Source organism: Rubripirellula tenax (genome assembly GCF_007860125.1).
GTDB lineage: Bacteria > Planctomycetota > Planctomycetia > Pirellulales > Pirellulaceae > Rubripirellula > Rubripirellula tenax.
Genome location: NZ_SJPW01000002.1, coordinates 1 through 57,671, shown reverse-complemented (window position 1 = coordinate 57,671; position 57,671 = coordinate 1). Strand labels below are relative to the sequence as shown.

General features: G+C 57.6%; 53 protein-coding genes, 1 tRNA gene and 2 pseudogenes (1 of these 56 running past the window's edge). 32 read left to right on the top strand and 24 right to left on the bottom strand.

Annotated elements, in window-relative coordinates:
- The 4 genes in view from Poly51_RS05930 to Poly51_RS05915 are tightly spaced (at most 18 nt apart) and all read right to left on the bottom strand, a layout consistent with a single transcriptional unit that may run on beyond the window.
- Positions 1 to 1,102, bottom strand: partial view of an Mrp/NBP35 family ATP-binding protein gene (locus Poly51_RS05930; RefSeq protein ID WP_390621771.1) — the 5' portion only. It extends 11 nt beyond the left edge of the window; 1,102 of the gene's 1,113 nt are visible here — the first part of the coding sequence; it begins with the start codon at positions 1,100 to 1,102; the stop codon falls past the left edge of the window.
- 18 nt (positions 1,103 to 1,120) lie between these two features.
- Positions 1,121 to 1,600, bottom strand: coding sequence for a hypothetical protein (locus Poly51_RS05925; protein ID WP_146455382.1), 480 nt, complete (start codon positions 1,598 to 1,600; stop codon positions 1,121 to 1,123).
- Positions 1,597 to 3,012: a helix-turn-helix domain-containing protein gene (locus Poly51_RS05920; RefSeq protein WP_146455380.1), complete on the bottom strand. Its 1,416-nt coding sequence runs from the start codon at positions 3,010 to 3,012 to the stop codon at positions 1,597 to 1,599. Before Poly51_RS05920 ends, Poly51_RS05925 begins: the two co-directional genes overlap by 4 nt.
- 9 nt (positions 3,013 to 3,021) lie before the next feature.
- Positions 3,022 to 3,345, bottom strand: a complete 324-nt coding sequence (locus Poly51_RS05915; protein WP_146455378.1) for a calmodulin-binding protein — start codon at positions 3,343 to 3,345, stop codon at positions 3,022 to 3,024.
- Between the two features lie 367 nt (positions 3,346 to 3,712).
- Between Poly51_RS05915 and Poly51_RS05910 the strand changes: the two genes are divergently transcribed.
- Both Poly51_RS05910 and Poly51_RS05905 read left to right on the top strand, forming a co-directional pair.
- A complete protein-coding gene (locus tag Poly51_RS05910) occupies positions 3,713 to 5,200 on the top strand; it encodes a hypothetical protein (RefSeq protein ID WP_186775367.1) in 1,488 nt (495 codons plus the stop codon).
- Positions 5,201 to 5,230: 30 nt separating this feature from the next.
- Entirely contained in the window at positions 5,231 to 5,911 is a 681-nt protein-coding gene (locus Poly51_RS05905) for a DUF3299 domain-containing protein (protein ID WP_146455376.1), read from the top strand.
- Between the two features lie 100 nt (positions 5,912 to 6,011).
- On the opposite strand, the gene Poly51_RS05900 is transcribed toward Poly51_RS05905, so the two are convergent.
- Positions 6,012 to 6,275, bottom strand: a complete 264-nt coding sequence (locus tag Poly51_RS05900) for a FliM/FliN family flagellar motor switch protein (RefSeq protein ID WP_146455374.1) — start codon at positions 6,273 to 6,275, stop codon at positions 6,012 to 6,014.
- A 347-nt stretch (positions 6,276 to 6,622) separates the two neighbouring features.
- Here Poly51_RS05900 and Poly51_RS05895 point away from each other — a divergent pair, with 347 nt between their 5' ends.
- On the top strand, positions 6,623 to 7,402 hold the full coding sequence (locus Poly51_RS05895) for an NRDE family protein (RefSeq protein WP_146455372.1): 780 nt from the start codon (positions 6,623 to 6,625) through the stop codon (positions 7,400 to 7,402).
- Positions 7,403 to 7,525: 123 nt separating this feature from the next.
- Positions 7,526 to 8,500 (top strand): NAD-dependent epimerase/dehydratase family protein, encoded by a 975-nt coding sequence (locus tag Poly51_RS05890; RefSeq protein WP_146455370.1) that lies wholly within the window; start codon positions 7,526 to 7,528, stop codon positions 8,498 to 8,500.
- 5 nt (positions 8,501 to 8,505) lie between these two features.
- Here Poly51_RS05890 and Poly51_RS05885 read toward each other — a convergent pair whose 3' ends face one another.
- Positions 8,506 to 9,093, bottom strand: coding sequence for a hypothetical protein (locus Poly51_RS05885; protein WP_146455368.1), 588 nt, complete (start codon positions 9,091 to 9,093; stop codon positions 8,506 to 8,508).
- Positions 9,094 to 9,441: 348 nt separating this feature from the next.
- Here Poly51_RS05885 and Poly51_RS05880 point away from each other — a divergent pair, with 348 nt between their 5' ends.
- The 5 genes from Poly51_RS05880 (at position 9,442) to Poly51_RS05860 (ending at position 13,744) form a co-directional block, all read left to right on the top strand.
- A complete protein-coding gene (locus Poly51_RS05880) occupies positions 9,442 to 10,656 on the top strand; it encodes a glycosyltransferase family 4 protein (RefSeq protein WP_146455366.1) in 1,215 nt (404 codons plus the stop codon).
- Between the two features lie 57 nt (positions 10,657 to 10,713).
- Positions 10,714 to 11,157 (top strand): HugZ family pyridoxamine 5'-phosphate oxidase, encoded by a 444-nt coding sequence (locus Poly51_RS05875; protein WP_146455364.1) that lies wholly within the window; start codon positions 10,714 to 10,716, stop codon positions 11,155 to 11,157.
- Positions 11,158 to 11,185: 28 nt separating this feature from the next.
- Positions 11,186 to 11,551: a hypothetical protein gene (locus Poly51_RS05870; RefSeq protein ID WP_146455362.1), complete on the top strand. Its 366-nt coding sequence runs from the start codon at positions 11,186 to 11,188 to the stop codon at positions 11,549 to 11,551.
- 142 nt (positions 11,552 to 11,693) lie between these two features.
- Positions 11,694 to 12,836: an alpha-L-fucosidase gene (locus tag Poly51_RS05865; RefSeq protein ID WP_146455360.1), complete on the top strand. Its 1,143-nt coding sequence runs from the start codon at positions 11,694 to 11,696 to the stop codon at positions 12,834 to 12,836.
- 44 nt (positions 12,837 to 12,880) lie between these two features.
- Positions 12,881 to 13,744: an alpha/beta hydrolase gene (locus tag Poly51_RS05860; protein ID WP_146455358.1), complete on the top strand. Its 864-nt coding sequence runs from the start codon at positions 12,881 to 12,883 to the stop codon at positions 13,742 to 13,744.
- An 84-nt stretch (positions 13,745 to 13,828) separates the two neighbouring features.
- Here the strand turns inward: Poly51_RS05860 and Poly51_RS05855 are convergent, their stop codons facing one another.
- The 7 genes from Poly51_RS05855 to Poly51_RS05825 all read right to left on the bottom strand — a co-directional run bounded on the left by Poly51_RS05855 (position 13,829) and on the right by Poly51_RS05825 (position 21,650).
- Positions 13,829 to 14,488 carry a metal-dependent transcriptional regulator gene (locus tag Poly51_RS05855; protein ID WP_146455355.1) on the bottom strand — a complete coding sequence of 220 codons (660 nt, stop codon included), beginning with the start codon at positions 14,486 to 14,488 and terminating at the stop codon, positions 13,829 to 13,831.
- Positions 14,489 to 14,501: 13 nt separating this feature from the next.
- The gene (locus Poly51_RS05850) at positions 14,502 to 15,746 is read right to left on the bottom strand and encodes a Glu/Leu/Phe/Val family dehydrogenase (RefSeq protein WP_146455353.1); all 1,245 of its coding nucleotides are present in this window, start codon (positions 15,744 to 15,746) and stop codon (positions 14,502 to 14,504) included.
- Positions 15,747 to 15,867: 121 nt separating this feature from the next.
- Positions 15,868 to 17,442 (bottom strand): DUF4332 domain-containing protein, encoded by a 1,575-nt coding sequence (locus tag Poly51_RS05845; protein ID WP_146455351.1) that lies wholly within the window; start codon positions 17,440 to 17,442, stop codon positions 15,868 to 15,870.
- Between the two features lie 43 nt (positions 17,443 to 17,485).
- Complete coding sequence (locus tag Poly51_RS05840; RefSeq protein ID WP_146455349.1) at positions 17,486 to 17,788, bottom strand: hypothetical protein; 303 nt, start codon at positions 17,786 to 17,788, stop codon at positions 17,486 to 17,488.
- 116 nt (positions 17,789 to 17,904) lie between these two features.
- The gene (locus Poly51_RS05835; protein ID WP_146455347.1) at positions 17,905 to 18,570 is read right to left on the bottom strand and encodes a hypothetical protein; all 666 of its coding nucleotides are present in this window, start codon (positions 18,568 to 18,570) and stop codon (positions 17,905 to 17,907) included.
- Positions 18,571 to 18,740: 170 nt separating this feature from the next.
- The gene (locus Poly51_RS05830; protein ID WP_146457150.1) at positions 18,741 to 19,721 is read right to left on the bottom strand and encodes a mechanosensitive ion channel family protein; all 981 of its coding nucleotides are present in this window, start codon (positions 19,719 to 19,721) and stop codon (positions 18,741 to 18,743) included.
- Between the two features lie 267 nt (positions 19,722 to 19,988).
- On the bottom strand, positions 19,989 to 21,650 hold the full coding sequence (locus Poly51_RS05825) for a carboxypeptidase regulatory-like domain-containing protein (RefSeq protein ID WP_146455345.1): 1,662 nt from the start codon (positions 21,648 to 21,650) through the stop codon (positions 19,989 to 19,991).
- Between Poly51_RS05825 and Poly51_RS05815 the strand changes: the two are divergent.
- Positions 21,607 to 22,632: pseudogene (locus Poly51_RS05815) on the top strand (Rpn family recombination-promoting nuclease/putative transposase). The gene Poly51_RS05825 and the pseudogene Poly51_RS05815 sit on opposite strands and share 44 nt — an antisense overlap.
- 166 nt (positions 22,633 to 22,798) lie before the next feature.
- Here the strand turns inward: Poly51_RS05815 and Poly51_RS05810 are convergent.
- Positions 22,799 to 24,103: a radical SAM protein gene (locus Poly51_RS05810; protein WP_146455339.1), complete on the bottom strand. Its 1,305-nt coding sequence runs from the start codon at positions 24,101 to 24,103 to the stop codon at positions 22,799 to 22,801.
- A gap of 168 nt (positions 24,104 to 24,271) precedes the next feature.
- On the opposite strand from Poly51_RS05810, the gene Poly51_RS05805 reads away from it, so the two are divergent.
- The 13 genes from Poly51_RS05805 to Poly51_RS05745 all read left to right on the top strand — a co-directional run bounded on the left by Poly51_RS05805 (position 24,272) and on the right by Poly51_RS05745 (position 38,850).
- Positions 24,272 to 26,968 (top strand): hypothetical protein, encoded by a 2,697-nt coding sequence (locus Poly51_RS05805; protein ID WP_146455337.1) that lies wholly within the window; start codon positions 24,272 to 24,274, stop codon positions 26,966 to 26,968.
- 232 nt (positions 26,969 to 27,200) lie between these two features.
- Positions 27,201 to 29,744, top strand: coding sequence for a secretin N-terminal domain-containing protein (locus tag Poly51_RS05800; protein ID WP_146455335.1), 2,544 nt, complete (start codon positions 27,201 to 27,203; stop codon positions 29,742 to 29,744).
- The gene (locus Poly51_RS05795) at positions 29,666 to 31,363 is read left to right on the top strand and encodes a GspE/PulE family protein (RefSeq protein WP_146455333.1); all 1,698 of its coding nucleotides are present in this window, start codon (positions 29,666 to 29,668) and stop codon (positions 31,361 to 31,363) included. The genes Poly51_RS05800 and Poly51_RS05795 overlap by 79 nt, the downstream gene beginning before the upstream one ends.
- On the top strand, positions 31,360 to 32,568 hold the full coding sequence (locus tag Poly51_RS05790; protein ID WP_146455331.1) for a type II secretion system F family protein: 1,209 nt from the start codon (positions 31,360 to 31,362) through the stop codon (positions 32,566 to 32,568). Before Poly51_RS05795 ends, Poly51_RS05790 begins: the two co-directional genes overlap by 4 nt.
- Positions 32,558 to 33,055: a type II secretion system major pseudopilin GspG gene (gene gspG / locus Poly51_RS05785; protein ID WP_146455329.1), complete on the top strand. Its 498-nt coding sequence runs from the start codon at positions 32,558 to 32,560 to the stop codon at positions 33,053 to 33,055. Before Poly51_RS05790 ends, gspG begins: the two co-directional genes overlap by 11 nt.
- The gene (locus tag Poly51_RS05780; RefSeq protein ID WP_146455326.1) at positions 33,030 to 33,527 is read left to right on the top strand and encodes a pilus assembly FimT family protein; all 498 of its coding nucleotides are present in this window, start codon (positions 33,030 to 33,032) and stop codon (positions 33,525 to 33,527) included. Before gspG ends, Poly51_RS05780 begins: the two co-directional genes overlap by 26 nt.
- Entirely contained in the window at positions 33,508 to 33,903 is a 396-nt protein-coding gene (locus Poly51_RS05775; RefSeq protein WP_146455324.1) for a type II secretion system protein, read from the top strand. The genes Poly51_RS05780 and Poly51_RS05775 overlap by 20 nt, the downstream gene beginning before the upstream one ends.
- A complete protein-coding gene (locus tag Poly51_RS05770; protein WP_146455322.1) occupies positions 33,900 to 34,433 on the top strand; it encodes a type II secretion system protein in 534 nt (177 codons plus the stop codon). The genes Poly51_RS05775 and Poly51_RS05770 overlap by 4 nt, the downstream gene beginning before the upstream one ends.
- Entirely contained in the window at positions 34,423 to 35,388 is a 966-nt protein-coding gene (locus Poly51_RS05765) for a hypothetical protein (RefSeq protein WP_146455320.1), read from the top strand. The genes Poly51_RS05770 and Poly51_RS05765 overlap by 11 nt, the downstream gene beginning before the upstream one ends.
- A 14-nt stretch (positions 35,389 to 35,402) precedes the next feature.
- A complete protein-coding gene (locus Poly51_RS05760) occupies positions 35,403 to 35,978 on the top strand; it encodes a hypothetical protein (protein WP_146455318.1) in 576 nt (191 codons plus the stop codon).
- Positions 35,975 to 37,321, top strand: coding sequence for a hypothetical protein (locus tag Poly51_RS05755; RefSeq protein ID WP_146455316.1), 1,347 nt, complete (start codon positions 35,975 to 35,977; stop codon positions 37,319 to 37,321). Before Poly51_RS05760 ends, Poly51_RS05755 begins: the two co-directional genes overlap by 4 nt.
- Complete coding sequence (locus tag Poly51_RS05750; protein WP_146455314.1) at positions 37,318 to 37,863, top strand: hypothetical protein; 546 nt, start codon at positions 37,318 to 37,320, stop codon at positions 37,861 to 37,863. The genes Poly51_RS05755 and Poly51_RS05750 overlap by 4 nt, the downstream gene beginning before the upstream one ends.
- A gap of 51 nt (positions 37,864 to 37,914) precedes the next feature.
- Entirely contained in the window at positions 37,915 to 38,850 is a 936-nt protein-coding gene (locus Poly51_RS05745; protein WP_146455312.1) for a tetratricopeptide repeat protein, read from the top strand.
- Between the two features lie 34 nt (positions 38,851 to 38,884).
- Here Poly51_RS05745 and Poly51_RS05740 read toward each other — a convergent pair whose 3' ends face one another.
- From Poly51_RS05740 to arfB, 10 genes and pseudogenes are all read right to left on the bottom strand, one after another.
- On the bottom strand, positions 38,885 to 40,258 hold the full coding sequence (locus Poly51_RS05740) for a cellulase family glycosylhydrolase (RefSeq protein WP_186775366.1): 1,374 nt from the start codon (positions 40,256 to 40,258) through the stop codon (positions 38,885 to 38,887).
- Positions 40,259 to 40,402: 144 nt separating this feature from the next.
- Positions 40,403 to 40,729, bottom strand: coding sequence for a hypothetical protein (locus Poly51_RS05735; RefSeq protein WP_146455308.1), 327 nt, complete (start codon positions 40,727 to 40,729; stop codon positions 40,403 to 40,405).
- A gap of 189 nt (positions 40,730 to 40,918) precedes the next feature.
- Entirely contained in the window at positions 40,919 to 42,154 is a 1,236-nt protein-coding gene (locus Poly51_RS05730) for a M16 family metallopeptidase (protein WP_146455306.1), read from the bottom strand.
- 122 nt (positions 42,155 to 42,276) lie between these two features.
- Positions 42,277 to 43,503: a M16 family metallopeptidase gene (locus Poly51_RS05725; RefSeq protein ID WP_146455304.1), complete on the bottom strand. Its 1,227-nt coding sequence runs from the start codon at positions 43,501 to 43,503 to the stop codon at positions 42,277 to 42,279.
- A 150-nt stretch (positions 43,504 to 43,653) separates the two neighbouring features.
- Positions 43,654 to 45,072: a tRNA (N6-isopentenyl adenosine(37)-C2)-methylthiotransferase MiaB gene (gene miaB / locus Poly51_RS05720; RefSeq protein WP_146455302.1), complete on the bottom strand. Its 1,419-nt coding sequence runs from the start codon at positions 45,070 to 45,072 to the stop codon at positions 43,654 to 43,656.
- Between the two features lie 41 nt (positions 45,073 to 45,113).
- Complete coding sequence (locus Poly51_RS05715) at positions 45,114 to 45,317, bottom strand: hypothetical protein (protein WP_146455300.1); 204 nt, start codon at positions 45,315 to 45,317, stop codon at positions 45,114 to 45,116.
- Between the two features lie 71 nt (positions 45,318 to 45,388).
- Positions 45,389 to 46,012 carry a response regulator transcription factor gene (locus Poly51_RS05710; protein WP_146455298.1) on the bottom strand — a complete coding sequence of 208 codons (624 nt, stop codon included), beginning with the start codon at positions 46,010 to 46,012 and terminating at the stop codon, positions 45,389 to 45,391.
- 91 nt (positions 46,013 to 46,103) lie between these two features.
- A complete protein-coding gene (locus Poly51_RS05705; protein WP_146457148.1) occupies positions 46,104 to 47,498 on the bottom strand; it encodes a sensor histidine kinase in 1,395 nt (464 codons plus the stop codon).
- 58 nt (positions 47,499 to 47,556) lie between these two features.
- Positions 47,557 to 48,291, bottom strand: a complete 735-nt coding sequence (locus tag Poly51_RS05700; protein ID WP_146455296.1) for a UvrB/UvrC motif-containing protein — start codon at positions 48,289 to 48,291, stop codon at positions 47,557 to 47,559.
- A gap of 119 nt (positions 48,292 to 48,410) precedes the next feature.
- Positions 48,411 to 48,794, bottom strand: a pseudogene (gene arfB / locus Poly51_RS05695) (alternative ribosome rescue aminoacyl-tRNA hydrolase ArfB); the annotation flags it as partial.
- A 141-nt stretch (positions 48,795 to 48,935) separates the two neighbouring features.
- Here arfB and Poly51_RS05690 point away from each other — a divergent pair.
- The 9 genes from Poly51_RS05690 to Poly51_RS05650 all read left to right on the top strand — a co-directional run bounded on the left by Poly51_RS05690 (position 48,936) and on the right by Poly51_RS05650 (position 57,484).
- A complete protein-coding gene (locus Poly51_RS05690) occupies positions 48,936 to 50,303 on the top strand; it encodes a PQQ-binding-like beta-propeller repeat protein (protein ID WP_146455291.1) in 1,368 nt (455 codons plus the stop codon).
- Positions 50,304 to 50,453: 150 nt separating this feature from the next.
- Complete coding sequence (gene folE, locus Poly51_RS05685; RefSeq protein WP_146455289.1) at positions 50,454 to 51,101, top strand: GTP cyclohydrolase I FolE; 648 nt, start codon at positions 50,454 to 50,456, stop codon at positions 51,099 to 51,101.
- 128 nt (positions 51,102 to 51,229) lie between these two features.
- Positions 51,230 to 54,205, top strand: a complete 2,976-nt coding sequence (locus Poly51_RS05680; protein WP_146455287.1) for an FAD-binding oxidoreductase — start codon at positions 51,230 to 51,232, stop codon at positions 54,203 to 54,205.
- A complete protein-coding gene (locus Poly51_RS05675; RefSeq protein ID WP_146455285.1) occupies positions 54,202 to 54,450 on the top strand; it encodes a MoaD/ThiS family protein in 249 nt (82 codons plus the stop codon). The genes Poly51_RS05680 and Poly51_RS05675 overlap by 4 nt, the downstream gene beginning before the upstream one ends.
- An 8-nt stretch (positions 54,451 to 54,458) precedes the next feature.
- Positions 54,459 to 54,911 carry a molybdenum cofactor biosynthesis protein MoaE gene (locus Poly51_RS05670; RefSeq protein WP_146455283.1) on the top strand — a complete coding sequence of 151 codons (453 nt, stop codon included), beginning with the start codon at positions 54,459 to 54,461 and terminating at the stop codon, positions 54,909 to 54,911.
- Positions 54,904 to 56,061, top strand: a complete 1,158-nt coding sequence (locus tag Poly51_RS05665) for an aminotransferase class V-fold PLP-dependent enzyme (RefSeq protein ID WP_146455281.1) — start codon at positions 54,904 to 54,906, stop codon at positions 56,059 to 56,061. The genes Poly51_RS05670 and Poly51_RS05665 overlap by 8 nt, the downstream gene beginning before the upstream one ends.
- An 8-nt stretch (positions 56,062 to 56,069) precedes the next feature.
- Positions 56,070 to 56,522, top strand: a complete 453-nt coding sequence (locus Poly51_RS05660; protein ID WP_146455279.1) for a YkgJ family cysteine cluster protein — start codon at positions 56,070 to 56,072, stop codon at positions 56,520 to 56,522.
- A gap of 153 nt (positions 56,523 to 56,675) precedes the next feature.
- Complete coding sequence (locus tag Poly51_RS05655; protein ID WP_246114291.1) at positions 56,676 to 57,344, top strand: hypothetical protein; 669 nt, start codon at positions 56,676 to 56,678, stop codon at positions 57,342 to 57,344.
- 67 nt (positions 57,345 to 57,411) lie between these two features.
- Positions 57,412 to 57,484: transfer RNA gene (locus Poly51_RS05650), tRNA-Asn, on the top strand.
- Positions 57,485 to 57,671 lie beyond the last annotated feature (187 nt).

Here is a 57,671-nt window from a genome sequence, read left to right as displayed (position 1 = left end):
GCAGGCTGGCCTTTGGTGGCGCCGCGGCTGCTTTTGCCGCCAAATTTCGCACCACTGCTTTGGCGACTGCGTCGAATGGCGCACGTGCGCGTTCATCGGTATCGATCACTTCGGCCAACCGGCCTTCATCACCCGCTTTACGCAACTCGATATCGATTGGCAAACCGCCCAAGTAAGCGACGCCCAACTCTTCGGCTTTGTCGCGTGCGCCGCCACGCCCAAAGATGTCGTACGTCTTGCCACAATCGGGACAAAGAAATCCGCTCATGTTTTCAACCATCCCCAAGATCGGAATGTTGACCTTGCGGAACATGCTGATCGCTTTGACGGCGTCCAACAACGCGACTTCCTGCGGAGTACAAACGACAACGGATCCGGCCAGCGGCAACGCTTGCGAGAGTGTCAGCGCGATGTCGCCGGTTCCGGGCGGCATATCGATGATCAAGTAGTCGAGGTCACCCCAATCGGTCTCGCCGAGGAATTGATTGATCGAACCGTGCAACATCGGTCCTCGCCAAATCACCGCTTGGTCCGGTTCGATCAAGAAACCCATCGACATGACGGGCATGTCACCACATCGAATCGGTTCGATGCGTTTCGCTTCGGTGATGGCCGGACGACCGGACAATCCGAGCAAGTGCGGAATGCTGGGCCCGTAGACGTCGGCATCCATCAAGCCGACTTTCGATCCCATCCGGCGCAGCGTCAGGGCAAGCGATGCGGCAACGGTGCTTTTGCCGACGCCGCCTTTGCCGCTGCCGACTGCGATGACACTCTTGCAACGCAATCCGATCTGACCCAACCGAGCCGGCGCGCGATCGTGATGCACGGTTTGAACATCGACATCGGTACCCGGGATCGCGGCGACGATCCGCGATCGAAGTGCGTCGGCGACTTCGTCGGCGATCGGCATCGAATGCGACGTCAATCCGATCGTGATGGTGGTTGATGACGCACCCGAAACAACCACATCGCGAATTTGGTCCATGGATCCGATCGGTCGACCTGATTCTGGATCGGGATACGCTTCAATGGCCGTGCGAACGGCTTCGACGGAAAGACTGCTCATGGTGGAACGGTAGGGGGCTAGGGGGAATGTCAGTTGCGTTGACTTTCCAGTCTAGGTGCTTGGCCGGTCCTGGTAATGGGTGGCTCGTGCGAAGTAACGTCGCACCATCGGCGTGATGCCGGGCAAATCTTCGACGTTTCGCAGAATCGCCGCCACACCGAACTCCCAAAGAGCCCACTTGCCGGCCGTTGGGATCTCCCGACCCACGGCGACCTGCAGCACGGTGGGGGAAGCGATGGAAAGCTGAGCGATTCGATCGCAGGCCACCACCAAATGGTCACGCTGAACTTCCCAGATCACAACTGCGGCGGTGTGCCCGACCAGCTTAACGCGAACCCGATCGGGTTGGCCAATTGCATCGACCGATTCGATCGCCAAGATCGTCGGCGGGTCGACCATCTCGCGCGCGAATTGGCGCGATGCGATCGCCCATCGATCGGGTGCCCCTTCCTTCGACGGCGACTCGCACACGATCCACGGATGGATGTGACACCGATGAACCGACAAAGAAAGATCGAACGGCTCGCTCACGACGTCTCTCGTTTCGCGTCGGTCGCGTCACTACTTTCATCCAGCTTGCGTAGCAAACGCGAACGGCTGATCCCCAGACGCCGCGCCGCTTCGGCGCGATTGCCGTCGGACGCTTCCACAGCTTCTTCGATCAATCGCAACTCGTATCGCTTGACCGCATCGTCAAGCGTGATCGTACGGGACTTCTTGTTGACTCGATCACCACCGGGTCGATACGAACGAACGGCAAGCGGCAATTGCTCGACCGCGATCGACGTGCCTGTCGCCGCGCGGATGGCATGACGTATCGCGCCGTCAAGTTCGACAAAGTTGGTCGGCCAAGGATACGTCGCCAACGCGTCCAGCGCCGCGCGGCTGATCCGTTCGGCCGCGCCTTCGCCAGCGGCCCGTCGATGATCCAGCAGCGCGGTTGCCAGCAGCGGGATGTCTTCGACGCGTCGCGACAACGGTTCGATGATGACCGAAAGCGAGCTGAGAATTTCGATCAGTCGATCGCTGATCCCACGAGACGGCGCTTCGTCTAACGTGATCGTCGGCGCAGCGCCCGAGGCTTGAACCGAGGCCGCGTCATCGGCAAGCGCGACCGGCTGGGTTCCCGAGAGCGCGAGCAGTCGAAGACGACCACCGTACGTCGTGTGCAGTTCGGCCAGACGCGACTGGGCATCCAACGGCATCTCATCCAATTGGCGCACCAACGCCGTCGCCAAAACGCTGGATGAATCCGATAAGCGATGGATCAACGGAAGCAACGTCGCGTCGAGCAACTCGGGGTCCATCAACGATCCGTCGACGATCACGATGGGTTCGGCGGGCGCGGCGAGTTGATGAATACGTGTCGCGATCGACTCACTTGCGGACCCCGGCGGGCCGAAAAAGCAAATGTCGGTTCGCGTCGCGGCGGCAACCTGCAGGCGGCGACGAAGCCGCTTGGCCGCCATCGACGCGCCGGCGGTTGCGATCGTCGTGATGGATGCGTGCCGACGACGCCATCGGTCCAGACGCTCGCGCAGTGCGGCGGCATCCTTCCATTCGGGGTCGACGTCGCGGTCTTGGAACTGGCCACCAATCGCAATCGTGATTGCTTCCGCTCCAACGCCGACGCGCACGAAGCGCACATCCAAGGGCGCAGGCTTCGACGCGATCGCTAGGGTAATCCGCAGCGACGCGGTGCCGCGCACCGACAAACCCGGTGGCGGCGAAAGCGAAGCAGCAAATCGATCCAACGGATCATCCGATAGCGGCGCACCGGCAACACAAAGACGACCGACAAGCGGTTCGACATCGCATTGCATCCAAGAGGCAGCGCCGGCCGACAAATAAGCCAGCCGTCCGTCTGATCCAATCACCCACACCGGCGCATCCGATGAATCGAGGAGTCGACCAAGGATGCGTATTTTTGTGCCGGTGTTCATGCCACCAGTTTAAAACACGTCAAGGATGAATTGGTGGCCGGAGTGAAACCGACGATTGCTGGGGTAGGGGTTGTGCCACTTTTTGTTGTAGACCGGGATCCGCATTTCTTGCGGATAGCGGTGGTACATATCGTCACTGCTACGAAAGTACTCTTGCCCATAGAAGTTTTGGGGATAGTAAACGTAGGGATAGTGATAAAAGCGGTTCCAGTCGCGTGTGTCGGCTTGGCCGCCCCAATTTTGGCCGTAAGCCCGTTGGTCGGCGGATGCGATATCTGAAGTAGCGACGTAGCTTCCAAGCAGCGCCGCGGCGATCAATAGATGGCGAAGCATCAGGGCGTCCCCCCTCGAGACGTGCGAACGCGTCAATGTCGCGTCCACGTTGATTTCTTGCTGTTTTGCAGTTTTGCGCCGCTTTAACAGGGCCATGCTTGTGACCCTTCTCCGGCTTACCGTCACTATCGGCACGCCCGGCACGCCCGGTTGAGTCGTTCAGGACCAGATTTCGCCTAGAATCGTCAGAACCCTTCCATCTGCGCGATCTTCGGCACGCCGGTGACCAGTTTTTTGGTCCGACGACCTTCGGCACGGAAAGAAGTTGCGGAACAGACTTCTCAACCAGAGCAGTTGGCACCTATGATTCATTTTGTCGGGCCTCTGCGTCCGTCTCGCGTTTGACTGTTCGATCTTTGGATGCCTCATGATTTCCTCGCCCTGCCGTCCTCGCCTCCGTACGATCGCCACGATTGCGTTTGCCGTTTGGTTGGTCGCCGGACCGTCGGCCATGAAGACGGCGCTGGCTTGCCCTTTCTGTAACGCAGTTTCACAGACATTGCGTCAGGAAATGGCCGCGATGGACGCCGTCGTGATCGCGACCGCAACCCAAAGCGACCTGACTCGCAACAAAGACACCGGCGAGATTTCGATGAAAGTCGACATCGTCTTGAAAGGCGACAAGTTTGTCAGCGCTGGCGATGAAGTTCGCGCCGTCTATTACGGCGACGTCAGCGTCGGTCGGCGGTTCATGCTCTCGGGCGTCGATCCGCCGAACTTGCAGTGGTCGTGCCTGCCGGTCAACGAACGCTCGGAAGCCTATGTCAAAAAGGTTGCCACGATGGATGAAGCGACGCCGATCGAGCGACTGCGGTACTACTACGACTTCCTGCAAGACGACGAATCGATGCTGTCGCGGGACGCCTACGACGAGTTCGCCATCACGCCGTACCCGGTCGTTAAAGAACTGGCGCCGGAAATGGACCACGACGCCTTGGTGTCTTGGATCAGCGATTCGGAAACGTCCACCGACCGCAAGCGGTTGTACCTGACGATGTTGGGCGCCTGCGGCAACGAAGGCGACCTTCCGATGCTGGAAAAAATGCTTCGCAGCACGCAAAAAAGCACTCGCGGGGGACTCGATGCGTTGGTCGCGTGTTACCTGACCCTCGCCGGCGAAAAAGGTTTGCCGTTGGTTGACGAACTGTTCTTGAACAACGCATCGGCACCCTACGCGGACACCTATGCGGCGATCATGGCGATTCGTTTTCATGGCACCGAAGGCGACGTGATCCCGCGCAGCGCGTTGGTGGAGTCCTTGCATCACGTGCTCGAACGAAAAGACTTGGCCGATTTGGTCATCCCCGACTTGGCCCGTTGGAGCGATTGGAGTCAGGTCGAACGACTGAAGACGCTGTTCATCGAAGCTGACCCCGACAACAATTGGGTCCGAGTTCCGGTCGTCAATTACTTGCGAGCCTGCCCGAACGAAGACGCGAAGGAAGCACTCGAAAAGTTGGAAGAAGTCGACCCGGAAAGCGTCAAACGGGCGAACACCTTCTTCTCGATCCCGGTACCGGCTCGCGACAAATCGGGCGATGGGACGTCGGTCTCGCGGCCCTCGGTGGACCAGGTGGCAAAGCAAGTCGTAACCGGATTGCCGGCTTCGCCCGCGATCACATCGTTTCACAATGGCCAAGTTCTGGCCAGCGTCGCCGCAAACGCCCCACTCGCGATGGCCGATCGGCTTGCCACTGCGGAACTGCTGACAAACGGGGAACTGCTGGCGACGGCAGAACCGGTCGTGGCGGCGATGAACCCTTGGCGATTGGCTTCCGTACTGATGACCGCGATTGCAACGGTGGTGATCGTCCAAATCCTGTTACTCGGCGGCGGCCGAGAATCGATTTCGTAGAGCATCCCAACGAACCCTCTTCCAACGCCCATGTCTGCTGAACTTCAAATGTCGTCGTTCGCCGATGAGTCGTCGGCGTTTCCCTACCGTGCAATCAGCCGGTCGGCGATCGTATCCGTCATTTTGGCCGTTGTCGCGTCGCCCGGATTGCTGGCTGCGTTCCTGCCGATGCTGGGACTGACCGTCGTGGGCATCGGAGCAGCCTTGGTGGCGTTTCGCTCGATCAGCCGATTTCCCGACGAATTCAGCGGCAAGGGACTGGCAATGCTGGGATTGGCCCTGAACGCCGCCCTGTTGGTCGGTGGTGCTACGATGCACACGTACATCTACATGACGGAAGTGCCCGACGGATACACGCGGGTCCAGTTCTATGAACTTCAGCAAGACGATGCGGGTCCAGATCGCCCCACCGAAAAAGCCGTCGATATTCACGGACAAGACATCTTCCTGAAGGGCTACATCCATCCCTCTTCAGGTAGCGGGGTGCTGAAGCACTTTATCCTGGTTCCCGACCTGGGAACGTGCTGTTTCGGCGGCCAGCCCAAGAGCAGCGATATGATCGAAATCACGCTGGGTGGGGGCCAAACGACCAAAGCGGGTCTGACCAAGAAGAAATTGGCCGGCAAATTCCTGGTCACACCAGCCGCCGGCAAGGTCACCGATTTTGACAACAACGTCTTTTATCAGATGCGTGTTGACCAGGTGAAGTAACGGAGCGGCTTGGACGGCGCAACTCCGTTTTTAAAGCAATTGGGCCACGAAAATGTGTTGCCCTGCAGGTTGGGATCGATCACGGCGGCCGAAACTACGTTTAATCTTCTTTCGGCGTGACCAGAATCTCGCGGATTCGTAAACCAAATTTGTCTCCGATTTTGACCGTTTCACCGGTTGCGATCGCCCTGCCTCCCGCTTCCAACGTCAACGGTTCGTCGCAGTGGGAGTCAAAGGTCAGCATCGAACCGGGCACCAGGTCAACGATCCGCGAGCACGGCACCATTTTGCGTGCCAGCGTCACCTGGACCGGTGTTTTGATCGCCAAGACAGACTTGGAATAGTTGCTAAGCAAATCAGCCATCGAATCGCCTCGTGCGACAAGGAAGTCACAGGATGTGGTGGTTTTGGGACGCGCCCGAGGGTTTGGCGACGGACAAACCGACATCCCCCTTGGGTGTATCGGTCTGTCGGACCGACAAAGATTGCCCAGACTGCGACCAGATTGGCCGAAAACACGATCAGACAGACGATTTTTCTGCCGTTTCCCCCCGCCAGGGGGTGTAGGTAGCGGTTTACCGTAGATACATTGGTCCGCATCGACTGGATCCAACCGGTTGGCGCCGCTCAATCGGCCGCCAACGGAAATGGCTGACGATCGATGTTCGTCGTTTTAACAAACCACTGATCTTTGAAATAGAAAGCTGCGAGATGTGCTTACTGGCTGTTCAGTACCGATTGGTCCCCGAGAGTCCGATCTTGGTAGCAGCAAACCGCGAAGAGTACATCGATAGGCCGAGTTTATCGCCATCGATCCAATCTGGTAAACCACGGGTTCTTTGCGGGATCGATCAAAAGGCCGGAGGAACGTGGCTTGGCGTGAACCAAAATGGCTTGTTCGTCGGGATTTGCAACCGCGCCACGACGATGCCCTTGTTCGGTCAACGATCACGCGGCCTGCTAGGCCTGGATCTGTTGCGATGCGGTTCGGCGGCACGTGCGCTGGAAAAAGCCGAAACCGAGTTCGCAAAGACTCGCTACGAAGGCTGCAACATCATGATCGCCGACGCCAAGAACGGTTACGCCATCCACGCCGACGAACGCCAAGAAGTTGTCGAATTGAAAGATGGCTTGAATATCATCGGTTCGCGGAATTTGAACGACCCAGAAGATCAACGCGTACAAATGGCACGTCGACTGCTGACGCTGCAAACTCTCGATTCGCCGGTCAAGTTCCTGGCCGTTGCAAGTAAAGTGTTCGCTCGCGCCCCGGTCGGCCCCGGTCGACCAAGCATGGTGGTCCGCAACGGCGACTATGCGACGGTAAGCAGCACGTTGGTCGCCCTGGGCGTCAAACCGCGAGATGCGATCTATCAGTTCTCCAACGGTGCCCCCGACGAGTCCAAGTACGAGGACTATTCGCCGATGCTGCGAGACATCCTCAGCCGCGGTCTACGGGAAGCGCGGACCAAAGCCAAAGCGACGACATAGTCTCGGTTGGTAGACGACGGCGACGCCAGCCGCTCCAATTTGCTTCTATCCAAACAATGGATCGGGTCTTTACCCGGTCCATTTATTTTTTCGCTCCTCTTCATCACGGAAGTTTCATTGTCGATGGTTGACACCTACCTCAACTCGCTTCAGGGCGCTCGTTGTCTGGTTACCGGCGGCGCCGGTTTCATCGGTTCGCATTTGACCGATTCGCTACTCGCCCGAGGTGCGATGGTCCGAGTGCTCGATAACTTCAGCACCGGGTTTCGACACAACCTTGAACATCTCAAGGGTGATAAGCGAGTCGAAGTCGTCGAAGGCGACGCGTCCGACGCGACCGTGGTCGGCAAGAGTGTCGATGGGATCGATTTCATCTTTCATGAAGCCGCCATGGCAAGCGTTCCACGCAGCATGCGGGAACCCGATCTTTGTCACGCTTGGTGCACCACAAGTACCGTCGAGTTGCTGCGCGCCGCCGCCGCATCCAAGGTCAAACGCTTGGTGCTGGCGTCGACCAGCGCCGCCTACGGGGACTCGTCGTTCGTGTCCAAACGCGAATCCGACGCGATCGCGCCGCTGTCGCCGTACGCGGCTGCGAAGCTGGCCGCCGAAGCGTACTGCAAGGCATTCAACCATGGATTCGAACTCGAAACCGTGATCCTGCGATACTTCAACGTCTTCGGCCCCCGCCAAGATCCTAAGAGCGAATACAGCGCGGTGATTCCTCGGTTCGTTTCGATGATCTTGTCTGGCAAACCACCAACGATTTACGGCAACGGGCAACAGTCTCGCGACTTTGTTTATGTGACCGACATCGCCAAAGCAAACATGTTGGCGGCAACGGTGCCCGACATTGCGGGAAGCACGTTCAACATCGCCCGCGGCGAGCGAACGACGTTGCTGGAACTGCTGACAACGCTCAGCGGAATTTTGGGACAAGACATTCAACCGATTCACGAACCGGCGCGAGTCGGCGATGTTCGCGACTCATTGGCTGACGTTTCCGAATCCCGCAACCGCTTGCAATTCGAACCCGACGTCACCATGACGGAAGGCTTGGCCGAGAGTATCCAGTACTATCGAAGCATCGTCAGCTAAGCCGATTACTCCAGCATCGCTTCGACGTCGGACATCACTGTTGCAACGTCGATCTTGTCGGCCGCGCAAACATGCGTTGCCACGACTTGGCTGTCTTGCGCGATCAAAATCGTAACCTCGTCATCGGCACCGATCTGATAATCCATCGGACCGTCTTGCACGTCTTCGGCCACGACGATGGGTACCAGCTTTGCACCCGATGAGATTACGAACGCCTCGGCTTGTTCTTTCAGCTTCGCCGCGTCGGCGCCGATGAACGTAAACAACCCACGCAACTTTTCCGACTCGTGAGTTTCGATCGCCGCGTCAAGTTTCTTCACCAACTCGATCGACTTCGGCCCCACTTTCCGCGCGAACACCATCACCATCGGACTGGAACCGTAGCGGCAACGATAACAAAGAAAATCGCCAGGTTCGACTTCGTCATTCGTTGCACCACCGATTTTGGTGACGCGAAATGCGCCGATCGGATCCCCTTGCTTCAGCCCAGCGACCGGCGTGCTACCGGCGGCCAAAACGGTCGCTGATGGAGCGACGATGAACACAAACGCAAGCATCAATATGAAACCCATCGAAACAGATGATCGTCGCATGATCGAAATCTCCGGACAGTCGCGGTTAGAAATTCAACATCAACCGATACACCGGTCGAACAAAGGTCTGGCAAGAACTCGCGACGTATTATCGGGCTCCTAGCGGCCAGGGAAACCCCAAGCAGCAGCTTTCTAAGCTCTGCACCCCGCTGGCGGCGATCAAGCGGCAATGCGTTCAAGTCCCAATCCAAATTTGACCCACACCCCAACCAAAACACAGGAACAAACGTCCACCCAACATTCAGAAATCGCAAAGTCCTGCCAAGGCACTGCAATTGACGTCAGCGCGATGCTTTTCGTACTCGTAAAGTCAAAGTCCCGACGCCCCGAAGGATCACGAGTGACCGCATGGAAGCCAATCCGAAAATCGCCGCGATCTCCCCTTGGATCGGTCAAACCAGCAACGTTTGGATGCACCGCCAGTTCGCCCAGCTCGCCGACCAACTGACCACCATCTTCACATGGGAATCGCACAACGAAGATCAGTTTCCATTGCCTGATACTGACATTCGCTTCGTGCCCGATGCGTTCGCGAACCCACTGAGAGGTCTTCCGCGGACGCTCGATTCCATGCTCAGCCCCCGCACCGGCGGCACTCGGTTCGGCAGCCGTTTCGATCGATGGTTCACTCGGCAATTGGTCGGATGCGGCGCCCAAGCGGTGTTGGGCCAGTTCGGTCACTACGGAATGCTCGCCGAAGTCGCGTGCCGCAAGATCGGTGTCCCCGTCTTCGCTCACTTCCACGGCCACGATTTGAGCGCGCGATTGCGAAGAAAACGCTATCGCACATCGCTGGAGTCTCATTGGCATGATTTTGCCGGCAAGATCGTCGTCGCGACCTACCAACAAAACTACTTGCTCGAACACGGACATGAACCCGATTCCGTTGCCTTGATCCCGTGCGGCGCACCGACACGATCGATCGCAGCACAGGCCGACACCATCCGTTCATCCCAGCCCATCGACCGAAACGTTTTCACATTCCTGTTCGTCGGCCGACTTGTCGAAAAGAAAGACCCGCTGTCGATGCTTCGTTCGTTCGAGCGATGCTGGCAGGAACGCCCCGAAGTCCGATTGCGAATTGTCGGTGCCGGCCCCTTGGAAGCCCAGTGTCACCAGTGGGTCGCCGACCGATCGCCAGCCTTCGCCAACGCGATCACCTTCTTGGGCGCGATGTCACCCAAGAACGTCATCAAAGAAATGGCGACTGCCAATGCACTGGCCCAACACTCACGAACCGCATCCGACGGCGATATGGAAGGTTGGCCCGTTTCGATTGCCGAAGCAATGGCCGCCAGCCTTCCAATCATCGCAACACGCCATGCCGGGATCGTCGATCAAGTCGGTGAAGGGGACAACGGCTACCTTTGCAATGAAGGCGACTGGGAAACCATGGCCAAAGATATGACAGTCCTCGTATCGGATCGCGAGTTGGCGGATCGCATGAGTCGCCAATCGCTCAAGCGAGCGATGGGTTTCGACTCGGCCGACCAAATCGAAAAGCTGCGTCACTTCATCAACGATCGCGTTGCACATCGCTCGCAACGACGCCGCGCCGCTTGATCCGTTCGGGCGTTATAATGACGTCTCATCCGGATCATTCTCGCGAAAGTCTGTGCGATGTCAGCCAGCGCAACAATCTCTGAAATCATTCAATCTGCATCCGTCGCCAGTCTGGGAACGGTCACAGTCGATGGAGGCCCGTTCGTATCATTGGTGACCATCGCCGCGACAACCCCCACGACGATGGTGATGCTGCTGAGCGGATTGGCCGTTCATACCAAAAATTTGGTAGTCAGTCCGAAGACGTCGTTGCTGCTGGTTCAGCCCGGCGGCGAAGGCGGTGACCCTTTGGCGGGCGCCCGCGTGTCGCTGGTCGGCTCGACAATCCGCCTGGATCGCGGCGAAGACACGGTCGCTCGGTCGACTTTCTTAGCCAAACATGTCTCGGCTTCGATGTATGCTGACTTCGGTGATTTTTCGTTTTTCGAATTCACCGTCGACCACGCTCACCTGGTCGCCGGCTTCGGACGCATCGAAACGCTCTCGGCCGACCAACTCTAACTCCCCGCTTCTTACACCCCAAGTCTTCATGAACGACACGCCGGAACCGGAAAACGATTCCCCCGAAACGAACGCGATGAACCAAACGATTCACGCGAACGAAGTCACCAACAAAGTGGACGAGAAACAAATCGCCCAGTTCGTGACGACCATTCGCAACGCGGAAGAGCAAGTCGGCCAACACATCATTCGTGCGTTGCAGCATACCGACACCGTCGCCGTCATCACGACCGTGGCGATGGGCCCCGACGGAAAGCAACGCGTCATCTCCGCAGCCCTATCGCCCGAACGCCTCAAGCTCGTCCAAGAGATCCTGCAAGACGCCGAAGACGAACGCGAAGACGAAGAACCGTGTGTCGGCTTCCACTGCTTGGTAAAACCGAAAGTATCTTAGCTGCGTGTTGGTCCTGACGATTTTTCGATAAAGCCCGGTCTTCGACAACCTCAGTGAACCGGGGGCCGTAAGGCACCGGGTATCATGCAGCACCCGGCCGCTTCGATACGAGCAACTCGCACGCTTTTTTGAAATCACAGAGATGCAAAATTCGTCCTCCTACGATCCAACCGCTCGACGCTTGGTACCCCGCCGTGACTTTTTGGCCGCGGCCGGATGTACGCTCGGTGCCCTTTCGGCGACCTCGCTCACTCGCGCCGTCGACAAGGGCGTTGCGGTTCCATCTTATTTGGAATCGGTGGCGGACCAATATGACGCCGACCCTCGGGCTGCGGCGCTGCAGTGGTTTCGCAGTGCCAAGTTCGGCATGTTCATTCACTACGGCCTCTACTCGTTGCTGGGACGACATGAATGGGTGCAGCGCAACGAAAAGATTCACGTCGCTGAATACGCCAAGCTAGCGGATCGTTTCACCGCCGAAGGCTTTGATGCCGACATGATCACCGACTTGGCGCTTGAAACGGGCATGAAGTACATCAACATCACCACTCGGCATCACGACAGTTTCTGCTTGTTCGAAACGAAGTACACCGATTTCAAAAGCACCAACTCGCCAGCCAAACGAGACTTGGTCGGTGAGCTGGCCCAGCAGTGTGCGAACAAAGGCCTGGGCATGTTCTTCTACTACTCGCATGGACGTGATTGGCGGCATCCACATGCACCCAACAATTGGGGTTGGGGCAGTGCCGCCCGACCACAGTACGAAGAAGAGGAACCGGCCTACGTTCAGGGCGCCGAGCATGACGTTGCGATCTACACCGAATTCATGAACAACCAAATCACCGAACTGCTTACCCAGTACGGACCCGTCGCTGGCATCTGGTTAGACGGAATCGGCGTTCTGCTATCGAAAAAAGAAAAAGCCGCTGTTTTCAAGTGCCAAGAGCTGTACGACATGATTCATGCGGCACAGCCGCAGGTGTTGGTGTCTTACAAGCAAGGGTTCTTGGGGACCGAAGACTTCAAGGCGCCCGAACGACACTTCAAAGGCGAATCGGATGTGCCGTTGGAATTGTGCGACACGATGCAACCGCACGGCTGGGGGTACACGAAAGCCGACGACGGCAAGCACAAGACGACCGATCAAGTGATGGCAATGCTAGATAAGGCGGATGCCATGAACGCGAACCTGTTGCTCAACACCGGCCCAATGCCGGACGGGTCCATTCACCCCGAAGACGTGGCGACGTTCAAAGAAGTCGGCAAGCGACTAAAAGAAAAGTAGCCGAAGCAACCGATCTGTTTCACTTTTAGCCGCGAGAGAATTTGATGTTGCGATTTGCGATGGTGCTGTGCATTGCTGTCACGCTTCCATTCACCGTGGATGTGCTAGCAGACGATTCGCGTCGTATCAATGACATCGTGTACGCCGAAGTCGACGGCCAACGGTTGTTGCTGGATTTGTACTTGCCCGCGGTGGATAAAACGCCGCTAGTCGTTTGGGTTCATGGCGGCGCGTGGCGAAGCGGTTCGCGGGCGAACATGCCGTTGGGATTTCTGGTTGACGATGGCTATGCGGTCGCCAGCGTCGATTACCGCCTAAGCGGCACGGCAAAGTTTCCGGCCCAGGTCTTCGATTGCAAAGCGGCAATACGATTTCTGCGCACGACCGCCGGCAAGTACGGCTACGACGCCGACCGGATCGCGGTGGCAGGTTCATCGGCCGGAGGTCATTTGGTCGCTGAGATGGGTGTGACCAACGGACATCCGGAATTGGAAGGCCAAGTCGGTGAACACAAGAACGTTTCTTCGGACGTTCACGCGATTGTTGATTACTACGGCCCTACCAACCTCATGACGATTTTGGGTCAATCCACGCCCCATGGGTTGAGTGTTCGTGTACCAGCGTTGGAATTGTTGCTAGGTGATCAAAGGAACCCAGAACTGGCAAAGCTGGCCAGTCCCGTTTTCCACGTCGACGAAAACGATCCGCCGCTACTGATGATTCACGGCGACCAAGATCCGCAGGTGCCCATCAACCAGTCGCATGAGTTGGACGGAATATACAAATCGCTGAATCTAGACGTCACGTTCGAAGTGGTGCACGGCGGCGCCCACGGAGGCGAACTCTTTTACGATTCCCAACGCCAAGCGATCGTCAAATCGTTCTTGGATCGGACAATCAAGCGCTGACCACGACATGCCAGTCGTCTGGCGACAACAGCTACGGATAAACACTATCCGAAAACCACACTACGACGTGTTTGCCAATCGTTCCTACGATGCCATCACGATCAGCTTGTCCGCGACGTGTTCACTTAATACGGTTTGCTTGGTGCCGATTTCGACGGTCATCGTTGCGGCTTGGGGTGCGTGCTCGATGACTCGGCCGATGGCGGATAGCTCGAGGCCCGACGCGGTTAGAAAACGCAGAAAGTCGCTCGATTGATCGACGACTCGCACCAAACGAAACGACTCACCGGCGGGCCACTTCGTCAACGTCTTGCCCCGCTCGGCTTCCAACGTTCCGTCGCTGCGAGGGATCGGGTCGCCATGCGGATCAGTACCGGGGTAACCCAGATGTGCATCGATGCGATCAACCAATCGGTCGCTGACCGCGTGTTCCATGTGCTCGGCTTCTTCGTGAACTTCGTCCCATGGCATGTCCAGTGTTTGCGAAAGAAACAATTCGATCAAGCGGTGACGACGAACCACTCGCAGCGCCAACCGCGTCCCACTGGCGGTTAAGCGCACACCCTCGTACGGCGCGTACTCGACCAAGTCGGCATCGCGCAGCGTCTTCAACATCGCCGTCACGCTTCCGGGCGACACCGACAATTGGTTGGCGATCGCGCCGGTGGCCACGGACTGCTCCGCGGGATGCCCGCCAAGCTGATAGATCGCTTTGATGTAGTTTTCGGTAGTTAGACTTGCCATCGATTCATGGCCCTCAAGACGTGAACCCGGCCAATTCGGCGGATCGACGGACTCGGGTAATCCCGATGATGTAGGCCGCCGTGCGCAGCGATACTTTTCTTTCTTGCGCGGTCTGCCAAACGTTTTCAAAGGCTTGGTTCATGGTGTGGTCCAGCTCTTGTCGCACACGGTCAAGCGTCCATCGATAGTGTTGTCGATTTTGAACCCATTCGAAATAGCTGACCGTCACACCACCGGCATTCGCCAAGATATCCGGCAAGACGACGACGCCGCGCTCGGCAAGCACCTTGTCCGCGTCGGGATCGACCGGTCCGTTCGCCGCTTCGATGATCACGGACGCTTTGATCTTGTCGACGTTGTGTTTGGTGATCACACCACCGAGCGCTGCGGGAATCAAAACGTCGACGTCTTGCAGCTCCAACAACGCGTTGACAGGCAAGCACTTGCATTTGCTGTAACCTTCCAACAAACCGCGTGGGTGACCGATTTTGTGGTGCAGCAGGTCTTGGATGTCCAGTCCGTTGGGATCGTAATAGGTACCCGTTACATCGCTGACAGCGACGATCGGGAATTGCGATTCACATAGAAACTTTGCCGCGTGCGAACCGACATTGCCGAATCCTTGGATGGCGACACTTGTCTTTTCAGCTTTCCGGCCGATGCGTTTGCAAGTTTTTACGGTCAATGTCCCGACGCCGCGGCCCGTTGCTTCTTCGCGTCCCTTGGCGCCGTACTCTTCCACCGGCTTGCCCGTGATGACGGCCGGATTGAAACCGTGGTACTTTTCCCATTGATTGCGGAACCAGGCCATCACCCGGTGATCGGTTCCCATGTCGGGCGCCGGAATGTCGGTATCGGGCCCGACGATGTCGTGAATCTGATCGACGAAGGCACGCGTCAATCGTTCGATCTCGCGTGGCGACAATTCCGATGGGTCGACGCCGATGCCGCCCTTGGCCCCACCGTAGGGCAGGTCGACGACGGCCGTTTTCCAGGTCATCAAACTGGCCAGTGCGCGCGTCTCGTCCAGATCGACATCGGGGTGGTACCGCAGCCCACCCTTCATGGGACCACGATGGTTGTCGTGCTGGACACGAAACCCGACAAAGTTTGCCAGGCGGCCGTTGTCTCGCTCAATCGAAACTCGCACTTGGATCTCGCGAAGCGGCGTCAACAATGCCTCTCGCATTTCGGCGCTGATGTTTAGGTGCTCGGCCGCTACGTCGAAAAAGTGCTGGGTCGCTTCAAAGGCTCGCATCGGTGTCGCTCTTGAATGAGAAATCGAGTGCTAGGTCACACGAAGCGTACGCCGTCAGCCAGCGACGCAATCGAAGATGAAAACAAAATCTTAGGTACGAAGCTTAACCAAAACCGCTGGTCTAGGCAGCGCGGCGAGTCGTCGAAATACCCACGACATCAATGGCGCTGGCGATCCAGCGGCGGACATCCGCCAACTTCGGTGGATCGGTCCCTCGCAGATACCGTCGTCCGGTTGGTGTTGCCGCAAAGGCGGAAACTTCTTGGTGCAACACATCGGCTTCGCAGACCGCGATCGTCGCCGCGGCATCGTACCGAGCGCCCGCCAACATCTGGCAATCGCGAGCCATCAAACCGGGGATCTCGCACATCAATTTGGCTTGCCACTGCCACTGGGTCACCGTGTCGGTTGTGATCCAATAGGTCATCAGAGCCTCGGCGATTTTCGCCGCCGACTGGTCCAGAAAATCAGCCACCGTGTGAATCTCGATCGCCGCAAACCGTTCCGCCGTCTTCGGGCCGATCGACGGTGCGTCTACCAACGTGTGCTGACGCGACAAGCGGCAGGGCCGGACTGGTCCCAAGACTTTCGCCACCACACGTCGCGGCTTGAAGGGAATCGTGGCCGGGCGGTCTTTCAAATTGCGATCCACCGACCGGGGGTGTGCTAAGACCGTCGCTGGCTTCGTGATCGCAGCGGATGCCGTCGCTGGCCGTGAAACGGGTTCGGCCGCGAGTGCCGCAGCTCGTTTCGATAGACGATTTTCTCGCGACGTTTTTTCGTCCTGATAGACCTTGTTCACACGATGCACGATATCTACATCGGCAGGAAGGTTCTTGACCAGCATTCCGGTACGCTGAAACTCGCTGACCAAACTTGCGATTGCGTCCTGTTCGCGATGCTCTTCGACTCGTTTGACCCACCACCGAAACGGCGACCGAACCGCGGCCAGGGCAGCACCAACGGACAACGACCGTTTGGGGATTGGACAGCCCATCGCCGCCTCGGCATCACCCGCCGCCCGTTCCAGCACGCGTGCCCATCCCGTGATCGCCAACCCAAACACTTCGGCAAGCGACCGGCGGGCAACCAATCCCAAACCATCGGGCGGACGCACGCGACCGCGTTCAAGATCATAAGTGTCCAACAGCGGCGCGTAGCTGCGATTGGCGAAACGAGCGCCGTGGAGAATCGCTTCACCCAACCAACCCACATTATTGGACAGCGTGAACACGACTCGCATTTCGTCTTCGCGCCAAGCACGAAAGATTTCATCGTAGGACCGCGTGATGCTCCATTCGATCGGACGGTGCAGTACTTTTTCGCGTTCGCATTGCTGCGTGTGCAACGGCATCATTGGATCGGTGAAGTAGTGGCTAAGCACGCCCGCGGCGTGGGCGGCGTCACCCAATTTTCCCGATCTCAATTTCCGTTGCAGCCGGTCGTACCAAACGTGTGCGACGCGAGGTGCGCCGCCCCAATATCCGTCCGTCACGTGAATGACGTGATTTTGATAGTCACGGAACCGTACGTCGGGATCTTTCGCGCCGGTCAAGTATCGACCATGGTAGCGAAGCAACACATCGACCAATCGCTTGCCGGCGTCCGTTTGGACCATCGGCAATGCGTCGATCGCGAAGTAGTGGTGCGTGCTTCGGCAATGGGCGGCGCGAAGGATCGAGTGGAGAAGATTCATGTCCACAAACGTCGCGGTTGAAAGTTACGATTGTCGGCAGCAGCTAGGCAGCCTTCGACGCACCGGCGATCGCCGCTTGGACGTCAACGCGATAAGCCGCCGCTTGACGCGACAACCGGTCTCGTAGCGATTGATCGCCTCGGAAAACGGTCGAAGCCAAGTTCATCCGCTGCTCGAAGACTTCGTAAGCCAGCGGCCGAAACGCGGCGTGGCCCGGTGGCGGTTCAGCGACGCCATAGACGGCGGCTCGGCGCCACATCCAATCCGCACGAGCGATGCTCAGATACACCGCATACATTTGTGCGATGCTCAATTTTGACAGGTCTTGCAGTCCGTTGATTGCCACGGTCGATCCTTCGCGACGAAGAGTTCAGTTTGGGCAGACTCAAAAAAATGTCTGCCCACGTGACCGTAGTGTGCAGACCAACTCGAACGCGTGGCAAGAGAGAATCGCGACAAAACTTAACGAGGCTTCAAACGAACGATTTCGCGAGTTCGTGAAACGAGCGCGAACGCTTCTTCCGGACGCGGATCCGGCGCCACGCTGGTGAAGTAGTCTTGATCGATACCCAGCAACTTTCGTCGCTGTTGTGACAAACCGGGATCCGAATCCAGGAAACTGTCCGCCATCTCGAAATCACGATCCCAAAGTACCACGCTCGACAAAACGTCAATCAAATCTTCCCACGCCGAAAGTTCGGTGCATTGAACAACTGGCAAGTCACCGACCGGTACGTCAGACATGGAACGGTAGGCGCCAAGCACCAACGATCGCCAATCAATCTGCGGTTCTAACGAATCGCCGAACAAATCAATTTCGATGGCCGTTTGGTCGCGAACTTCGACAAAGATCGCAGCGACGGTTGCTTCGGCCAACGCCGAAAGCGGCAGCGGTGCCATCGTTTCGGTCAACAAATATTGCGCGACTTCGTGCAACAATCCGATCCGCTGGCAAACCGTCAATTGATCAAAGACTTCGATACCACTATCGCAATCTGGAACGACTTCATCGGCACAATCGACGTCCACGTGAACAAACAACGCGTCGATCATGGTGTCGATGGCGGTGCCCACAAGCGCCGCCTCGAATCCCGTCAAGGTTCGATCACCTCGGCTGGTATGCCACATCAAAATCCCTCTTCCCCGATAGTCGCAAGACTCGCCCGAAAAACAGAGCGTCTTGCAAAAAAATGTCAGCGACCGATTAGTCGCCGACATCATAATCGAGGATCGGAGTGAAAGGACACTCCTACGAAAATTTCATTTTCTGCTTGACGTAAGTGCTTCCGTGGCAAGCGTTACGAGGCACGCGCAATCGGTTTCTGGAGTCCCGAATCGTACGTCTCGCGGCGTTGCGGACGCACGCGGGGACGTGTGACGGCATCTTCCTCTTCTCGATTGATGTGAACGTCCAATTGTGGGAAGGGAATCGAAATCCCCGCTCCGTCGAGTTGCCGCTTGACGGCAGCCGTAAGCGATTCGTGAATGGGCCAGTAATTTTCGGATGCAACCCACGCACGAATTTTCCAATTCACCGAACTGGCGCCCAGGTCACTCAAAATCACCTTCGCGCCGCGATTCTCGCCTTCGATCACCGCCATCGAAACTTGCGACACGGCAGCTTCCAAGGCAGCGCGAGTTTGATCCAAATCAGCGCCGTAATCGACCCCGACAAGAACTTCGACGCGGCGATGTTTGTGGAAGGAAATGTTCTCGATCGTTCCACCCGAAATCGAACTGTTAGGAACGATGATGCGGCGGTTGTCGGGCGTATCCAAGGTCGTCGTGAACAAATCGATCTCGTTCACTTTGCCCATCACACCACCGGCGTTGACGACGTCACCGACTTTGAAGGGGCGAAAGACCAACATCAACACGCCCGAGGCAAAGTTGCTGAGCGTTCCCTGAAACGCCAAGCCGACGGCAAAGCCCGCAGCGGCCAACATCGCTGCCAATCCGCCCAACGGCGCGCCCAACTTCGATAGCACCGCCCCGGTGACACCCAACATGATGCAGTAGAATACGATCTTGCCGATGAAGCGTCCGAGCGTTTCGTCGACGCGACGGCAAACCGGTCGGCTGATCACGCCAGCAATGTACTTAGCGACGAAGTAGCCAACAAAGATGACTCCAAGACCGACGGCGGCGTAACCGAGCGCGGGCGCCAAGTGATCGGTCGCGTACTGGGTCAATGCTTCAAAATCGCCATTGGATACTTTCGCGAATGTATCTTCGGTTGCCTTCGCGATGTCAGGTACGATCGGCGCCTGGTCCGTCATTTCCAGTGTTTCGGCCACTTCAAAATCCTTCTCGAATGGTCATTTCAACGAGCAGCATCGTGCCACCGTCGGTTCATCAATGTGACTTATAGAAATCGACCGCCCGATCCGCAAGATCGATGCTCTTGAACCGCGAACCGCCGATCCGCAGCCCAACTGACTCTTTCAAAATTCGCACGACCGAAAAATATAATCGCGACGCGTAAGCGGGTGAATCGGCGGCGATTTAGCGAAAACGGTGTGAAAACGCAGATGCTAGCCAACGATCTACTTCGATAGAGGCGAGATCACAGCGATCAAGTGTTGGCCATCCGGTGTCATCAAAGGGTCGCGAATGGCGAAGTCCGATGGCAGATGCGGAAAACCGGCCACAATGGCTGCCCCTTGGATGGAGATGCGAATCGGCTGCACCACACGATTCTTCTTGGCAGCCATCAAAATCCACCGATTGTCAGGCGTAAAGTCCATGACACCCCCTAACGGAATCGAAACCGCTGGGTGATCCATCTTCAAAAATCGCATCGACGAGATGCCTTTGTCTAAATCGACAACGGCAATGGCCGGTCGCCGCGTGTCTTTCGGTTCGCCGGCCACCACCGCCAAACGTCCGCGACGACTGACATTGAAACGGAACCTGAGCGATGAAAACGGTGAATCATCAGGCTCCCACGCATTGCGTTTTTCTCCCGTCGCAAGATCGTACGTCCTTAGTACATTGGAGGCGGCCGAATTGCCTTCGTTGTCCGTGCCGCTGCGATAGACCAACGTTCTGCCGTCAGATGTCCATCGAACGCCCCAAGCATAGTGATCGTCAATCATCTGCTTTTCAGTTCCATCGACCTTCATCAACCAAATCGATTGTCCGCTAGCACCCTCGGGGACTCCAAACTGCGATGCGCGACTGAAAGCGACATGACTTCCGTCGGGCGACAAGGCGGGAATCACACCATCGGAAACAACCTTGGCATCGGAACCGTCGATGTTCGCGACGATCACGCGACTGTCGGACCAGTCTTCGCCAACGCCAAGCCGATGCGCGTCAAAAGCAATCTTCGTCCCATCAGAGGAAATCGACGCGGTTCCCTGGCGACCATATTGATGGCTCAACTCAACGTTCTTCAACAGCGGACGAATGACCGATCCATCCGGTTTGAATAGATGAAAGATCCTATGTTTGAAGTCATCGGGGTCGAAGTCAATCGCGTCCGCGTCCGATCGATCGACTAGCTTGATCTGATGAGGCTTCGGGCTTGCGCGAAACGATCCCGTCGCGGTTTGATAGTTGCTGTGGAAAACTTCGAGAGTCACTTCACCCGACGGCACGCCGCTGAATTGACAGATGCCGTCTTGGTCTGTTTCGGATTCTAACTTGATCCCATCATCAATTGTTTCGCCGCTCGTCTGGTTCCAAGAAAGTGATCGCACTCTCGCACTCGATACCGGCCGGTCTGTTGCATCGACGACACGCAACAGCAACTTGCGCCCGGGAAGTAGCCGGACCGACGCATCGGTGCCTTGATCCGGCGTTTGAATTCGAATGGTATTCGGGCTGTACGATTCGGCGGTGACAACCAGCGTGACAGGGATCCTATCATAATCGCCAAAATCAAAAGCCCCGGACGGATTGGTCCGTACCTCCGACGACATCCCGTAGTCCGAATCGGCGATCGCGCAAACCGTCGCATTCTCGATCGGATCACCGCGAAAGTCAGTGACGACTCCGCTGATACGGAACTGTTTGCATAGGACGATGCGAATGTCTTCGACGAAAGCGGAATCGGCGGGCAACTCAAACGCTCGATCAACAAAGTCAGCATGCGAAACCGAAATCCATTTGATGCCGCGATCCACGGAAACTTCAAAGGTGCCGTGTTGATCGGTGGCGATGTCGTTGGTGTATTCGTACCGCCCGTTGTTTGCATCTTTCACCGGGGCCGTCTCGGACCCGCGTCCGGGGGAACCCGTTTATCCATTGGTCAATGTCTTGTTGATGACCATCTGTGCGGTCATCGCGGGCGCGGATGATTTTGTTGCGATTGCAAAGTTTGCCAACACAATGAAGGAGTGGTTTGCAAAGTTCCTTGATATGACCCAAGGGGTCCCTTCGCACGATCGTTTCAACGCGATTCTCAACGCGATTCTGGGCAACGAGATCCACATCACGGATGTCGATATCATCAACCCAATTCTGGGCAAAGAAGACAACCTCGACAAACTATCTATCCTGGATGTCTCGGCTCGCGATTCAACAGGACGGCTGTACGACATCGAAATGCAGACAAGTCGCCCGACAGGTTTGTCGCAACGACTTGCCTACTACACCGCATCTATGTAGGTCAGCCAACTTGGCGAAGGCGACGACTATACGCTGCTGCGGCCCGCCATCAGCATCTGCGTCCTGAACGCGATCATGTTTCGTGGATCGGGTCAAATTCACAGCGATTTCCGGATCCGAAGCCGCGATGGCCATCTCGACCTGACCGATGGGTTACAAATCCATCTTCTTGAGTTGCCAAAGTATGCGGTGCCAAGCGATAGTCGAGTCATCACGGATCCGGTCGAGGCGTGGCAGTACTTCTTCCGCCGCGCCAATGAAATGACTACCCAGGAAATTGAACAACGCTTCAACTCCCCCGCCTTCACCGAAGCCGCCGAAGTACTCGACATGATCCAACGCACTCCACAGCAGCGCAGCCAATACGAACTTCGCCTAAAAGCTCAGCGTGATGATAGAGCAAGGCTCCAGCAGGCGCGGCTAGAAGGTAAGGCCGAAGGCAAAGCCGAAGGAATCATCAAAGCCCTGAGAGGAGTCCTTGGCATAGAGCCAACTTCACTCGATGAGCTGTCGCTTGAGCAACTCGAAACGATCGCGAGTGACCTCCAGCGTCAGATCCGTGAGCGTGGCGTCTAATCGCCGAATTCGCCAACAGATCCAACCGCCCGTTATCGATGCACAACGATGCCAACGACATCCTCGCCTAGTATTCTTCAAAAGGAATCGCGACAGTTGGGGAAACGCTTCGCGCGGGGCAGACACGGGGGTTCGGGATTGAGTCCGAGTTGCGGAACGCACTCGATCAGCGATCGTCAGAATCGTTCAACGACACCACCGGCAAATCGCTCTTCGCCGAACCGCTGCCAGTGAGTTCGATCGCATCCGGGTCGGCGTACTTGGCGACGTCAAAGTGTTTGGTGTAGGTCCCAAAGTCATTGAACGCGTATTTTTTTGCCCACCGGTAAACGAAACTGCGTTCGGGGATTTCGTCGCCCGGTTGGAATTGGCTTCGCCGCGGCGTGACGTTCTTCAGTTCTTCGATCACGGCTTTCCGAGCTGTCGTATCGCGAGCGCCGTGCTTTTCGGCTAGCTGCACCAGCAGGTCCGGCCGCTCCATGATCACACAGCCTCGCGTGTGCTGGGCCGTCAATTCGCGAAAGTCCTTCAAGAATTCGGACTTGTTCATCGTTTCGGCCAGCGGACGGTCGTCGTGAATCGATTCGGTCGCCAACTGGATCACCGGACACGGTTCGATGTCGCCCCACGGTCCGACGTGGTGAGTAAATCCGGTCGCCGCCGGACACAACGCATTGCCCGCGTCGTCATGGTAGGCGTCGATGACAACGATCGGCTTGTTGACTCGTGTGTCAACGACAAACTGCCGCACGCGACGTTGCTCTTCGCTGGAAAGGGATAACGCTTGGTTCGGTTCGGGACCGACCGGGCGATAGATATGGAACCAACAATACATGACTCCCATTTCGATCAGCCGATCGACCCATTCGTCGCGCACCAAGTCGTCGATGTTCGATTTGCAAACGCTGGTGCAAACGCCGACCAATAACTTGTGCCGCAGCGCCGTTTCCAGACCCTTCATCGTTTGGCTAAGTACTCCTTCGCGACCGCGGCGAGTATCGCTGATGATCTCGCTGCCCTCGACGCTGATCAGCGGTGTCACATTGCCGAGACGTCGCAACTCCACGGCGACTTCGTCGGTGATGAAGTGTCCGTTGGTGAAGACTTGGAAGTAGACGTCGGGGTTGGCGGCAAAGATCTTCAACAAGTCTTTGTGCATGAACGGTTCACCGCCCAAGATGCCGAAGAACCGATTGCCCATCGCTTTCGCTTCGGCGATCGTTTTATTTGCCGCTTCCAGTTCGATTCTGTGCTGCTTGGCGGCAACGTCCACCCAACAACCCTGGCACCGCAGGTTGCAGCTATTGATCACCGACAAATACAGAAACGGCGGAAAGAACTCGCCCCGCTTCAGACGTCGTTTGTGTTTGTGAACGCTGATCAACCCCCCCAGACCAAGCGTCCAAGCAGCTTTCATCAGCAACCGTTTATCGGTTTCGACCAGAAATCGGCGAGCGAGGCGTAGATACATGAAAGTCGGGGGGGAGGCGTGGTCAATGCGGCATAAACCGGGAACGTCCGTCGTTGGCGATCGCCTTCAAGATTAACCCGGTCGGCCGATCTTGGGAAACGCGATGGGATAGAATGTCTTCCACAACCATCCACCGTGAGTACGCGAAACCAGGTTTCTGAGGCGAGCATGATACAACGACAAGTGATTTACGGACTGATGTTGGGCTGTGTATGGGCGACGGTGATCGCTGATTCCGCCCCAGCCCAGCAAATTACACAGCAAGTCGCTCAACAAATCACCCAGCAATCTCCCGCGAGATTTCCGTTCGTCATTCCCGGCGATGACTCGTCCCCGACCGTGACTAGTCGTCGCAGCCTGTTGCCCGCCGAGGCGGGTGACCAGGGCTTCGTCCAACTTCGCGACGGACACTTTTTCGAAGGCGATGATCGGATCCGGTTTTGGGGAATGAACCTTTGCTTTCCCGCCAACTTCCCGACGCACGAAGACGCCGATCTTATCGCGCCGCATTTGGCTAAATCCGGGATCAATGCGGTGCGGTTTCACCACATGGACATGCAGTCCGCGCCCAGCGGCATCTGGAAACCGGTAGGGGCCGATGGCCGCCGCGAATTGGATCCAGAAATGGTGGATCGATTGGACTACTTTCTTGCCAAGTTGCACGACAACGGGATCTATGCGGATTTGAACTTGCACGTCAGCCGCACCTTATCGCCCGAAGAAGGCTACCCTAAACTGGAAGGAGTCCCTTGGTGGGCCGACTTCAACAAATGGGTCATGTACTACGACGGCGACGTTCAAGCGGAAGTCAAACGGTATGCGCGAGAACTGCTGACGCACCGAAATCCCTATCGTCAAGACCGACGACGCGTGGATGATCCGGGCATCGCGCTGGTGGAGATGCTGAACGAAAACTATTTCAGCCAACAAGGCTACGCGCTCTATCGAAAACTTCCCGAACGATTCCAAGCATCCCTGATCGTCGCCTGGAACGATTGGCTTGCGAAGAAATATGGCGACCAAAAAAACTTGGTGAAGTCATGGTCGTCCCAACAGCCACCGATGGGCGACTGGGTGATCGCGGATCACGATTTTGCCAGCGACCTGGGCCAGTGGATCACCTCGTCCGACGACGGATCGGTCAAGCTGCCGCGACGACTGGGCGTGGACGGGCCCAATGCGATGAAAAGTGGTGCGATGAAAAGTGGTGCGATGAAAAGTGGTGCGATGAAAAGCGGCGCGACGAACGCAGTGCGATTCGAACCGGTCGCGGCGATGGAACAAACTCATAAACTGCAATTGGGACGCGACAAGCTATCGGTCACCGCGAACCAACCGATGACGTTAACGTACTGGGTTCGCGCCGATCAGGCTCGCACGTACACCACCGAACTTAGCTCGTCGGCGGGTGGCGAATGGCGCGACCTGGGCATCTTCGAAACGCTCACAGCAACGCCCGCGTGGCAGCAAGTCACTCGCATCATCATCCCCGGCGAAACCATTGTTGATGACGTCGCGTTTCGATTCAGCTTCGCCAACTCGGCGATACCGATCGAATTTGCCGGAGCCTCGCTGCGCCGCGGCAGCCACTCAGACGGCTTGGCCGACGATGAAACGTTGGACCAAAAAAGCGTCCCGATTCCCGGCGAAGGAGCGTACGTGTCGGCGCACATCGACATGAAGCAGTTCATGATCGATACCGAAATCGCGTGGGTCAGCGAATTGAAGTCGTTCTTGATCGATGATCTCGGGGTCAAAGTCCCTATCACGGCCAGCCAAATCAACTATCACACGCCCGAGGTCAACGAGCGACTGAACGACTTCATCGACTTGCACAATTATTGGCACCACCCGATGTTCCCGGCGGATGCGTCATGGGATGCCAATCGCTGGACGGTGGGGAACGATCCGATGGAAGCCGACCCGACACGTTCGTCCTGGCCCGCCAATTCGCTGCTGATGCGATCGAGTTGGCGGTACGCAGGGAAACCCATGACGCTGAGCGAATGGAACTATCCCGAACCGAGTCCGTATTCGGCCGGCTGCGTTTCGATCGCCGCGGTGATCGCGGCGCTACAGGACTGGGACGCGGTGTTCTTCTTTGAGTACGATTCGTCGTCGAAGACTTCGGACGATTGGTTTCGTGACCAAACGGTCAACTTCTTTAGCTTCAATGGCCAACCGGTAAAGATGGCAAATTTTGCGATCTTCGCGAACGTGTTTTTGCGAGGCGATTTGGCGCCGATTCAAAACGAGTTGCAGGCACCGACGGGATCGCCACTTCCCGGCACGTTGGGTTTTTCGCACCGCTTAAGCGTATCGCCAGGCGTTGACGCGGTACCATCGTTTTCTGAACCCGAACCGACGTCACTGGTAACGCCCACCGGATCGGTCGCTTGGAAGTCGTCGCCGCCCGAAATGGGACATTTGAAACTGAACACGCCGGCAACCCAAGGCGTTTGGGGAACGATCGCCGGCCAATCGTTTGAAACCGACCAATTGCGTTTGACGATCGATGCCATCGAACCCAATTATGGGACCGTGGTCATCACGTCGGTCGACGGTGATGCGATCGCAACCAGCAAGCGAATGGTGTTGCTTGCGTCGACCAGCACCGAGAACCAGGCAATGGGCTGGAACGCGGATCGGACCAGCGTCGGCGATACCTGGGGCAACGGTCCGACCACGATTTTGGGCATCAAGGCCTTCGTTCGCATACCAGATGCGGACGGCGCGATCAGGGTTTTTTCGCTTGACGGAACCGGTAAACGCATGTTGCCAATCAAGGTGGAGCACGTCGACGGAACTGCGAAGTTCACGATCTCGGCAGACGACAAAACCCTCTGGTACGAAGTCACTCGCTAATGCTGGTCATTCGAGCTGCCGCAAACCGTGCCACCCGAAACGCTTCTTGGGTGCTAGCGATTCAAGGTAGGGAAGTCCGATTTGGGTGCGTTTCAAACGAATGTTGACGCCGTTAGGCAAAGTTTCATAGCGTTCCCAGTGAAACGCGTTTTCACCGAAACTCACGTTGGTGTCGCCGGGCCTCTAGCAAGTGGGCCCAACGCCGGCGTGGCATGCTAGCGGATGTCCCATTTTGTCTGAATACTTTCTTCCCCGCCATCGCATCGTCCCCTTTGCGATCGACCGTTTATCACCTCGATTGGTGATCACGGTGTTGGTGGCGATCGTCATGTTTGGGTCACTGGTGACACCTAGCCGCGTGGCAGCTCAACCCACCCCGTCGGGCGACGACATCGTCGAATTGAACCTTGCCGGGTCGGTCAGCTTGACCAAACTGGTCGAAGCCGTTTCGAAACAAATGAATGTACGGTTCCTGTACAGCGCCGATTTGGCGAATCGCCAGGTCACGGTCTATACCCCGGCCAAGTTGCCGAAGTCGGCACTTCCCGCGCTGATCGGCAGCCTCTTGAAGGGCGAAAACCTAGCCATCGTCGATTCCGATGTCCCAGGATGGAAACGAATCGTCGATATCGCCGACATGGTGCCCTACGCGAAAACGGGCCAAGCCGGCGAAGTGTTGCGACGCGACGGCCCGGCCGCCGCCGTGACGCAGGTAATCCCCGTCAAACACTTGAATCTGACGCAGTTATCGCAAGCATTCAAAGGGTTCTTGTCCAAGAGCGCCGGCTTCATCACGTTGGCCGACAACGGATTGATTGTTGTTACCGACTATGCCCAGAATGTCCAATCACTCGTCGATCTGTTGGCGGTCCTCGATCGACCGTCCGGTCAACCGATGATCGACTTCTATTTGGTACGCAACCGAAACCCCGCTTCCCTGATCGAGCAGGTTCAATCGCTGTTGGGCGGTGGCGAGGCGAAAACGTCAACGGATAAGTCCGAGTACAAGCTGTTCAATGACTCGTCGGGCAATCGCATCGTCGTTGCGGGTGAGAAGGAGAAAGTGGCCGAGATCATTCGGTTGCTCAAGCAACTCGATTCAGGCACCGATTTTCAAACGCGCGCCTATCGACTTCAGAACATTTCGGCCGAACGAATCGACAAACTGATTCGAGGCTTGGTCAGCAGCGATGAAGCGGAAACCTCCATCGAAACGACCATCGATGAAGAAGGGAACTTGTTGATCGTTCGCGCCGGTGCCGAAGTGCATGGTCAAGTCGAAACCCTGCTGAAAGAATTGGATAAACCAGTCAGCAACAGCAACAGCCCGATTCAGTTCTACAAGCTCAAGAATGCCAACGCCGTCGAAGTTCTGTATTCCCTGCTGGCTTTGCAACAAGCCGCCGGCGTCGACGGTGTCGCCGGATTTGGCGGTGGACTCGGCGGCGGCTTCGGATCGCTCGGCGGGTTGAACGTTGGCGGCGTGGTCCCTGCCGCCGGTTTGGGACTTGGCATGGCGCTCGGCGCCGCGGCCGCTCAACCGGGCGGATTTGGTGATACCGGCGGTCAAAACATCCGCTTGCCCTTCAACAACGGAAACGGCGTCAACAACGCGAACAATTTGGGTGGCATGCAAAATCAAAACCAGGCGCTCAATCCATTGATTGGCAACGCTGGCTTCGGCGGCGTCGCCAACGGCGGCGGCCTGAACGCGGGACTGGGTGGTTTGGGCGCCGCGGGCGGTTTGGGCGGCAGCCAAGTGGCCACATTACCCGGCGGGGCCCGTGTGTCGGCCGACGTCGCGACGAACTCATTGATCGTTTTTGCGCCCAGCAACGTCCAGGCCTTGTACGAAAAACTGATCAAATCGCTTGATCAACGACGTCCGCAAGTGATGATCGAAGCCGACATCATTGCGGTCGATACCACCGACAACTTTTCGCTAGGTGTCGAAGTCTCGCTCGGCGATCGAACGGGCAGCAAGCGGCTGTTCAAGTTCACTTCGTTCGGATTAAGCGAAGTCGACGCGACCAGCGGAGCCTTATCCGTGATCCCCAATTTGGGCTTCAACGGCGTCCTGATCGATCCCGACGTCGCCGATGTGATCGTCCAGGCACTGTCGCGGCACACCCGCAGCCGAGTCCTTGCGTCGCCCAAAATCCTGGTCAATGACAACCAAACCGGCACCCTGGAAAGCGTTGCCAGTGTCCCATTTTTGAGCATCAACACGATCAATACGATCAGCAGCCAGTCGCTCGGAGGCGACCAACAGGCCGGAACCTCGATCACGGTCACGCCTCATATCAACGAAGATGACCACTTGCAGTTAGAATTCGAGGTGGAGTTCAGCACGTTCACCGGGTCCGGCGGCGCCAACCTGCCTCCGCCACGACAAATCGACCGCGTCGGCAGCGTCGTGACGATCCCCGACGGAAAAACCGTTGTGGTCGGCGGTTTGAAGCGAGTCGGCGACAGCAGCACGTTCACAGGGGTGCCGTGGGCCGAGAAGATTCCGTTGCTACGCGAACTGACAAGCATGACCACGTCGGACCAATCGACGACGTCATTTTTCCTATTCATTCGACCGAAAATTTTGCGAGACTCGAAGTTTCGCGATCTCAAGTACTTATCCGACATCGAGGCGCAGGACGCCCAGATACCTGGCGACGATCCCGAAAGTGGCCCGATCCTGATTCCATGCCTGAATCCACCGACATCAATGACAACCCGGTCGATCCGCGAAGTGCCGCACCACGAAAGCGTGCTTCAGCACTGACGGACGCGGCGACGGTCGCCGTCATCTCCGGTGCAAGCCTTGGTGACCCCAACGGTTCACCGGAGTGGTTAGCCAAAGCACTGGGCCGCGACGTCGTCACCAGTCTTTCGGCGTTGAAGGCAGATCCCGGTTTTCTAAAACGATTCGGGATCGCTTACTCGCGGGCGCACCGTGTGATCGGATTTCGCGAAAACGATGCGCTCGTTGTCGCAGTATGCGACCGCAACGGCTACGACCACTTGGACATCATCGGGCGAGCGCTCGGGTGCGCGGCCCAACCGATCCCGGCCACGCAAGCGGCCATCGGTGAGGCCATCAATCTGGCGTATGCCGATCGGTCCAGCCAGGCACAGCAAGTGATCGACTCGATCGACCGCGACAGCGTGCTCAACGAAGTCAACTTGCTTGCTTCGCGAGAAGACTTGCTGGACACCGAAGGCCGCGCGCCGATCATTCGGCTGGTCAACCACTTGTTGTTCGATGCCGTCAAAGCAGGAGCCTCCGACGTCCACATTCAACCCTACGAAGATCGTGTCGTCGTCCGCCAGCGGATCGACGGCGTGCTGTTCGACAGCTTCGAGATCCCGAAAACGGCCCAAGAAGAAGTGCTGACCCGGATCAAGGTGCTCGGCAAAATGAACATCGCCGAAAAACGATTGCCCCAGGACGGACGGGCCACGGTCCAGTTGGGTGACCGCACTGTCGACTTGCGGATCGCATCGTTGCCGACCAGTCATAACGAACGAATTGTCATCCGGTTGCTCGATAAGAGCGCGCGACTGTACTCGCTTGCCGAGTTGGGCATGCCGCCGCATTACTTTGACATCTTCCGACGATTGATCTCGCGCGACCACGGCATGGTGCTGGTGACCGGACCGACCGGCAGCGGCAAAAGCACAACGCTTTATGGAGCACTGCAAGAGATCGACTCAACGGACCTGAACGTGCTGACGCTTGAGGATCCGATCGAGTACCAACTGGACGGAATCAGCCAAACGCAGATCAACGAAAAGAAGGGCATGACGTTCGCATCCGGAATGCGCAGCGTCTTGCGGCAAGACCCCGACATCATCATGGTCGGTGAAATTCGCGATGCGGAAACGGCCGTGATGGCGATCCAGGCTTCGTTGACCGGCCACTTGGTGTTCAGCACGCTGCACACCAACGATGCCGCCAGCGCGGTGACGCGATTATTGGACCTAGGGATCGAACCGTACTTGGTAAGCAGTTCGTTGGTGGCGTCACTCGCACAACGATTGGTGCGAAAACTTTGCGGCCAGTGCAAACAGCCTGATCCCAATGCGCTAGGCCGTTTGCCCAAACCGCCGGATTCGTTGCTGGCCGATCAAGGAATCACGCTTGCCGATTTGAAGGGCGTCTATCGACCGGTCGGTTGCCCAGAATGTCGACAAACCGGTTTTCGAGGACGCGTTGGTTTGTTCGAGCTCTTGGTGGTCGACGACACCTGTCGCGACTTGATCCAATCACGCGGCAACGCCTCGCAAATTCGCGACGCCGGTTTGGCGGCGGGAATGCACCTGTTGTCGACCGACGGAGTCTTGAAGATCCATCAGGGTATCACGACGCTTGACGAAGTGATGCGGGTAACGTCGCTATGACCGTCTACTCTTACAGCGGCGTCGGCCGCGATTCGCAAACCGTTCGCGGAACCGTTGCCGCCGACACACCGCGGCAAGCCCGCGACCAACTGCGGGCCGAAGGCGTTCGCGTTCGCAAATTGGACGAGTGCCAAACGTCAGCGCCGTCGCGCGGTTGGCGGCCGAATTTTTCATTGACGTCGACGAAAGTGCAATGGTCGACTGCGGTTCACGAGTTGGCGATGATGTTGCACGCGGGCATTCCGATGCTGGACGCACTGGACACGATCACCGATCAGAACACCGGCCCGTTTCGCGCCGCGATGCTGGGCGTCCGCGACAAGGTGGCGGCCGGATCGTCGCTGGCCGAATCGCTGGCCGCGCGACCGGATCTGTTCGATGCCGCATCGGTCCACATGGTCGAAGTCGGCGAGAACTCCGGCACACTCGATTCCGTGCTGACACAGCTTGCCGACTTCAAACGCAAACAATTGAATCTGCGAGACAACGTCACGACGGCGATGGTCTATCCGCTGTTCTTGGTTTTCTTTGGCGGCGCCGCGGGTCTGTTCTTGATGACGTGGGTGTTGCCACCGCTGCTAGAAAACTTGCAAGAGACGATGGACGTTTTGCCGTGGCCGACCCGCGTCGCAAAAGGCATCAGCGACCTATTGTTGTCGTACGGTTGGTTGATCGCAATCTTGGCGGTCTTTGCGATCGGCGCCGGTGTGTTTGGGCTGCGGACCGAAGCGGGAAAGACGTTTTGGCATCGAACGATGCTGCGACTGCCGATCATCGGACCGATGGCGGTCAAGCAAGGCGTGGCCCGAATTGCGATGATCATTGCGACGCTGTCACGCAGCGGTGTCGAATTGACGCGTGCGGTCGAACTCGCCGAGCGTTCAACCGAAAATGTCATCTTCAAAGGGGCTCTGCATCAATGTGGTGAACGAATCGCGGCCGGAGAGGAGGTCGCCGAGGCGCTTCAGCAAAGCGGTGCTTTCCCACCGTTGGCGGTACGAGTCTTTTCGGTTGGGCAAGAATCGGGGAAACTGGACGAAATGTTATTTCGGCTTGCCGATGATTACGATGCACAGGTAGCAACGGCATCGGCGAGGTTGACGGCGCTGCTGGAACCTGTCCTGATCTTGTTCTTGGCCGCAATGGTCGGCTTTTTGTTGTTGGCAACGATCCTTCCGATCTTGGAGGCGGGGAATGTTCAATAGATTTCATTGCACACGAACGACGGACGACGTCCGCATTGAAAAATTTTTGGTTCACGAGCCATCGCATCGTAGTAGCCGCCGACGACACGCTTTCTCGCTGGTTGAGTTGATTGTGGTGATGGTGATCCTGGGCATGCTGGCCGGATTGGTCGCCGTGCGTACGCGAGGCTATTTGATCTCGTCGAAACAGAACGCTGCCAAAGCCGAGATCGCAAACATCGTCAAGGCGATCGAAACGTTCTATGCCGACCAGGGACGTTACCCCACCACCGACGAGGGGCTAGACATTTTGGTGCAGGGCACCGATTCATGGCCGGACGGGTTTCTAAACAAGTTGCCCCGAGATCCTTGGAAGAACCCGTACGAATACATCAGCCCCGGCACAACCGAACCTTACGAAGTGATCTCGCTCGGTGCCGACGGACGCGAAGGCGGGGAAGCCGAAAACTCTGATTTTTCAAGTGAAGCGTTGGGCTCGGATGCGTAACGGATTCACCCTGATCGAGTTAGTGATCGTGATCGCCATCACCGCATTGTTGGCGACGATTGCGGCACTCTCACTCGGCGGTGTGATGGATCGTTATCGACTCGGCCGCGCCGCCGAAACGGTTGAAATGTTCGACGCGCGGGCGCGACGCGAAGCCCGAGTAACCGGCGAAGCAGTTGCCGCGACGATTGATCGCGCCAAGGGCCGATTCAAGGTCGACGCAGTCGGAACGGATCACGATCGCCAGTATCGATTGCCGGGCCGAGTCGCGATCACAGACATGCGTCTGCACCGGAGCTTCGCAGCCGGATCCGCATTGTCGATAAAATTCGACCGCGATGGTCACGGGCCAACGTACGCCATTGAACTGACTCGCGGAAACATGAAACGATGGCTAGTCATGCTAGGTGCGAGCGGCCAAGTCGTTTCGCTGGACTCGGAAGGAGAGGTCGATGAACTCTTCTCGTTATAGACGCGAACGATCGTCGGCTTTCACGTTGATGGAGGTCGTCGTTGGATTAGCGATCATGGCCGGCGTGATGGTCAGTTCGTTGCTGGCATTCGGGGCACACCAACGTGCTCGCCGCACGGCCGAATCGAAATTGACGGCCGTTCGCGTGGCCGACGAACTGCTTAGCCAATTGTCAGCCGGTCGCGGCGGAGTACCCGCAAGCGATCGTGGCCTGATCGCCGGGCAACCGGGCTGGTGGTGGCAAACCGAGTGGATCGGAACAGCCGCACCGGCCGGCATTCCCGTTGGCGTCATCGCGTTTCGAATACTGGAAGTGTCGCCCGATGGATCACCGCGAACGCTCGCACGAGTCGATATTGTTAAGGGGACAAAGTGAAACTTCGCAACCCTTCGCATCGCCGGGCGTTCACGTTGATCGAGTTGGTCGCATCGGCGGTGCTGACAGCCATGATGATGGCGGCGCTGATGGGCGTGGTGTGGTCGTCGGTGCGGCAATCGGCCGAACTCCGTGTTGCCGAGGTCGATCGGTTTCCGATCACGATCCTGGCCGAACAACTGCGGCTGGACCTGCAAAACGCGCGTGGCATGACGACGATCCCCGGCGGTGTGATGCTGCACGGATTTTTGGGCGACGGATCCACGCCCGGTCGAGTCGCCTACAACATCAAGCCGTTGAAGTCCCAGACCGTGTTGGTGCGCACCGATGGCAAGTCAGCCGAGATCGTTTGGGTCGGTGCGACTTCTCTGGTGATCGAATCGCTCAGCATTTCCGAACGACAAGAGGGCGACTTACCGATGGATGAAACGGGTGGACTTGCCGAAGTTCCGCCCGTCTTTCGTGCGACCTTGATGGGCCGCGGCGGACGTATTTTGTTTCGCGAGGTGATGCAACATCATGACGCGTAAATTTCATCGCATCGACAATCGCCACGGATACGTTTTATTGGTCGTTATCGCCGTTTCTGTTCTGGTCATCACTGCGCTTTCGTCGCTTGCCAAGGTCAGCTTGCGGCGCGGCCTCGAAGCCGCCGATGCCGAACGGTCGTTGCGAGTGCGGTGGGGTGCGTTGACGTTAGAGCAAGCGATGATGAAAGAAATCACAACCGTTTTCGAACTGCAAGAAAAACGTTATGCCGAAACCTCGCCCGGAGTACCGCCGCCTTCGACCATCCGGGCGGCATTGACGCTCTCGGGCGTGACATTCGACATGTTGCTAGGCGACGAAGACGCGAAACTGAACCTGAACGCGCTGTATCACACTGCCGGGCTCGAGAAAGCCGAACAACAGATCACCAAGGTCATCGGCCCCACGGTTCCGGGAACGGTGCGTTTGCGACCGGTCGTCCAACCGATGGAACTGAGCCGCTTGAAGGACAGCCGAAAGGATGAAGACGACGCGTCCGAGGTAGACGATGCCGAGACGCCGGAAATCCCGGCGGCGTTCCGCAGTTGGGGCGAAGTCTTCGACGTCGTCGCACTCGAAGAACAGGCCGGTTCCGACTTGGTCTTGCCGGCGATTACCAGCGAAATCACATTATGGGGCAACGGTGCGCTGAACATTCGGCGTGCTTCGGACGAAGCAATCGTGGCGGTGGTCAGCACCGTCATCCAGGATGGGGGCGCCAGCAAGTTCCTGAAGCGTCTTCGCAGCAGTGCGACCGTGACCTTGGGCGTGGTGTTGCAGACCGAGATATCGGATGAAGGCGATCGCCGCGACGTGGCTCGGTTGATATCCGAAACAAGCACCAACTATTCCCTCTGGCTCGACGCGTCGACGCCCGGCGGAAACCGCTTGCGTACATTTGCGGCAACCCGCCGAGACGAAAGCGGCGTCACGCGTCACACGCGTTTTGCATACTGATAATCGAGCCGACATTGATCGACCTTAACGGACAACGCCGAATCATCACTGCCGTCGCCGCCACATTGATGGTCGGCGCAGGGGGCGCTGTGTATTGGGCGTTTGCCGATTTGGACCAGGTAGCCAGTGCGGATCAAAGTAAAAAGTCGACCGGCATCGCCACGGCGCCGATCGATGTTGAAAGTGCGAACATCGAAACAACCGACGTCGCGATGCGATCACTTCGCGGCCCTTTGTATGACCCACCCGCACCACCGACGCGTCCGGCCGTAACGCCACCACCGCCGCCACCGCGAACGGTGAAGCCAGCCGCAGCACCGCCGTTGGCGTTGACATTGGTCGGCACGATCATTGATTCCCAAGGTCGGGTGGCGATTTTCTCAGATGCCTCGGGAAAGTTCGACATCAAGAGCGCCGGCGACACGCTGGAACTCACACCCGATGGAGTCACGATCGAAACGATCGAATCGGACGCCGTGACGTTGAACTTTCAGGGTCGCCAGACCACCGTCCGCCTTGTTCGCGAAGCCACCCAAGGGCCATCCGGCACCCCCAACGCCCGCGGCAGCCAGCGGAGGCGTAACCAGTGAACCAACCGACGATTGTCATCATCGAACGACCTCAGGATTGGCGCGTCATGTACGACGACCACCGCCAAGCATTCGAACTGAGCCGCCCGGCCGAATTGGCAGAAGCCGTAGCCGCTTGGATCGAAGCGTCGGGGTACAAGAAATCGTCGTGCGTGATCGCGCCTCGATCGACGTCGTGTTTCTTTGCCAAGCTGACCCTGGATTCCGACGCGGACGTTCGCGACCGCAGCGCCATGGCGTTTGAATTGGAGGATCACCTTCCCGTCGACGCCGAATCATTTGTTGCCGACTATGTGGTGACCGATTCCGAGTCCGCTTCGCATAAAACCGTATCGGCGATTGCGATCGAACATCTGCGATTTATCGACATCGCCGAAGCTTTCGAAGCCGTCGGCATTCCTGTACGCTCCATCGTTCCGACCGCAGTTTTGGCTGCCCGTTCGATCGCCCATCGTCATCCGGCGTCCGTTGACGCTCGAATCTGGTTGGCCGATGCGACTCACTTCGATTCGATCGGTTTTTCCGACGGTCGGATTGCAGCATGGAAACATCTGCCGCTGGACTCCGACGCGATCCTACAACACATCGCGCTGGACATTGGGTCGGATCAAAAAACCTACATCATCAGCGACAACATTGACACGCTCGAGATGCTGAAGTCCGCCTCGCTGGGATCCGAGTCGATGGGCGAATCGTTGTCGGATCATATTCAGTTCGGCGCCGCGGCATATCTAGCCGACCAATCCGGCCCCTGGTTTGATCTGCGACGCGATCGCTTGGCGCCAACGGATCGGCTGAGAGCCTTGCGGACTCAATTGCGTTTTTTGGCCATTGCCGCTTCGCTGTTCTGCATTGCCGTCGCCGCGGGTGGTTGGTACCGCAAATCGCGAATCGAAGCCGAGGTCGCATCGGTGCTGAATCGTCAACAGGACGTGTTCAAAGCGGGCTTCCCAGGCACGAAGCCGCCCGCCGCGATCGTCCGCCGCGTCCGTAGCGAACACGCCAAAGTCATAGGTTCGCGAGGCACACCCGCCGTCAACGTTCCGACGCCCGCGGCAAGGGTGCTTCGACTGGTGCTGGCTTCGTTGCCCACAGAAACACGCTTCCGAATCGAAGGAATCTCGATCAACGATGGATCGGTTCGTTTGGATCTGCAAGTCCGCAGCCCCGTCGACGCGGGCAAGATTGCTTCGTCATTGTCGGTCGCCGGATTCAATGTCAACCCGCCCGTCACGAACCAGAAAGATACTCAGACTTTCACGTCGACGATCGAGGCTCAGTGGAAGGGCAGGCCATCCGTCGACGATCAGAACGTTGACGATCAGAAAGAGGGGCCGTCATGACAAACCCCTTTCACGATGAAAGTGCGCGACGTCGATGGTTGTTCGGTATCGTCGTCGGCATTCTTGGGATTTACTCGATGCTGGCCGTCCTGGACGCAGGTGCGGCTGGGGATCGACTTCGCGGTGCCCAAGCCGATCTGGATGAGATGACCACCAAGATCGCCCAGATCGATCGCTTGAAGGACGCGCCGCGCGTCGCAGCGCTAAGCCTAGAATCGCCATCGGAAATCACCAACCGAATTTCGGACGCCCGCGAGGCGGCGGGGCTTCCCCAATCGAGTTTGATGCGCGAACAACCCACCGATCCCCAACGGATCGGTCGCAGCGATTTCGAACTGCGCGTGACGACGATCCAACTGGCTCCCTCGACCTTGCCGCAAATTTTGAAGTTCTGTGAAGCACTGCGAGACGAGCAAACCGGCACGCTGGTTCGTGATCTGAGGCTATCGCTACCACAAAATTCGGCAAGCAGGGGCAACCAGGAGGTCTGGGAGGCCGAGATGGCCTTGACCCAGATGATCTTTTCCCCGAAAGCTAACTGACGGGATATCACGTTTTGTCCCAATCCCACAACTCATTTCGCGACTTCACGGATGAAGCGGCTTTCGCGAGGATGGCTCTGCGACGTTGGTGCTGGTGTCTTGATCACCTGTACGATGGTCGGCTGCGCGTCGTGGAAGAACGGAAACGAAACCATCATCCAAGTCCAGTCGGCCCAAAATCCCGTTCGAGCTCGTAAGCAGACCGCCGCGGGAGTGAAGGCGCTCGGTCACGACAATATCGACGAAGCCGCTGAAAAATTCATGTCGGCCATCCAAGCCGATGAAACCTACGGTCCCGCCCACAACAATTTGGGCCTGCTGCATTTCGAGCAGGGCAATCTGTACCAGGCCGTGTTGGCCTTCGAACAGGCGATGGAGTTCATGCCGAATGATCCGATCGTCTACTACAACTTGGCACTGACGCTGGAATCGGCCGGCAAGGTTTCCGAAGCATTGGACCTGTACGTGCAAGCGGTCCAGATGGCGCCGGCGAACCCGGTCTTCTTAGGCAATCTGGTTCGATTGAGAATTCGGTTGGGCGAATCGGGCTTCGATTTGAACGAACAACTCAAAGATTTGGTGTTGATCGAAACACGGCCAGAGTGGCGACGCTGGGCCGATCGTCAACTCGGACTGTTTTTTAATGACACACTCGACCGTGGTCCCGAGACACCCGACTTCGACGGCGGCAAAGATGACGAATCGGACGAAGCGATTGAGTTTCGCATCGAAGATCGCATCATCGACCTAACACCCAAGTCGCGGCCCGAAGTTTCGATACCAACGGACGAACCAAATTTTCGCGAACGGTCGGCGCCGCGAGTCCCATCGAAACGAATCCCAGCGACACAAACGCTGCTGCCACCGTCGAACGAAATACCGCCGCCACCGCCCGAGCCGATCCCGTCGATTTCGATTCCCGACCCGGCATCGTTCGACATGATCCCGCCCAGCATCGAAGCGATGCCATCGCCCCGATTCGAATAGGCAGTTGCCCAAGCCGCTTCGTCGTCCATCCGTGTCAATCCGCGTCACGCTGGAACAGGACAGCGATGTCAGTAACGAATCGCGGCAGCTTCTGTGATGTCGGATCGTTCGCACCGACGACCACTCGGGTGACCGTCTGTTCGCCCGTCTTCGTATCGATCACCACGGTCCGATAGGTTCCCTTCGGCAGCGACACTGTGACCGAAGCATCCTCGATCGGTTGCGTGAACGCATCGGGCGATTGGTCCTTCATGCGCCCCGGCAACTCGACGTGCACATAGACCAAGAATTGATTCGCCGTATCACCGATGGCTGACGCGACCAAGTCGTGCGACGCCGTCGCAAAACGCTTGGGCAGCGGGCGCAGTTGCGGGATCGGCAAACCGTCGAAAACCTGCTTGAGGACGCTTAACTGTTGCCGAAGCGTTTTGCTGCCGCCACCGGGCGACGTGTATCCCGATTGCGTGCCGCGCGGATGATCAACGCTGAACGAATAGTCCAGGTTGTTGTACGTCGCTCCGCCGGCGACCAAAAAGTCCCACGCCTCGGTTCGATACAGGAAGTCTGCGTTGCCTCGAAATCCGGTTTCGTTCTCGCCGATCACACCATGCACGTCCGCGTTCTCGGCAACGACGATGGGTGGATGGCAGTAGTGAAAGTTGAAGATAGAAACAGCCGGATGAGGCATTTCGACCTTCTTTGATTTGTTGGCCACGTTGACCGAAATCAGATGCGAAACACCGATCGCCTTCTGCTTCGCGACGACGGCATCGATGATCGCGTTCTGCCAAGCTTCAGTGACGCCACCGAAGTACGGTTCATTGCAAATTTCGATGTAAACATTGTCGAACGATGCGACAGACTCCGTCAACTTCTCCGCCAATCGTTTCTGGACGGCAAGCAGGTCGTCGTGGTCGGTCGTGAAGACTTGCTGTGAACCGACGTCACCCACCGCATTGACGTTGTTCCGAACGTTCATCGGATTGACGTCCCAAATGTCTGGCTTGTACATCGGGCTGAACAGACACAGTTCGACGACGATGTCGCGCTTCGAAGCCGCGTTAAGAATCTTATTCAGTCGTGCAAAGTAGGCATCGTCCCACTTCGTCAAATCAAAGATCGGCGCCCCATCGCGATGCGTCGCATCGGTCCGCTGCCACGGGCTGATAAAATCGCGGTCGGCGGGCGCGAGTGTGTTTTTGGTGATTCCGAATGAACCGGGAACTTCACGGTACGCCCCCGCAAAAATCCGCGTGTGATTCAACCCATCCGATGCCAGTTCGTCAAAGTACGCGTCAACGTCGAACGCGGCATTGCAAAGCAGGCCATAGTGTTCGCCCGACGTGACCAGCACCGTCGGCTTGTCTCGAAACAAAAAGTATCGAGCGTTCTTCGGATGTAACGACAACGGTTCGGCAAAAGCCGAATGACAGACCGCAAAACAAGTGCAGATCAACGCGGCATGAAACCAAATTGACGATCGCTGATGATCCATAGCGGAATCCCGATAGGTGGAACGAGTCGGCCGAGTCTAAGCCCTCTCCACACCAGCTTAATGGAACGGCATCACTTTGTTCTTCGTACGAAGTCGAAAGTGCCGTCGTGCCATTGAATTCGGGAAGTGATCCGACTCTTTGAAGTGAACAAGGCAGCCCATCATCACGAGGTCGTCCCGCGGCCGAATCGGATCCGCGTCGTCCTTTCCATCGATATCCATGTTTGTCTGGGAACCCTCTAGGGCTGCCATGCTCGCTTCGTAGGCTTTGATTGCGTCTTTATCGATGCCGTCGGCAACCGTTCGATTCGTAGGCTTGCCGCAACCGGCCATTGCACCTGCGATACAGACACAAAAGATGGCTACTTGGGTCAGACTCGTCATCGCTAAGGTCTCATAAAAAGAGAGTAGTACCCCTTTTGCTTACGGTTGCGCCCGACACGAATAAGAACGATCTACGCCACAGAGGCAACGAATTGAGCCGGCGCCGCTATCAACGCTTTTCCGTCATCCATGCAAGACTTCCGCTTTGCCAGATTCGTTGCGAAACGAGCCGCGAAGGTCAACGAGAAATCACTCGCAGGCGATGATTTCCACCGGTTCATTGACCAGATATTTCTTCGCCGCCGCGGAAACTTGTTCGACCGAAACGCCGCGTAGCCGATCCAGTTGGGTATCGAGGCTGTGATACTTTCCCGTTGTCAACCAACGACTACCCAAACCGAACAATCGGTTCCCCGGCCGCTCGCTCTGCATGATCAAGGCGGCCACGGCCTTGTTGATCGTTTGGTCGAGCTCCGATTGCTCCGCGCCATCATCGACGACACGTTGGATCACACCATCAAACAGCCCTCGATTGGAATCCAAGTCACCAGGATCGCATGACAAATAGGTGAACCAGGCGCCGTTGTCGAGAAACTCTTGTGACCAAACCGTGGCGACTTCCGCGCGGCCCGTATCGATCAATTCCCAAAACAAACGACTGCCGCCTTCGTCACCGATGATCGATGCCAACAACCGCGTCGCGTAGCGATCTTCGTCCGTGATGCTGGGGCCCGCCGAGATGCGAATCAAGTAAGCCTGGTGTGCATCGGCAATCGAAAGACGTCGTTCCAGTTCGATACCTTCGGGTACCGTACCGGTGTCATCTGCCGCCGGTTGCGATGGCAACGGACGGCTCGACCACTCGGACGTCGCCTTGGTGACTTGATCGACCAATCCGTCGAAGTCCACATTTCCGGTTGCCGCCAACACGATATTCTCGGGTCGATACCGTCGATTGAAATAGTCTCGCATCGCGCCGGCCGAAACGGCGCGAATCGATTCGGCCGTTCCCAACACGCGGCGGCCTAGACCGCGTGGCCCGAAGTAGACTTCCATGGCTCGCTCGAACGCGCCGAACGGTGGCTGGTCTTCGTACTTGGCGATCTCTTCCAAGATGACTTGCCGCTCTGTGTTGAAATCGTCTTCGGCAAGCGACGGGCTCATCATGTCGGTCAACAAGTCGACCAAGCGGTCCTGGAACTTGGGCAACACCGTCGCATAGTAGACCGTTTGTTCTTCACTGGTATACGCGTTGCTGTTTCCGCCCAATTCGTCGAGTTCGCGATTGACGTCGGTCGCGCTGCGACGGGCGGTCCCCTTGAACATCATGTGTTCAAGAAAATGACTCAAACCGGATTCGAAATCGACTTCATCCCGGGCGCCCGCTCGGACAAAATAACCAAGTGCGGCAGAGTACCCACGCGGGTCGGTTTCCGCGATGATTCGCAAACCGTTGGGCAAAGTAGCTTGTTTGAATTCAGGCATGTTGGTCGAAAGCTGCGGGCAACCGTTGATGGACCCGCGATGCCGCTCGCGGGCTTGGAACCGGCAAAGCCAGTTGGGAAAACTTGAATGCTCGCGAGCGGCATCGCGAGTGCACAAGACGCTTACGCGACCTTTAGCGGATCCGGACCCAGCGTGACGATTCGATAGCCGCGTGGCGGATGATCGGACCAATACTTGCGAACGTCTTCCAGCGTCAACGACGCGATCTCGGACTCGATCTCTTCCATCGTCATCACGCGTTCGATCTGGTACCAATCCGACGCCAGCGATGCGGCTCGCGATGCACTCGATTCCTGCTCCATGATCAAGCCGCTCTCGATTCGCACCTTCCATCGATCCAGTTCGCCGACATCCAAGTCGTCGATCATGTGTTCGATTTCTCGTACCGTCACATCCAATGTTTCCTGTGCCCGCTCGGGTGTCGTTCCGGCATATCCGAACACGCCGCCACAATGCTTCAGCGAATGGCAACTCGCCGACACCGTGTAACAAAGCCCACGTTTCTCGCGGACGCGGTCAAACAATCGACTGCTCATTCCATCGCTAAGGATGCCGATCCCCGCTCGCATTTTGAAGTAGTCCTCGTGACCGTAGGGGATGCAAGGGAACGAGAATCCGATGTGCGTTTGACTCGACGGCGACGTGATGTGTTCATAGGTCGCCTTGCCGGTGGGTGCGGGAAGCGGCGACACCGAACCCGATTTCCAGTCACCAAAATTCGCCTTCGCCCACTCGACCACATCCACCACGTCGACGTTCCCCGCCACGGCCAAGATCGCGCCGCCGGCGTGATAGTGCTCGGTGTAATATTCGCGAACGTGATCTTGAGTGATGGATTCCAACCCTTCGACGGTTCCATGAATCGATCGCCCCAACAGGTCACCATAGTGAACCTCGCGCAACCGTCGCATCACGCGATGCGTCGGTTCGTCTTCCATCGCGCGAAGTTCTTGAATCGACATCATCCGCGCATCGTCCAATTGGTCAGCGGGCAAGTGAGGTCGGCGAACAATGTCGGCGTACAATTCGAGCGCCGGTTCCAACGAATCGGCGGGCATCGCACACGTGAAGGACGACATGGCCGTCGATACGCCCGAATTGCGATCGATGCCAAGGTTATCTTGAATCGCAACCAGATCGCGACTGCTTTGCGAGCCGGCGCCGCGCTGAACGATCTCGCAAACCAACCCGCTCAATCCGCCGCGATCGACGGGCTCAGCCTGGATACCGCCTCGCAATGACAACGAGAACGCTGCCGTTCGCTGCCAAGGCATGGGCTGAACCAGCACGGTCATGCCGTTGGGAAAAGTCTCGTGATGAATCGGCATGGTTTCGGGAAGCGTGTTCAGTGAATTTTCCTTTTCAACGGTGTACTAAATGGCTATGCAAAAGTCGTTCAACGTTCGCCACGGTTGTTTTCGTTAAAAACCGTGCCCCGCGCCTATCCGCTGATCGGACAGGTCTCTTTTGGAACGACTTCAAACCAGCGAACCGAGCGATACCACTTCGACCGTTTTGACGCGTCCGATCAAAGTGTGGCTGCTGGCGTCATCGATTTGGATGGACATGAATTGTCCGGCTTGGCGACGGTTGCCGTCGAACACGACGATCCGGTCACAATGTGTGCGTCCGATCATTTGAGTGATATTCGAACCATCATCACTCTTCGCCGCCTTCTTGCTGGGCCCTTCGACCAAAACTTCCACCGTTGACCCGATTAGTTTCAAGTTGTCTTCCTTGGCCACTTCGTCCTGAACGGCCAACAAGTCGTTGTTGCGACGTGCCTTTACATCGCGAGGCACGTCGTCGACCAACCGCTCGGCCGCTTTGGTACCCGGACGGACGCTGTACTGGAAGATGAAACTGTTTTTGAAACGGCAACGTTTGATCAACTCGATCGATTTTTGAAAGTCGTCCTCGGTTTCGCCACAGAACCCGACGATGAAGTCGCTGCTGATTGCGGCTTCGGGCAAAATGCGTTCGATCCGTTCCATCATCGCCATGTAGTCGGCGATCGTGTAGCCACGCTTCATCCGCTTGAGCACTTCGTCGCTGCCGCTTTGTGCTGGCACGTGCAAGTAGGGCGAGACCTTTGGCAAGTCATGAATCGTTTGCAACAGACGCTCGGTCATGTCCTTGGGATAGTTCGTCACGAACTTGATTCGTTCGATGCCGTCGATGTCGTGCAGACGTTCCAATAGCGAAGCCATATCGGTGACGTTGCCGTCGTCGTGCTTGAATCGATAACTATTGACGGTCTGGCCCAGCAGCGTGATCTCGCGTGCCCCTTGTTCGGCCAGTACCTTCGCTTCGGCATAGACCTGCTCCGGTGCACGGCCTTGTTCGGGGCCGCGTGTGTTGGGAACGACACAGTACGTACAAAACTTGTCGCAACCGATTTGGATACGCAGATACGCTTGGAAAGGCGTCGGTCGCATCGTCGGATCGCGCAGCGGATCAAACGTCTCGTGACTGCGCGCGATCTCCAATTGCGAACCGGCCTTGCGGTCGAGCGAGACGGCCATCTGGCGACCTTCGCCGCCGCGAACTTTGTCCAACAGCGTTGGGATCGTGTGAAGCTGGCCGGGTCCGACGACCAAGTCGACATACGGGGCCCGTTTGAAAACGAGTTCTTGATCCTTTTGGGCCATGCATCCCATGACGCCAATCACCTTGGACGGATCTCGCTCTTTGGCTTGGCGAATGATCCCCAGGGCGCTGTACGTTTTCTCTTCGGCCTGCTCGCGGATGCTGCAAGTGTTGTAAAGGACGCAATCGGCGTCATCGGCGGAATCGACGACGGTGTAACCGTGACGTTTCAGGTCGGCGATCACCATCTCGCTGTCCAAAACATTCATTTGGCAGCCGACAGTCTTGATGTAGACGCGGTTTGACATCAGTGAATTATCTTCCGAGGCAATGGGCTTTGATCGGGATCTCAATCAGATTTGGAATCGTCCGATTCTTGCGTCGGAGGCGCCGACGCTTCTTGCGTTCGCTCAACAAAATCCTTCAGCGTCTCCGTCAAACGACTTCGACGTCGATTGAGGGTGCCAAGCAAAACCAGGCCGGCCATCACCGACACGACCAACCACAGGGCGGTCTCAGGGGAAATCAGCGTTTCGACAATGTCGGCAAACATTGCGTCAAGATACCCGCCCGCGAAAAACTAGGCCAGGACTTGTCACGACAAAGCCCCCCAGTTGCAATCAATCACTCGTCTTCGTCGTCGATCAATTGGGGCAACGCGGGGTCCTCGGGAGCCCGTTTGCGCAGTTTTCGCTGCAAACTGCGGCGGTGGATCCCCAGTCGACGAGCAGCTTCGCTGATGTTGCCGCCACAATCCGACAAAACCCGATGGATATGCTCCCATTCGTTGCGAGCCAGCGACGGCGCGGGAAAGGCCAAAGCCCCCTCGGGGACGGACGGATCGTCGCCACGGACAAAGGCCCCAAGAATATCGTCGGCATCCGCTGGTTTGCTTAGAAAATTGACCGCACCGGCGCGGACGGCGTCAATCGATGCCGGAATACTGCCGAATCCCGACAAGATGATCACTCGCGTCCCGGGCTTCATCTGCAGCAGTTTTCGTAGCAGTTCCAAGCCGCTCTTGCCTGGCATCCGCAGATCCAGCACCGCCAAATCGGTTGGCCGATTGCGGAACACTTCGACAGCCTCGTCAAAGTTGCCGGCCGTTTCGACACGAAACCCCCGCTGTTGCATCGCCATCGACAAGCGTTCGCGAAGTACGAATGTGTCATCGACCAACAAGATGCTCTCAGCCCCCACCGTCGCCGTGTCATAAACGGTGGCGTTTTCGGTGGCCGGATCAATCATGTCAAAATCCTTTGAGGGAAAAACGGAAGGACGGGGCGAAGGGCTATCGTACTTCATTTACCCGCCCCGACGACATTCAAACCGATCGATTTTATCGCGTGTTAACAACTTCATCGCCGATCGGCAGATCATAGTTGCCCAGCGATTGGAACTCGCGGCGGGGGTTATCCAGCGGGATCGTGACAACCGCTTCGGTGCCGGCACCCGGGCCGGACCGAAATCGAAGATCGCCGCCGAGCTGGGAAATGACGTTGCGAGTCAGAAACAATCCCAAGCCGATCCCCCGACCCGGTTCTTTGGTCGTGAAGAAAGGATCCGACGCCCGATCGAGTACCTCGGGCGTCATGCCATGGCCCGTATCGATCACTGACAATTGAAGCTGATCGCCGATCAAACGGGGCTCCAGCCGGACTCGCCCCGCGTCGCCGCTGGCGTCCAACCCGTTGTGAATCAAATTGCGAACCGCTTGGGCAACGGCCTCTTGCGGCACCCAAAGCGGCGTGCCTTCAACCGCGTCGGTTCCGTCAAGCACATCGACACGGTGAGGGTCGCGGATGCCGTCCAACACCGTGTCGATCAAATCGCCGACCGTCGTGTGATCCCAATTCGGCGTCGTTGAATCACCAGCGGCGGACCGCATGCGCTGCAAAATTTGCCGACACATTTCCAACTGGCCATCGATCAGTCGCAAGTCGGTATCGACCGTCTCGGGTTTCTCGCATCCCTCGAGGTGCCGTGACAGCTCTCGCACGATCACGTCGATCGTCGAAAGCGGTGTCGCCAGTTCGTGCGCCGCCCCGGCCGCCAACGTCGTCAGACTCTCCAACCGGTGACTGGCTGCTTGATCGGCTTGGGCGCGAAGCAATTGACGTTCGCGTTCTTTCAACTGTCCCGCCGTGCGAGTCACGAAATAAGTCACCACCGTCGCGCACGTTGAGAATGCAAACATCAATCCGAGCGAATTCAGACTCAGGGCATTGGAGGTGGCGCTTCCGAATCCGTCGATCGGCCGCGACAGGAACAACAAGAACGTGTAACCCGCGATTGCCGTCGCCGCCATACTCCAAGCCGCTCGCGGCCGAATCATCACGCCGCCGACCGCTAAGTTGACAAAGTAAAAAAAGCTGAACGGGTTGCCGGCACCACCGCTCAAGTAAAGCATCGCCGTCAACGTGACCAGATCCAACAACATCAACGTCAAAGCGACGCCGTGCCGTAACCCCGATTCGTGATCGGCATAGGGAATAGGGGATAGGCCGTTGGGCGAAAATTTCTCACCATGGTCATGGTGGATCAACCACCACGCGTACATCGCATTGGTGACCGCCGTCAAACCGACCAGCGCGATCAGCCACGTGAACGGCAAAGCGATGCTGGTCAACAACTGTGTTGCCAAGATCGTCGCCAATTGACCGGCGACCGCGAACGACCGTAGGTGCAACAACCATTTCGACGACCCCAATGGCGCCGGCGCGATCAACGGTATCGAAAGTGTGTCACGCGACGATCGCATCATGGTTCATGGATTGAGTATCGCGCCAACCCTAATTCAGTTCGCGCCGCGTCAGTTCGTCTCGCAATCTTGCCGCCAACTCGTATTGCTCGCCCGCGACGGCTTCTTCTAGTTTTTCGTTCAACGTCTTGCCGACTTCGTATTCCGTCCTCAGCGATTCACGCAGATCGATCAACCGGACCACCAATTCATCGTTGTCGAAATGCTCTTCGGCCTCGTGTTTGATGAAGAAGCTTCGCATCGTTTCCAGCCCGCGGTTGATCGCTTGCACGGCTTCTTCGGCGGTATCATCTTCCAATTCACCCAACGCGGCCGCCTGAGTGCGATGGAACAACACGAACGGTCGATACTGTTCGTGCGTTTGCGACCACTCTTCGTCGGGACTCATCTGGCCGCTGATGTCCATCAAACGCAGCGTGTGATCCGCATCCATCACCGCTCGTGAATAATATTCCAGCCGCAGCCAACAAATGCGGCGATGATAGAACTGCATGAATTCGCGATCGACGTCATTGCATTCGTCTTCGTTCAGGACGTATCCGGGTTCGTCCAATTGCTTTTGCAGCAACCATTCCAGCATCGTTTGATGGGCATGCACCAATTCGCCATCAGGACGGCCGGTCGTTTCCAACTGCAACACCCCCATGTCGACTCGCATTTGAATCAAATCGCGGCTGTCTTTACCTTTGACCATCCGCACATTCAATGTGGCGGGGTCAAATTTCCAGTTCGACAGCATGTCGTCGAGGTGTTGTTTACGCTTCATCAATCCGTGTCACGGGGAGAAAACCTTCGGGACGATTGGGACGTTCAGCCGTGTGTCTGGTCCCTGGCCCAAGTATACCAGCGAAGGGTCCCGCGTGAAGGAACGGCAAAAGAGACGGTTCAGCTATCGCCACCCCAAGACCCGCCGCGGCCTTGCTTTTTCTGCGACTGACGCGTTTTCTGGTCCATCCGCCGCCGCTGGCTTGCCCGTGACGGACGCGTCGCCTTACGAGGTGTCGGCGCATCCTGGCATTCGAGCAACAAATCAACCAACTTTTGCCGCGAGTCGGCCAGATTGCGAACTTGGTCGCGATACTTGTCGCTGTGAAGCACCAAGTAGCCCTCGCGGTTGATCCGGTTGGATTGGCGAGCAACGAAACGTCGCCGCCACGCCGGGTCCAGTGACTCGCATTGGGCCGGTGACCAATGCAGAGTGACCTTTGAATTCACCTTGTTCACATTTTGACCACCCGGACCGCTGCTGCGCGCGGTGGTGATGCCGATCTCCTTTTCCGGTATCGACAAACGATGGTTCACGTACAGATCGGCCATGGATGTGGTCTAATTTCGAGTGGGTCACGGTTTCGTTTCTGGCGCTGCATCGCGAATCCCAGCGTTGCCTAGCGAAATAAGTTCAATCCGCAGATGCAAACACTTTACCGTATTCTTCTGTCATTCGGACTCTCTGCCGGCGGGGCGATGTGCGCCCATTCGCAAGACGAGTGGCCGCGATTCTTGGGATCGAAGTACGACAGCACCGCCGCCGCACCGATGGAACGGATCGAATCCATCGACTGGGCCAAACCGCCGATCTACCAATGGTCTGCGAAAGTCGGGCCCGGGTACGGGTTAGGATCCGTCGCCGGTGGACGCTACTATCATTTCGATGCCACCGACGACAGCGAAAATGAACGCCTGACCGCGAGGGACGTGGAAAACGGCAACACGATCTGGTCGGTGACGTCACCGATGACCTATCGAGACATGTTTGGCTATGAAGAAGGTTCGCGCAGCACGCCCACCATCCACGGCGAAAGTATATTTACCTTCGGCGTCGATGGACGATTGTCTTGCCGCGATATCGGCGACGGCAAACTCGTCTGGTCGGTGGACACTGGTGAAAAGTACGGTGTCATCCAAAACTTCTTCGGCGTCGGCTCCTCACCACTGATCGTCGACGACATGGTCATCGTGATGGTCGGCGGAAGCCCCGTCGCCGATCAAAACATTGCGCCGATGCAGTTGAACCGTGTCTCGCCCAACGGATCCGCCATCGTGGCATTCGACCAGTCCGACGGCAGCGAGCGATGGCGGACCGGCGAGGACTTGGCAAGCTACAGCAGTCCTCGCACCGTTACGATTGGCGACAAGCCATTCGTCATCGCGTTTGCCCGCGGCGGTTTGATGATGATCGATCCCGCCGATGGAACCGTGCATTGGCGATTCGACCATCGCGCCGACATGCTCGAAAGCGTCAACGCGATGATGCCGGTGGTCGATGGGGATGAAGTCTTCATCAGCGAATGTTACCAAGTGGGCAGCGCGCTGCTGAAAATAAACGCGGACTCATTTGAACCGGTCTGGATCGACCCTCCCGGCGACCGTCGGCGCCAAGCGATGCGATCCCACTGGGCCACGCCCATCTTGGCCGATGGTTTTCTGTACGGATGCAGTGGTCGAAATTCGCCGGACAGCGATCTCCGGTGCATCGACTGGAAAACCGGCGGTGTCCAATGGAGCGACCCTCGACGCATCCGGTCCTCGATCACCCGCGTCGGTGATCACTTGATCGTATTGGAGGAACGCGGCCGAATCGAAATTCTGCGAATCAATCCGGACAAGCTCGACATCGTTGCGACCTGGGATTTAACACAGCCCGATGGCGACCGACCGGCGCTGACCTTCCCGTGCTGGGCCGCCCCCATTGTGGTCGGCGATCGGGTCATCGTTCGCGGCGACGAGAATGTGGTCTGCCTGACGTTTCCCACGTCGCAAACTGCTGCGTCGCGATAGCCCGACGTTGACCTTGCTGGGGCCACTAGCCGGCTCGGTAAAATTCACCGTCGAACGCCAAACGAGGGCCTTCGGCGTCCATCCCGGTGCAGAATCGACTGGTCGGGATTAAGATACGAGCGAACTCAAACGATAACCCGGAAGCCAAACGTGCACGAATCTGCCACCCACGCGCCTGCGAAAGACCCATCCGAGCATGCGTTCTTTGCCGACCCTAACGAACCACGCAACGACGCCGTCGACCTGAAGGCGATCGAGTCGGCTGTACGCGTCATTCTGGGTGCCGTCGGGGAAGACCCCGACCGAGAAGGCCTGCTGGAAACCCCCGCTCGCGTGGCCCGCATGTACGCCGAAATGTTTGCCGGACTGAAAAGCGATCCCGGCCGCCACTTGGCAAAAGTCTTCACCGAAGACTACGACGAAATCGTGCTGGTCCGTGACATCAGCTTCTGTAGCATGTGCGAACACCACCTGCTGCCATTCACCGGCAAGGCGCACATCGCCTACCTGCCCAGCGGCAAAGTCGTCGGACTCAGCAAACTGGCCCGCGTCGTCGAAGAAGTCGCTCGTCGCCCGCAAGTGCAGGAACGGCTGACGCAAACGGTCGCCGACCTGATCGAAGATCGGCTTTCGGCACGCGGAGTTGCCGTCGTCGTCGAATCGACGCACAGCTGTATGACGATGCGGGGTGTACGCAAGCCGGGCAGCCTATGTCTGACCAGCGCGATGCGCGGCGCCTTCCGCGACGACCCCAAATCGCGAGCCGAAGTGCTCGGACTGATCAACCGCGAAAGCTGATCCAGATTCGAGTCGGCGCAACCGCGACAGCCCCCACCAGCCGATTTCGCGATTCTCGCGTATAATGGACCGATTATCTGCTGGAACGGCTTGATGGAACCCGCTTTCAAAGCGGTCAAAACAATCGCATGGACATTGATCGGCAACGCATCCAAGACGACCTTCGCGGCATTGTCGGCGGAGATGTGTTCTGCGATCGGCTGATGACCCAGCTTTATGCGTCCGACGCCAGCATCTATCAGGTCGAACCGCTCGGTGTCGTCCGCCCTCGGACCGTCGCCGACGTCATGGCGACGGCCCAGTATGCAGCCGAGCACGAGATTTCGCTGCACCCGCGCGGTACCGGCAGCGGTGTGGCCGGCGAGTCGCTGGGCAACGGATTGATCATTGACTTCACCCGCTACATGCGCCGGATCACGATCTCGCCCGATGGGTCGCGAGTCGTTGTGCAAAGCGGCGCGATCCTTGCCGAAGTCAACCGAGCCTTGCGAGATCATCAACGCTGGTTCGGACCCGACCCCGTCACGCGATCGGTCACGACGATGGGCAGCGTGCTGGCCACGAATGCCTCGGGCAGCCACTACATGCGCAGCGGTTCGGCCCGCGACACCATCGAATCGATGCGCGTCGTTACCGTCGACGGCGAACTGCTAGACCTTTCGGTTCATCATCCCAACGATCCTGGAACACCCGGCCGATTGGCACGCGGCATCGCCGAGATTCAAAGCCAGTTCCAGCCGCTGCTCGACGCGACCACGACTGCGCCGAAATCACGCGGCGGGTACCGCCTCGACGACGTCGTCGATGCAAGCGGGGCAGTGAACTTGGCGAAGTTCATGGTCGGTACGCAGGGCACGCTCGGAATCCTGATCGACGCAACCGTTCGCACCGAACCGATCGCGACCCATCGTGGTGTTGTGCTGTGTTTCTACCATCGCCTAGACATCGCCGCGCGTGGCGCCGTCGCGGCGCTCAAGCACGGCTTGGTCGCTTGCGACTTGATGGATCGACGACTACTTCAGATCGCTCGCGACACGGACCCTCGGTTCGCCGAACTGCTGCCTCGCGAAGCCGAAGCCATGGTGCTGGTCGAAATCCAAAGTGAATCGCTCGAAGACCTGCACGACCGATTGGCTGCCATTCGCGAATCGATGTCGACCGGACACGACGCGTCGTTTGCCAGTCTGGATACCGTCAAACAGAGCGAACGGGATCTGTATTGGCAGTTATCGCGCCGCGTGATTCCGCGACTGTACCGATTCAAAGGCACCGAGTCGCCCGTGCCGTTCATCGAAGACGTTGCCGTACCGAGCCAGCGATTGCCGGCGGTGTTGACCGCCATCCAAGACACGCTCAAACGCAACCAAGCCACCGGGACACTGTTCGCGCACGTCGGACACGGCCAATTGCACTTGCGACCGTTTTTGGATCTCCGACAACAAGCCGATCACAAGCGATTGCACACGATTTCGAAACAGATCGCCGAAGTCGTTTGGGAACATGGCGGCCAAGTCAGTGTCGAACACGCGGCCGGACTGAGTCGTTCGTATCTATTGCCTGCTCAATTCGGTGACCTCTGGCAAGCGATGGGACAAGTCAAACGACTGTTCGATCCGCAGCATCGACTCAATCCCGGAAAACTGTTCGGTGCTGTGCTGCAAAAACCGAACGAGAACCTGCGTCCGACCGCGCAAACGATCGACATCTCGTCGGACAATCGCATCATCGTTGAAGCGGACCAACCATCGGCGATCGCGGCCGCCGAGCAAGCCGGTCGGTCGGTACCACAACTGCAAGTGCTTCAACAATGGCCAGCCGCCCGCATGATCACGACGGTGGCACAAAGCTGTAACGGCTGTGCCCGCTGTCGCACGACATCACCCGGCGAACGACAATGCCCGGTCTTTCGCGCCACTCCCCGCGAAGAAGCGTCCCCTCGCGCGAAAGCCAACTTATTGCGAGGCGTTTTGAGTGGCCAACTGAGCGTCGATGACTTGACCGGCGAACGGGCCAAGGAAATCACCGACCTTTGCTTCAACTGTCACCAATGTCGATTGGAATGCCCGGCGTCGGTTGATATCCCCAAAATTGTCGGCGAGTTGAAATCACAGTACGTCGCCACCAACGGTTTGCCGGTGTCGGATCTGTTGATGGGACGCATCGATTTGGTTGCCGCATTTGCATCGCGAGCACCGTGGCTATCGAACCAATTGATCCGCGGAAAGTTCACGCGCTGGATCGCCGAAAAATTGTTCGGACTGTCCGCGGCACGGGAACTGCCGCCGTTCGTTCGTGAAACTTTTTTGCGACACGCCCATCGCCGACGCTGGACACGACCGCTGCCTCAGGGCGGTTTGAAAGTTCTGTATTTCGTCGACCAGTTTGCAAACTTCCACGACCCGGATATCGGCCGCGCGCTGGGCGAAGTGCTGCAACAAAACAGCATCGGCATCTACGTCCCGCTCGCTCAATCCGGATCCGGCATGGCAAGGATCACGGCCGGCGACCTGAAGGGCGCCCGCAAGATCGCCCGTCACAATGTTCGATTGTTGGCCGACGCCGTCCGCAGCGGATACACCGTCATCGCCACCGAACCGGCGGCCGTCCTTTGCTTGAAACACGAGTATCCCAATCTGCTCGATGACGAGGACGCACACTTGGTTGCCGAACACTCGCACGAAGCCTGTGCCTATCTGTGGAACCTGCACCAAGGCGGCCGGCTGTCGACCGAATTCCAGAACATCGACGCCCACATCGCGTATCACCAACCGTGCCACCTCCGCGTCCTCGACCCCCATCAAGTCGGTCCGAAGCTGTTGGAACTGATCCCGGGCATGGAAATCGAACGCATCGAAGCCGGCTGTACGGGCATGGCCGGCACGTGGGGATTGCAACGCAAAAACTATCGCAACAGCCTGCGGATCGGATGGCCGCTGATCTCAGCGATGCGATCCGCGAAAGTATCGATGGCGACGACCGAATGCAGCGCCTGCCGAATGCAAATCGAACACGGCAGCGGACGCAGCACCATCCATCCGCTCAAGCTGCTCGCCTATGCGTATGGCCGCATGCCAAAAATTGAAAAAGAGCTTCAAGAAATATGATCAAGATCCAAGTCCAAATGTTCGCCGGCGCTAAACAACTGGCCGGGCGCGACACCGTCGAAGTCGAAGTCCGATCACCGATCCAAGCACGAGCCATATTCGACGCATTACAAGTCGCCGCACCGGAGCTAACGCCGTTGATTCCTTCGTGCCGGCTGGCCGTCGACAACCGCTACGTCATCGATCAATCCATCATCGACGAAGACTCGACGATCGCGTTGATTCCGCCCGTCAGCGGCGGCTGAGCCCAATCATGTCCGCCAATCCCACCGTCCACATCGATATCGTCGACGCCCCCATCGACCTGAACGCGCTGACCGAAAAAGTCAGCGACCCCGATGTCGGTGCGCATGGTTGGTTTGTCGGTGTCACCCGCCGAACGACCGACGACCGAATCACCGAAACGCTTGACTACGAAGCCCATCGACCAATGGCGATCGAGCAACTGGGTCAAATCGCCCGTCAAGCGATCGATACTTACTCGCTCGCCCACGTCGTCATCGTTCACCGAATCGGGCGAGTCCCTGTCGGCGAAGCCAGCATCGTGGTCGGCTGCAGCAGCGCCCATCGCGTCGACACCTTCGCGGCACTGCCTTGGATGATGGACGCGATCAAACGCGACGTTCCGATTTGGAAACGCGAAACCTACACCGACGGTCAACAAGAGTGGGTTCACCCCGATTCGGACAGCACGCCGAATGAGTGACCGAAAACGAATCTATCTGGATCACGCCGCGACGTCGTGGCCAAAGGCCGATGAAGTCCTTGCGGCGATGGACGACTTCGCAAGAACTTGTGGCGCTGCGGCCGGACGAGGTGCGTACCAATCTGCCATCGACGCCGGCTCGGTCGTCGCCCAAACGCGACGCCTGATCGCCAAGATCATCGGCGCCGAATCGGACGACTGCGTTTCGTTTCACGGCAGCGGTACCGCCGCACTCAACGCCGCCATTCACGGCATCCTTCGATCCGGCGATCACGTCGTCACCACCGCCGCCGAACACAACTCCGTCCTGCGACCGCTTTACGATTGGCAATCGCGAGGACAAATCACGATCACCGTCGTTCCCACCGATCGCGGCGGGCAAGTCGACACACAAAGAGTCCTCGACGAAGTCACCGATCAAACGCGTTTGGTCGCCGTGACGTCGGCCAGCAACGTGACCGGCGCCGTCCAACCGATCCGCGAAATCGGACAATCGATCGCCGATCATCCCGCCCGATTCTTGTGCGATGCGGCACAGACGTTCGGCACGCTTCCGATCGATGTCGCCGATGCTCACATCGACCTGTTGGCCGCGCCAGGACACAAGTCCTCCGGCGGTCCCCTCGGCACCGCGTTCTTGTATGCATCCAAACGGGTGCATGGCGAGTTGCGTGCGACGATCCAAGGCGGCACCGGCAGCCATAGCGAATCGCTGAACATGCCGACCACGATGCCCGACATGATGGAAGCCGGCAATCTGAACGTGCCGGCCATCGCCGGTTGGCTGGCGGCGTTGACCCCATTGTCCCCCGCCGAACTCGATCGCCGCGCCACGCGGGCGACCGAAATTGCAAGGCGATTGCACGATCACTTGCGTTCGGTTCCATCGGTCACCCTTCACGCGTCGGAAGCACGACTGCCGATTGCCAGCATCACTTCCACCGCCTACGCGGTTTCGGATTTGGCAGCCATCCTGGATTCTGAATTCGGCATCGAAACACGATCAGGCCTCCACTGCGCCGCACTGATCCACGACTGCATCGAAAGCGGTCCGGCAGGTACACTCCGGTTCAGCGGCTCGCCCTTCACGTCCGACGACGAAATCGAAACCGTCGCCCAGTCGCTCGAACATATCTTTCGCGATCTTTGATTCTGACGATGAACAAAAAGAACAAACGCCACGCCAAATCGAAAACCGTCCAAGCACCGTGGTACGAAGACGGCCTCCGGTTTGAATGCACCCAGTGTGGCGCCTGCTGTAGCGGTGACCCCGGATACGTCTGGGTAGCCGACAAAGAAATCGCCGCGATGGCCGAAGAGATGGAAATGTCGGTCGAGACATTTTCGCACCGCTTCGTTCGCCAAGTCGGCGCCCAACAGAGTCTTGTCGAGTACCCCGACGGCGACTGCATCCTGCTGGATCCCGACACGCGAAAATGTTCGGTCTACGCCTCGCGTCCGACCCAATGCCGAACATGGCCGTTTTGGGACTCAAACCTCAACAAGCCAAGGGACTGGAAAGAAACGTGCGAGGTTTGTCCCGGCGCCGGCCAAGGGAAACTGTATTCCCTCGAGAAAATCGAAGTGCAACGCAAGAAGAAGTCCGTGTAGCGACCCGCTCACCGCAATCTTCATGGACTTTGTTTGTACGGCCCGCGATGAACCTCGACAGAATATTGCCGACACATTCGGTCGGCAAAGGACTATGATGACGTTCCCTGTTTGCCTTTTCGCCCCCGTGACATTTTTCGAGACATTTTCGCCATGAAATCGCCCGCCATGTGCTTCGCCGCCTCGCTGACCATCGTTGGCTTGGCATTCACCGCATTGGGTTCGTCGAGTGTCGCGGACGAACCGAAGGTCGTGTTTTCCGAAGACTTCGAAAGCGGCCTCGATCGATGGCAGTTTCTGGATCCGAAGACCTGGCGGATGACCGATCACGACGGCAATCATGGAATCGAAATCACGGCCCGCGAAAGTGAGTACAAGCCGCCCGTCCGCAGCCCGGGCCACGTCGCGCTGGTCAAGGATCTCCAAGTCGGAACATGCGACATCACTTTCCGGGTTCGCAGCACCAAAGACACTGGCAATCACCGCGACTGTTGCGTGTTTTTCGGTTACCAAGACGACCAGCACTTCTATTACGTCCACGTGGGCGCGAAGCCGGACCCTCACAGCGGGCAAATCATGATCGTGAAGGAGGCCCCCCGTCTGGCGCTAACTAACAACGAGAAATTGGTTCCCTGGGACGACGACTGGCACACCGTCCGGGTCACAAGGAACATCGAAAACGGAGAAATCAAGCTATTCTTCGACGACATGAGCAAGCCACACATGGAAGTGACCGATACGACCTTCGGAGCCGGGCGTATCGGGATCGGATCATTCGACGACCTCAACGAGTTTGACGACATCGTGATCACGACGCCCTGAGTTCCCCTTGCGACCAACGCCAACCTTCATTAAATTCCCACGCTCGGGAACCAACCCAAGCTCCCAATCCCCTGTAGCTCAGTCGGTAGAGCAGGTGACTGTTAATCACCCTGTCGCAGGTTCGAGTCCTGCCGGGGGAGCTTTTCTGGACAGTAGCGAAATGCTGCTGCCCACCAGTTAACGCCAAAGGCCGATGCACTCGCATCGGCCTTTTTGCGTTTGATCCCGTGTTTTACGGCGTTCCCGCTCGCGACTTGGTTTTTCGCCTGCGTCTTGGACGGTTCGGGCACCGTACCAAACCATTCTTTTCCCGCCGTCTAGCCCCGC

What these genes read in the sequence shown, in the direction of transcription:
- Poly51_RS05920 (WP_146455380.1), bottom strand. Translation starts at nt 3,012, where the DNA reads ATGAACACCGGCACAAAAATACGCATCCTTGGTCGACTCCTCGATTCA.
- Poly51_RS05915 (WP_146455378.1), bottom strand. Translation starts at nt 3,345, where the DNA reads ATGCTTCGCCATCTATTGATCGCCGCGGCGCTGCTTGGAAGCTACGTC.
- Poly51_RS05910 (WP_186775367.1), top strand. Translation starts at nt 3,713, where the DNA reads ATGATTTCCTCGCCCTGCCGTCCTCGCCTCCGTACGATCGCCACGATT.
- Poly51_RS05905 (WP_146455376.1), top strand. Translation starts at nt 5,231, where the DNA reads ATGTCTGCTGAACTTCAAATGTCGTCGTTCGCCGATGAGTCGTCGGCG.
- Poly51_RS05900 (WP_146455374.1), bottom strand. Translation starts at nt 6,275, where the DNA reads ATGGCTGATTTGCTTAGCAACTATTCCAAGTCTGTCTTGGCGATCAAA.
- Poly51_RS05895 (WP_146455372.1), top strand. Translation starts at nt 6,623, where the DNA reads ATGTGCTTACTGGCTGTTCAGTACCGATTGGTCCCCGAGAGTCCGATC.
- Poly51_RS05890 (WP_146455370.1), top strand. Translation starts at nt 7,526, where the DNA reads ATGGTTGACACCTACCTCAACTCGCTTCAGGGCGCTCGTTGTCTGGTT.
- Poly51_RS05885 (WP_146455368.1), bottom strand. Translation starts at nt 9,093, where the DNA reads ATGCGACGATCATCTGTTTCGATGGGTTTCATATTGATGCTTGCGTTT.
- Poly51_RS05880 (WP_146455366.1), top strand. Translation starts at nt 9,442, where the DNA reads ATGGAAGCCAATCCGAAAATCGCCGCGATCTCCCCTTGGATCGGTCAA.
- Poly51_RS05875 (WP_146455364.1), top strand. Translation starts at nt 10,714, where the DNA reads ATGTCAGCCAGCGCAACAATCTCTGAAATCATTCAATCTGCATCCGTC.
- Poly51_RS05870 (WP_146455362.1), top strand. Translation starts at nt 11,186, where the DNA reads ATGAACGACACGCCGGAACCGGAAAACGATTCCCCCGAAACGAACGCG.
- Poly51_RS05865 (WP_146455360.1), top strand. Translation starts at nt 11,694, where the DNA reads ATGCAAAATTCGTCCTCCTACGATCCAACCGCTCGACGCTTGGTACCC.
- Poly51_RS05860 (WP_146455358.1), top strand. Translation starts at nt 12,881, where the DNA reads ATGTTGCGATTTGCGATGGTGCTGTGCATTGCTGTCACGCTTCCATTC.
- Poly51_RS05855 (WP_146455355.1), bottom strand. Translation starts at nt 14,488, where the DNA reads ATGGCAAGTCTAACTACCGAAAACTACATCAAAGCGATCTATCAGCTT.
- Poly51_RS05850 (WP_146455353.1), bottom strand. Translation starts at nt 15,746, where the DNA reads ATGCGAGCCTTTGAAGCGACCCAGCACTTTTTCGACGTAGCGGCCGAG.
- Poly51_RS05845 (WP_146455351.1), bottom strand. Translation starts at nt 17,442, where the DNA reads ATGAATCTTCTCCACTCGATCCTTCGCGCCGCCCATTGCCGAAGCACG.
- Poly51_RS05835 (WP_146455347.1), bottom strand. Translation starts at nt 18,570, where the DNA reads ATGTGGCATACCAGCCGAGGTGATCGAACCTTGACGGGATTCGAGGCG.
- Poly51_RS05830 (WP_146457150.1), bottom strand. Translation starts at nt 19,721, where the DNA reads ATGACGGACCAGGCGCCGATCGTACCTGACATCGCGAAGGCAACCGAA.
- Poly51_RS05810 (WP_146455339.1), bottom strand. Translation starts at nt 24,103, where the DNA reads ATGTATCTACGCCTCGCTCGCCGATTTCTGGTCGAAACCGATAAACGG.
- Poly51_RS05805 (WP_146455337.1), top strand. Translation starts at nt 24,272, where the DNA reads ATGATACAACGACAAGTGATTTACGGACTGATGTTGGGCTGTGTATGG.
- Poly51_RS05795 (WP_146455333.1), top strand. Translation starts at nt 29,666, where the DNA reads ATGCCTGAATCCACCGACATCAATGACAACCCGGTCGATCCGCGAAGT.
- Poly51_RS05790 (WP_146455331.1), top strand. Translation starts at nt 31,360, where the DNA reads ATGACCGTCTACTCTTACAGCGGCGTCGGCCGCGATTCGCAAACCGTT.
- gspG (WP_146455329.1), top strand. Translation starts at nt 32,558, where the DNA reads ATGTTCAATAGATTTCATTGCACACGAACGACGGACGACGTCCGCATT.
- Poly51_RS05775 (WP_146455324.1), top strand. Translation starts at nt 33,508, where the DNA reads ATGAACTCTTCTCGTTATAGACGCGAACGATCGTCGGCTTTCACGTTG.
- Poly51_RS05765 (WP_146455320.1), top strand. Translation starts at nt 34,423, where the DNA reads ATGACGCGTAAATTTCATCGCATCGACAATCGCCACGGATACGTTTTA.
- Poly51_RS05750 (WP_146455314.1), top strand. Translation starts at nt 37,318, where the DNA reads ATGACAAACCCCTTTCACGATGAAAGTGCGCGACGTCGATGGTTGTTC.
- Poly51_RS05745 (WP_146455312.1), top strand. Translation starts at nt 37,915, where the DNA reads ATGAAGCGGCTTTCGCGAGGATGGCTCTGCGACGTTGGTGCTGGTGTC.
- Poly51_RS05735 (WP_146455308.1), bottom strand. Translation starts at nt 40,729, where the DNA reads ATGACGAGTCTGACCCAAGTAGCCATCTTTTGTGTCTGTATCGCAGGT.
- Poly51_RS05730 (WP_146455306.1), bottom strand. Translation starts at nt 42,154, where the DNA reads ATGCCTGAATTCAAACAAGCTACTTTGCCCAACGGTTTGCGAATCATC.
- Poly51_RS05725 (WP_146455304.1), bottom strand. Translation starts at nt 43,503, where the DNA reads ATGCCGATTCATCACGAGACTTTTCCCAACGGCATGACCGTGCTGGTT.
- miaB (WP_146455302.1), bottom strand. Translation starts at nt 45,072, where the DNA reads ATGTCAAACCGCGTCTACATCAAGACTGTCGGCTGCCAAATGAATGTT.
- Poly51_RS05715 (WP_146455300.1), bottom strand. Translation starts at nt 45,317, where the DNA reads ATGTTTGCCGACATTGTCGAAACGCTGATTTCCCCTGAGACCGCCCTG.
- Poly51_RS05710 (WP_146455298.1), bottom strand. Translation starts at nt 46,012, where the DNA reads ATGATTGATCCGGCCACCGAAAACGCCACCGTTTATGACACGGCGACG.
- Poly51_RS05700 (WP_146455296.1), bottom strand. Translation starts at nt 48,291, where the DNA reads ATGAAGCGTAAACAACACCTCGACGACATGCTGTCGAACTGGAAATTT.
- Poly51_RS05690 (WP_146455291.1), top strand. Translation starts at nt 48,936, where the DNA reads ATGCAAACACTTTACCGTATTCTTCTGTCATTCGGACTCTCTGCCGGC.
- Poly51_RS05680 (WP_146455287.1), top strand. Translation starts at nt 51,230, where the DNA reads ATGGACATTGATCGGCAACGCATCCAAGACGACCTTCGCGGCATTGTC.
- Poly51_RS05675 (WP_146455285.1), top strand. Translation starts at nt 54,202, where the DNA reads ATGATCAAGATCCAAGTCCAAATGTTCGCCGGCGCTAAACAACTGGCC.
- Poly51_RS05670 (WP_146455283.1), top strand. Translation starts at nt 54,459, where the DNA reads ATGTCCGCCAATCCCACCGTCCACATCGATATCGTCGACGCCCCCATC.
- Poly51_RS05665 (WP_146455281.1), top strand. Translation starts at nt 54,904, where the DNA reads ATGAGTGACCGAAAACGAATCTATCTGGATCACGCCGCGACGTCGTGG.
- Poly51_RS05660 (WP_146455279.1), top strand. Translation starts at nt 56,070, where the DNA reads ATGAACAAAAAGAACAAACGCCACGCCAAATCGAAAACCGTCCAAGCA.
- Poly51_RS05655 (WP_246114291.1), top strand. Translation starts at nt 56,676, where the DNA reads ATGAAATCGCCCGCCATGTGCTTCGCCGCCTCGCTGACCATCGTTGGC.